The sequence below is a fragment of the Methylobacterium sp. Leaf123 genome (genome assembly GCF_001423405.1).
In the GTDB taxonomy this organism is placed as follows: domain Bacteria; phylum Pseudomonadota; class Alphaproteobacteria; order Rhizobiales; family Beijerinckiaceae; genus Methylobacterium.
Map to the genome: position 1 here is coordinate 57,121 of NZ_LMNS01000010.1, position 56,434 is coordinate 113,554.

Sequence of the window (56,434 nt, forward strand, 5' to 3'; positions counted from 1 at the left end):
GAAAACCGGTCTACCGTCATCCCGACAAGGCGCCGGTGCGGATCGGCTCGGCCGACCGGGTCGCGTTCTACCAGCTCAAGACCATGCTCCAGGGTGTGACCCAGCACGGCACCGCCGCCGCGCTCTCCGGCATCTCGGCCTACGTGGCCGGTAAGACCGGCACCTCGGAAAACGAGAACGATGCGTGGTTTGCCGGCTTCTCGAACGAGATCACTGTCGTGGTCTGGGCCGGCTACGACAACGCCGACGGCGTGCGCCGCACCCTCGGCCGTGGCCAGACCGGCGGCCACGTCTCCGTGCCGATCGCGCGGGCGATCTTCCAGGCGGCCTGGGCCAACGGTGTGCCGCGCACGCCCCTGGCGCCGCCCTCTCCGGAGACGAAGGCACTGATCGCCGACCTGCCGATCGAGCCGAGGAGCGGCCAGCGCGTCGCGAGTGGCGGCTTCATCGAGCATTTCCGCCTCAAGGGCGGCCAAGTCGCCGACACGCAATACGCGCTGGTGCCCCGCGACACGCTTTACGCCATGCGTCCCGACGCCGAGGACGGCGATTACGGCAATGCCGAAGACGGGGCGGATGTAGCCGGCGACCTCTTCGGCAACCTGCCGGGCGGGCGCCGGACCACCGAAGACCCCTTCACGCAGCGCCGCAGCGCCGAGACGGACTCCGACCGGACGGCCGACCCGTGGGGCCTGCGCCGCGATCGCCGGGAGGAGCCGCAGGCCTGGCCCGGCCGCGACCGCTACGGGCAGGTCAACCCGGTGCCGTTCGGCTCGCCCTTCGACGACGAGGGCGACACCCGCACGCGCCAGCGCCGCCGCGATCCCGACTATTTGTTCGGCGACGACCCGGGCTACTGAGCTGACGCCCTTTGGCGCCCTCTGACGCCTTCCCTCATCGACTCCTTCGAGGTCCGCTTTGCCCAGGCAGTTTCCGGCCGTCCTTGTCGTCGCGCTCGCGCTGGCCGTGCCCGCCCAGGCGCAAGAGGCGGCGAAGGATCTCCCCAAGGATCCCCCGAAGCCCGCTGCCCTGGTCTCCGACCGGGTCAAGGACGTGCCGGCTCTGACGCCCGGCGACGCCGCCAGCCTCAAGCCCGGCACGGTGCTGTTCAGCGACCACCGCGAGGCCGCTTCGACCAATCCGGAGAGCGGGTTGATCGCCTTCGACGCGTGGCGGAAGGCGCGGGCCGCGGAGGCCGCGGCTCTGAGCCCCTGGCCCGGCTACACCGAGCCCGACTACACCCAGACGGTGAACGGCGTCGCCAAGCCGCGCCACGAGACCCTGAAGGTCTACGTCGCGGAAGGCCGCTTCGTCGTCGCCAAGCCGCCCTCCGCCATCGATCTGTCGGCCTTCGCCAATCTCGACTTCCTGGCCAAGATGGACCCGGTGATCCGCCACAAGCGGCTCGAACCGGCGGAGGTGACGCCGACCAAGGACCCGGCCGCCGCCTTCGCCAAGCGCCCCGACCGGCCCTGGTGCGGAGCGGGCGGCGTGTGCATCGAGTCGCGCTACGATCTCGAAGGCAAGCTGCCGCTCGGCGTGAAGCTCGCCAATAAGCTCGAACTCGGCAGCTCGAAGAAGGTCGCAGAGTTCGTCTCGTTCCAGAGCGAGTTGCGGGTGCTGCCGCCGGCCGAGGCCGCGGGGCTCGCGGCACTCACGAAGATCGACACGCCCGTGGCGGGCGGCCTCGAACAGACGATCTTCTGGGTCAACCAGATCCTGCGCTTCGGCAAGTTCCTGGCCGTGATGCAGCCGTCCCCGGATGATCCGAACCGGACCGTGGTGACGACCTACATGGCGCTGGCGATCAAGGCCGACGTGCTGGAGCGCAAGCAGGAATATGCCCGCGTGCCGGTGCTCAAGAACCTGCTGCCGGTGCAGGTGCTGATGGGCAATTCCTCGTTCAACACCGGCACCTCGATCAGCGCCGGTGTGCCGACCTACGCCCGCAACCGCATCGTCGCCTTCGCCGACGCCCTGGCGAAACGGTGACGCACCTCCGCGCGTGTCACCCGTTTCTCACAAAAGTGTGAGCAGGAGGGGATCTGTAACCGGAAGGGCACAGACAGGCGCTGGTATATTGGATAATGTACAGCGACTCGTTCCTGAGACCGCGAGTTACCTCAGCCGGCGCGCCCCATAGGCGCGCCGCTTTTTGTTGCGCTGGTCCCTTCCTGTTGGCGGGTGCAACCTGACGCTTGGCTTGGCGTATCGCTGGAACAGGGCGCCATGCCCTGCCTCACAGGCTCCCCGGCCCCCGGGCGAAGCCGGCGAGCGTGAACAGGTCCACCGAGAGCTTGGCGCCGACCACGAAGGCGTCGGGAATGTTCTTCGGGTCGTACGGAAACCGCATCTGGTCTGGGTTGACGATGTATCGCAGGTTCGGCGTCAGCCGGATCGCGGGCGAGACTTGAACGCCGTCAATCAGCTCCATCATGATCTGCTACGTCGGAAGGGTGCGGAACAGCCCGAGCGAGGCTTGCGCCGCCTCGATGTTGCCCAGCGCCAGCGGGTCGGCCGCGGCGAAGGGGATCGCGTCCTCGGTGATGAAGGCCGCGCCGAGCACGGCCGCCGCCCGGCACCGTAGGCGCCGCCGATGCAGCCGGCGGCGGTCAGCAGCCCGGCGGCCTCGCGGATCGCGGCCTCCTTGCTCGCCGGGGCGGCGCCGAGGCGGACCAGCCGCCGCGGACCCGTGCGCGGGGGCGAAAATGTCGGCGTCAGCGCGAGCATAGCGTGCTCTCCTCAATCCGGGGCGCCCCGGATGGCTTGGCCGGGTGCGTCGGTGATCGGCGGCGCTTGGGCCTGACCTGTTGTGCTGCATGGAAACGTTTCCACAACTCCCATCACGCGTCGGCCTGCATCAAAGTGCAAGCTGACGCTTGCTCGCCTTCTGACGCGAGGGCAGAAACGGTTCATGCCGATGAAAACGTTTCCCATGCGATGAGCGTCGGAATCCGCGACGTGGCCCGCGTGGCGGGTGTCTCGACGGCGACGGTATCGCGTGCGCTCGGGCGGGGGCCGGTGAGCGAGGCCGTGCGCGAACAGGTCGAGGCGGCGGTGCGGGCCACCGGCTACCGGCCGAACCTTTCGGCCCGGCGCCTGCGCTCGAAGGCGGCGCAGACCATCGGCCTGATCGTCGCCGACATCCGCAACCCGTTCTTCACGGCGGTGAGCCGCGCGGTGGAGGATGCGGCCTACGCCGCCGGGATGCGGGTGATCCTGTGCAACACCGACGAGGATCCGGCCCGCGAGGCGATGACCTCCGCCTGATGGAGGAGGAGCGCGTCACCGGCGTGATCTTCGCGCCCACCCGTATCACGGCGGAGGGGCTGAAGGCGGACAGCCTGTCCTTCCCCACGGTCTTCATCGACCGCTCGGGGCCGCCCGGCGCCCATGATAGCGTGGTGCTCGACAACGCCGCCGCTTCGTCCCTGGTCGATCACCTCGTGGCGCAGGGCTTCCAGCGCATCGGTGGCCTGTTCGGCTCCACCAGCACGACCGCGTAGGAGCGTCAGGCGGGCTATGCCGCAGCCATGGCCCGCTACGACCTCGCGCCGCTCGCCCGCACCGTGGCGCCGAACGCGGCGGCCACGGAAGCGGAGGCGGCGCGCTGGCTGTCACAGCCCGACCGGCCCGAGGCGCTGATCCTCTCCAACGGCCTGATGTTGATGGGGGCGGTGCGCGCGGCCCGGACCCTCGGGCTCGCCGTGCCGAACGATCTCGCACTCGCGGGCTTCGACAATGAGCCCTGGACCGATCTGGTCGAGCCCGGCCTGACCGTGATCGAGCAGCCGGTCGCCGAGATCGGTGCCCAGGCGATGCGCCTTCTGTTCGAGCGCATCGCGCATCCGAGCCAGCCGGTGCGCAAGGTGACGCTGAGCGGGCGGGCGATGCTGCGGGGCTCGACGCGGCGGGGGTGAGGGGCACGGACGCCCCTTTACGCTCCGGCGTGGGAATGCGCCTGCGCGGCGGCCACCCGGTCCGAGGCTTCCGAATGCAAGGCGGGCTGGCGGCGCGAGAAGGTGAGGATCAGCACCGGCAGCACGAGCAGGATCAGCAGGGGGGCCAGCGCCATGCCGCCCACCACCACCAGCGCCAGGGGCTTCTGCACCTGCGAGCCGACGCCGGTGGAGAAGGCGGCGGGCAGCAGGCCGACGCCGGCCACGACGCAGGTCATCACCACGGGGCGCATCTGCGTGTAGCAGGTGCGCAGCATCGCCGGCACGCGCTGCACGCCCGCGGCCAGCAGGTCGTTGTAGAACGACAGCACGATGATGCCGTCCATCACCGCGATGCCGAGCAGCGCGATGAAGCCGATCGCCGCCGAGACACTGAACGAGGTGCCGGTGAGCGAGAGCGCCAGGATGCCGCCGGCCATCGCCATCGGGATCACGCTGAGCGCAAGCAGCGAATCGGTCACCGACGAGAAGTTCATGAACAGCAGGATCGCGATGATGCCGACCGCGATCGGCACGGTCACGGAGAGGCGGGCAATCGCGCCCTTCATGTTGTTGAACTCGCCGACCAGCTCCAGCCGGTAGCCCGGCGGCAGCTTCACCTCGTTGGCGACGCGGGCGCGCGCCTCCTCGATGGTGCTGCCGAGATCGCGCCCGCGCACGGAGAACTTCACTGGCAGATAGCGCTCCTGCGCCTCGCGGTAGATGTAGGCGGGGCCGGAGACGAGTTCGACCCGCGCCACCGCACTCAAGGGAAACTGCACGGGCGCGCCGTTGGCCGGGCTCTGGCCGGCGATGCGCAGGTTGGCGATCGCCTCGATGCTCTGGCGGAATTGCGGCGCGAGCCGCACCATGATCGGGTAGTGCCGCTCGGAGCCGGGATCGTAGAGGTCGCCGGCCGAGTCGCCGCCGATGGCGGTGCGCACCGTGGTGTTGATGTCGCCGGGCGTCAGGCCGTAGCGGGCAGCCCGCACCCGGTCCACGTCGATCTCGATGGTCGGCTGGCCGAGCGACTGGAACACTGCCAGATCCTCGACGCCGCGAACCGTGGAGAGCACCCTCATCACGCTTCTCGCGCTGTCGGTGAGCTTTTGCAGGTCGTTGCCGAAGATCTTGAACGAGTTCTCGCCCTTGATGCCGGACACCGCCTCGGCGACGTTGTCCTGAAGGTATTGCGACAGGTTGAAATCGACGCCGGGGAAGGCCGCCTGGAGCTTGTGCAGCATCTCCTCGGTGAGCTTCTCCTTGTCCACGCCGGGGCGCCATTGTTCGAGCGGCTTCATCGGCGCGAAGAACTCGGCGTTGAAGAAGCCGGCCGCGTCGGTGCCGTCATCCGGGCGCCCGTGCTGAGAGACCACGCGCTCGACCTCCGGGATCTGAGCGATGATCTTGCGCATCTCGTTGACGTAGCCGTTGCTCTCACTCAGCGAGATCGTCGCCGGCATGGTGGCGCGGACCCAGAGATTGCCCTCCTCCAGCTTCGGCAGGAATTCCGAGCCGAGGTTGCGTGCGGCCAGCCCGACGCCGACCGCGATCAGCGCGACGCAGGCCACCGTAACGAGCCGGGCGCCGAGCGCGGCGCGCACCGCCGGGCGGTACATCCGGTCGAGGGCGCGCACGAGGATCGTCTCCTTCTCCTCGATATGGGCGGGGAGGAGGTAGGCGGCGAGCGCGGGCGTCACCGTGAAGGTGGCGATGAGGCCGCCGAGCAGGGCGTAGGCGTAGGTCGTCGCCATCGGCCCGAAGATGTGGCCCTCGACGCCGGTGAGCGTGAACAGCGGCAGGAAGCCCGTCACGATGATCGCCGCGGCAAAGAAGATCGAGCGGCTGACATCGCCGGCCGCGAGCGCGATGCGCCCGGATTTCGCGTCGAGCCCCGGCGGCGGGTAGCCGGGGATGCCGTGGCCCGACAGGCGCCGGAAGATCGCCTCGACCATGATGACGGTGCCATCGACGATGAGACCGAAATCGAGCGCGCCGACCGAGAGCAGGTTGGCGGATTCATCGCGCGCCACGAGGATGACGACGGCGAAGAACAGGGCGAACGGGATCGTCGCCACGACGATGAGCGCCGAGCGCAGGTTGCCGAGGAACAGCCACTGGATCGCGAGGATCAGCAGGATGCCCACCACCATGTTGTGCAGGACGGTGTGAGTGGTGACCGCGATGAGGTCGGCGCGGTCGTAGATGCGCTCGATCTTGACGCCCGGCGGCAGGAGGCCGGCGGCCTCGATCTTGGCGACCTCCACCTTCACGGCTTCGATCGAGGGCGTGCTCTTCTCGCCGCGGCGCATCAGGACGATGCCCTGGACGATGTCGTCCTCGTCGTTCATCCCGGCGATGCCGAGCCGCGGCTGGTGGCCGATGGTGACGGTGGCCACGTCCTTGACCAGCACCGGCGCGCCGCCGACCTGGGTCAACACCGTGCCGTTGATGTCGTCGATGTCGCGGATCAGGCCGACTGCGCGCACCACCGCCGACTGGCCGCCGATGGCGACGCGGTTGCCGCCGACATTGAGGTTGCTGTCGTTGAGGGTCTTGACCACGTTGGCGAGGGAGAGGCCGTAGGCCATCAGCCGGTCGAGATCGACCGAGAGCTCGATGGTCTTGGTCTTGCCGCCCCAGCCGATGGCGTCGATCACGCCGGGCACCGCGCGGAAGCGCTTCTTCAGCACCCATTCCTGGAGCGTGCGCAGGTCGAGCACGCTGTAGCCCGGCGGCGCCGTGAGCTTGTAGCGGAAGATCTCACCGATCGGGCTGATCGGCGAGATGGTGGGCTTGGCACCGGCCGGCAGCGGATCGAGCTGCTGCAGGCGGTTCAAGACCTGCTGCTCGGCCTGGAGATAGTCGAACTCGAAGCCGAATTGCAGCTTCACGTCGGACAGGCCGTAGAGCGAGATGGTGCGAACCTGCTTGAGGTTCGGCATGCCCGAGGTGATCCGCTCGATCGGGATCGTGACGTAGCGCTCGATCTCCTCGGCCGAGAGGCCGTCGGTCTGGGTCACGACATCGACCATGGGCGGGGTCGGGTCGGGATAAGCCTCGATGTTGAGGTTCTGGAAGGCGGCCAAGCCGCCGACCACGAACAGCAGGAAGGCGAGGATGACGAGGGGCCGCTGCCGGAGCGCGAGCGCGACGATGCCGTTCATGGGGGCGGTTCCAACCTCGCGCCGTCGGGCGCGGCCGGGGACGGCCCCGGCTCGGAATGCTTGTTTGCGCGGGAAATGGGGGGCCGGGCTTTCTCAGCCGGGCTGGTCGGTCATGCCGTCGATGAACAGGGCGCCCTTCGAGATCACCCGCTCGCCCAGCGCGAGCCCTTCCGTCACCTCGATGTCGTTGCCGTCGAGGAAGCCGGTCTTGACGGAGCGGCTCTCGACGGTGTTGCCGGCGCCGAGCACCCAGACCCGCGCCTTGTCGCCCTCGAAGATCACCGCTTGGCGCGGCACGGCGCGGGAGACGGTCTCGCGCTCGTTGATGATATGGACGCTGGCATACATCTCGGGCTTCAGGAGCCCCTTGGGATTGTCGACCTCGGCGCGCACGACGATGCGGCGCGTGGCGGGATCGACCGAGGCGCCGATGTAGTTGATCCGGCTCTCGAAGGTCTGGTTCGGGTAGGCGAGCACCCGGAAGCGGATGCGCTCGCCGAGATCGACCTTGGCCGCGTCGGTCTCGCGCAATTGCGCGACGATCCAGACTCGGCCGAGATCGCCGATGAGGTAGGAGGGGTCGGAGCCGCCGGTGTTGATGTACTGGCCCGGGCCGATCTTGCGCTGGATCACGGTGCCGGAGAGCGGCGCGTTGATCGTCGTCTCGGGGTTGATCGCGCCCTTGGTCTGGAGCGCCTTCATGTCGTCGTCGGCGAGCCCGAGGATGCGCAGGCGGTTGCGCACCGCCTCCAGGCCGACCTCCGCCGTCTTGGCGTCGTTCTGCGCCGTCGTGAGGTCGTTCTGCGCGGTCTGCAATTCCTTCAGCGTGGTCACGCGGGAATCGTAGAGGTCGTGCAGGCGCTTCTCGGTGTTGGTGGCGTAGGAGAGCTGCGAGCGCGTCTTGTTGAGCACGTTCAGCGCCGCGAGGAAGTCGTTCTGCGCCTGGACCATCTCGTTGGCCTGGAGCGAGAACAGCTTGTCGCCCTGCTTCACCTGCTCGCCGGAGCGGGCGAAGATGGTGATGACCCGGCCGGCATAGGGCGAGAAGACGGGCGTCGCGCGGTACTCGTCGACGCTGATCTTCCCCTCGGTGGCGATGTCCTCGTAGAACAGCCGCTGCTCGACCGCCACGGTGGTGACGGTGGCGAGCTGGCTCTCGGAGAGCACGAAGCGGCCCGGCGCGGTCGTCGTCACGGCGGCCGGCATCGGCACGGCGGCATCGACCTCCTTCGGTCGCCCGTACCAGAGGGCGGCGGCCGCGCCGGCCCCCAGCACGCAGGCAACGAGAAGTTGCGAGCGCAGCCGCATCCTGTGCGGCGTCAGGTTGTCGTCGTGCGCCCCGCCCATCGTCGTCCCGTTCCGCTTCGACCCAGCGCCTCGATGTCACGACGGGCGCGCTGCGCGCCGGTTGATTCGGCTTTCGCTTGCGCGCAACCGAAGCTCCCGAATTACGCCGTTACCGTGGCGGCTTGACCGGGGTATGACGGGACCGGTTTCTTACAAATGAAACAACGGCGCTGATTTTACGCGCAGGCGGGATTTTTTTCGATTGTTGCTCGTATGGCGTCCTCGCCGTGGCCGCGAGGCAGTGAAGCGAACCCCTCGCGCGACGTCTCCGGAGAGAGGGGCCCGGATCGTTTCGGCCCCGCCTCGCGACCGCGAGGATAGGGGACGAGCCCGTCAGTCGTCCATCTTCAGGGCGGCGATGAACGCCTCCTGCGGGATCTCCACGCGGCCGAACTGGCGCATGCGCTTCTTGCCTTCCTTCTGCTTGTCCAGAAGCTTGCGCTTGCGCGAGATGTCGCCGCCGTAGCACTTGGCGGTCACGTCCTTGGACAGCGCCCGGATGGTCTCGCGGGCGATGATCTTGCCGCCGATCGCCGCCTGGACCGGAATCTGGAACAGGTGGCGCGGGATCAGATCCTTCAGCTTCTCGCACATCGCCCGGCCGCGCGACTCGGCGCGGGTGCGGTGGACGAGCATCGAGAGCGCATCGACCGGCTCGGCGTTGACGAGGATCGACATCTTCACGAGGTCGCCCTCGCGGTAATCCGAGACGTGGTAGTCGAACGAGGCGTAGCCCTTCGAGATCGATTTCAGGCGGTCGTAGAAATCGAACACCACCTCGTTGAGCGGCAGGTCGTAGACGACCATGGCGCGCTTGCCGACGTAGTTGAGGTCGATCTGGATGCCGCGCCGGTCCTGGCACAGCTTCAGCACGCCGCCGAGATACTCGTCGGGCGTGAGGATGGTGGCGCGGATCCACGGCTCCTCGACCGTCTCGATCTTCATCGGATCGGGCATGTCGGCCGGGTTGTGCAGCTCCTTGTGCTCGCCGTCGCGCATCAGCAGGCGGTAGACGACCGAGGGCGCCGTCGAGATCAGGTCGAGGTTGAACTCGCGCTCCAGGCGTTCCTGGATGATCTCGAGGTGGAGCAGCCCGAGGAAGCCGCAGCGGAAGCCGAAGCCGAGCGCGGCCGAGGTCTCCATCTCGTAGGAGAAGCTGGCATCGTTCAGGCGCAGCTTGCCCATGGCGCCGCGCAAGTTCTCGAAGTCGGCGGCGTCCACGGGGAACAGGCCGCAGAACACGACCGCCTGAACCTCCTTGAAGCCCGCGAGCATCTCGGTGGTCTGGCGCTTGTCCTCGGTGATCGTGTCGCCGACGCGGGTATCGGCCACTTCCTTGATCGAGCCGGTGAAGAAGCCGACCTCGCCGGGGCCGAGCTCGCCGATATCGGCCATCTTCGGCCGGAACACGCCGATGCGATCGACGCCGTAGGCGGCGTCCGCGCCCATCATGCGGATGGTCATGCCCTTCTTGAGCACGCCGTCGACGATGCGCACGAGCACGACGACGCCGAGATAGACGTCGTACCAGCTATCGACCAGCAGCGCCTTCAGCGGCGCCTCGCGGTCACCCTTGGGTGCCGGCAGGCGCTTGACGATGGCTTCCAGCACCGCCTCGATGTTGAGGCCGGTCTTGGCCGAGATCGGCACGGCCTCGGAGGCGTCGAGGCCGATCACCTCCTCGATCTGCTCCTTGACCCGGTCCGGCTCGGCGGCCGGCAGATCGACCTTGTTGAGGACGGGCACGATCTCGTGGTTGGCGTCGAGCGCCTGGTAGACGTTGGCGAGCGTCTGCGCCTCGACGCCCTGGGAGGCATCGACCACCAGCAGCGAGCCTTCGCAGGCAGCGAGCGAGCGCGAGACCTCGTAGGCGAAATCGACGTGGCCGGGCGTGTCCATCAGGTTGAGGATGTAATCCTTGCCGTCCTCCGCGCGGTATTCGAGCCGCACGGTCTGGGCCTTGATGGTGATGCCGCGCTCCTTCTCGATATCCATCGAGTCGAGCATCTGCTCGCTCATGTCGCGCAGCGCCACGGTGCCGGTGGTCTGGATCAGCCGGTCGGCGAGCGTCGACTTGCCGTGGTCGATATGCGCGACGATGGAGAAGTTGCGGATGTTGTCGATGGTGCGGGTGGTCATCGGGGTCTCCGGCACGGCGGTCCCGTCGCGGGGCTGACGCGGCGCACGGCAGGTTTGTCGGGAATGTCAGGGCCGGAGATAGCAGCGGCGGGCACGCACGCCAAGGCGGGGGGGCGTGCCGCGCGCTCTCCGTTGTTTGTGCCGCGTGCCTTCCGGGCGGGTTCAGGCCTGCCCGTCGGGACCGGGGGCGGAGCCCGCCCGCGCTGCGGCCGCCATCGCCACGAGGCTCTTGCGCAGGGCGCCCATGTCGCGCACCGGCTCGGGATAGGGCACCCGCGCCGTGCGCTCGCCGGCCATCAGGTCGAGCCCCTCTGGGTCGAGCCCGGTGAGCCGCCAGCCGCTGCCGGGCTCGCCGGCGCCCGCGGCGTAGAGGGCGAGCGCGTCGGTGTGATCCGCGTTCATGTGCTCGACGGCGCCGCGCTCGCCCGCGACGATCGCCTCGGCGCCGGCCATGTCGAGGAGCAGTTCCTGCGGCGTCAGGGTTGCGGCCTTGGCGAAGCCCCCGTTGAGGTGGCCGGCTTTGGGCGCCAGGGTGAAGAAGCCGAAATCGGGGAAGTCGGCGTAGAGCTTCGCCTTCGGGTGGCGAGCGAGGAAGCGCTCGCGAATCCGCGGCTCGTCGCAGCGTGCGGCGCGGCCCGTCACCGTCAGGCGCGGATGGGCGAGCGGGTCGCCCTTGCCGCCCACCGAGAACAGCAGCGAGGCGCGCGGGTCGTTGTCGAGGTTGCGCGTATGCGCCGAGAGGCGCGAGAGCAGCATCAGGGGCGTGCCGTCGCTGTCGGTGGCGAGGGTGACGAGGGAGGCGAAGGGGGTGCCGTCGGCCGCATCGATCGTGGCGAGCGCGCCCGATCGCACGCTGCGCAGAAGATGCCGGGCAAGGCCGATCGCGTCGAACGGTGCCTCCGAAGCGGGCAGCGGTTCGGCCGGCCGGCGGCGTTCCTGCGCGGGCGGCATCGCGTCGTTGGCCATGAAAGCAGTCCTCACCGGGTTTCGGGCCGGAGCATAGCGCGGCGGAACGGCTCCGCACGAGGGGTGATACGGGGGCTGGGCGCGGCGCGTTGTCCGCCCACTTTCCCCATCCGAACGCCCATATCCGAGCCCGCCGATACGGCCAAGCTTAGACTGCCGCTCGCTTTTTTCGAACGATGGTCGTAAAGGACGAGACCCTCCGCACGGCCGGCGGCTCCCGATTTGCGGGGGCCGAGCCTGGCCGTTGCGGGCCCCGCCAAGGACGCGCCAGGGGCGGCGCGCGCGCCGTCAAGTCAGGGAAACTGCATGCCCACGATCGCCCTCGTCGACGACGACCGCAACATCCTGACCTCCGTCTCGATCGCGCTGGAGACCGAGGGTTACCGCATCCAGACCTACACCGATGGCGCCTCGGCGCTGGACGGTCTGCGTCACTCCCCGCCCGATCTCGCCATCTTCGACATCAAGATGCCGCGCATGGACGGAATGGAGCTTCTCAGACGCCTGCGGCAGAAATCGGACCTTCCCGTGATCTTTCTCACGTCGAAGGACGAGGAGATCGATGAGCTGTTCGGGCTCAAGATGGGCGCGGACGACTTCATCCATAAGCCGTTCTCGCAGCGCCTGCTGGTCGAGCGGGTCAAGGCGGTGCTGCGCCGCTTCGCCCCGAAGGACGTCTCGCCGGGGGCCGCCGCCCGCGAGGCCGATGCCGCCGCCCGCTCGCTCGAGCGCGGCCAGCTGATGATGGACCCCGAGCGCCATACCTGCACCTGGAAGGGCGAGCCGGTGACGCTCACCGTCACCGAGTTCCTGATCCTCCAGGCGCTGGCCCAGCGCCCCGGCGTCGTGAAGAGCCGCAACGCCCTGATGGACGCGGCCTACGACGATCAGGTCTATGTCGATGACCGCACCATCGACAGCCACATCAAGCGGCTGCGCAAGAAGTTCAAGGTGACGGACCAGAGCTTCGACATGATCGAGACGCTCTACGGCGTCGGCTACCGGTTCAAGGAGGGTTGAGGCGATTCCCCCGCGGTCCCGTCCGTCGATGCTCGCCCCCCTGTCCCGCCAGCCCGATTCCGATGAGGCCCACGCCCGCCGCGGCGTCCTCGCGCGGCTCGTCGGCTCCCTCACCCGCCCGCCTCTGACCTGGCCGCGCGACCTCTGGAACGCGGTCGGCCAGCGCGCCTCGTCGAGCCTGACGCGCCGCATCGTGGTGCTCAACCTCGTCGGGCTGATCGTCCTCCTGTTCGGCTTCCTCTACCTGAACCAGTTCCGCCAGGGGCTGATCCAGGCGCGTGTGCAGAGCCTGCTGATCCAGGGCGACATCATCGCCGGCGCCATCGCCGCCCAGGCCTCCGTCGACACCGACACGATCCGCGTCGATCCGGACAAGCTCCTGCAACAGCAGGCCGGCGAGGGCCGGGAGTTCGACGACGATCCCGCCTCGCTCGCCTTCTCGCTCAACCCCGAGAAGGTCGCGCCCCTGCTGCGCCGCCTCGTGACCCCGACGGGCAACCGCGCTCGGGTCTACGACAGCGAGGGGAGCCTGCTGTTCGACACCCGCACGCTCTATGCCCGCGGCGACATTGCCCGCACCGAGACCGTGGTGAAGCCGCCCAAGCCCAACGTGCTGGAGCGGATCTGGGACTTCGTCGGCACCCGCATCCTCGGCCTCGTCGTCAGCGAGCGCTCGGCCCAGGAAGAGGCGGGCCCGCAGGACGGGCGCGCCTTCCGCGAGGTCCAAGCGGCGCTCAAGGGCTCGCGCGGCACGATTTCCCGACGCAACGAAAGCGGCGAGACCATCGTCTCCGTGGCGGTGCCGATCCAGCGGGCGGGCTCGGTGCGCGGCGTGCTGATGGTCTCGACCCAAGGCGGCGACATCGACCGGGTGATCGCCTCCGAGCGCTTCGGCCTGCTTCAGGTGTTCCTCGTCGCGGCCGCCGTGATGCTGGTGCTGTCGATCCTGCTCGCGGGCGCCATCGCCGGGCCGGTGCGGCGCTTGGCCGACGCCGCCGAGCGGGTGCGCCGGGGCATCAAGTCGCGCCAGGAGATCCCGGATTTCACGGGTCGCACCGACGAGATCGGCCACCTCTCCGGCGCGCTGCGCGACATGACCCAGGCGCTCTACCGGCGGCTCGACGCCATCGAGAGCTTCGCGGCCGATGTCAGCCACGAGTTGAAGAACCCGCTGACCTCGCTCCGCAGCGCGGTCGAAACCCTGCCGCTGGCCAAGACCGACGAATCGCGGGGTCGGCTGATGCAGATCATCCAGCACGACGTGAAGCGCCTCGACCGGCTGATCTCCGATATCTCCGATGCCTCCCGCCTCGACGCGGAACTCGCCCGCGCGGAGGCGCGCCGGGTCGATCTCGGCAAGCTCCTGACCACCGTGACCTCGGTGGCCAACGAGCGGCGTCGGGCCAAGGCGGCGGTGATCCAGTTCGACATCGAGCGGCCGAGCAGCGAGATCGAGGATCCGTTCCGCATCATCGGCCACGACAGCCGCCTCGGACAGGTCGTCAACAACCTGCTCGACAACGCCCGCTCGTTCTCGCCGCCCGGCGCCAAGGTGCGAGTGGCCCTGCGCCGCCTCAAGAACGAGGTCGAGTTCGTGGTCGAAGACGAGGGGCCCGGCATCCCCGAGCATGCCCTGGAGCGGATCTTCGAGCGCTTCTACACCGACCGGCCGGAACAGGGTTTCGGCCAGAATTCCGGGCTCGGCCTGTCGATCTCGCGGCAGATCATCCAGGCCCATCACGGCTCGATCCGCGCCGAGAACCGCCCGGGCCCGGCCGACGAGGAGGGGAACCCGACGGTGCGCGGCGCCCGCTTCATCGTGCGCCTGCCCGTGGCCCCCCGGGCCGACCGCTACGGCGACGACGACCTCGCCGCATGAGCGGGGAGGTCGCGCCGGACAGCGAACCGCCACAGGAAACGCGACACGACACGGTGCATGCGAGCTGCGTGCTCCTCGACGAGGCCGGCGTGCTGATCCGGGGGCCGTCCGGGTCGGGCAAGTCCGCGCTCTGCCTCGCGCTTCTCGACCGCTTCTTCCTGGAAGGGCGCCATGCCCGCCTCGTCGGCGACGACCGCATTCGGCTGGAGGCGCATCACGGCCGCCTCGTCGCCCGGCCCCACCCGGCGCTCGCCGGCCTGATCGAGATCCGCGGCCTCGGCCTGCGCCGTCTGGCGAAGCATTCACCGGCCGCGGTGCTGCGCCTCGTGGTCGATCTCGTAGCGGAGGCCGAGCGCCTTCCCGACACCACCGCGACCGCCACGCTCCTCGGGGTCGCACTGCCCCGCCTCGCCCTTGAACCGCGCCATCCCCGCGAATACCTGATTCGTGAGGCACTTCGAGCCGGCGTGGCAATGCGGACGCACCCGGCGGCTCTTGTGCCCGGCGGTGCCCACGATGTGTAGCGCGGCTGCCGCGCCCGTGTCATGGTGAGCCCGTTGTGTCGCGCAAAACGACGCGACCCGCTTGCGCTTCACCTTGCGCTGCACAAGATGGCGTCTCCGCTCACAGGGCGTTGGAACACGCTTCGATGATTGGAATGGTGCTCGTCACACACGGGCTGTTAGCGACCGAGTTCAAGGCCGCCCTGGAGCATGTCGTCGGCCCGCAAAAGCAGGTCGAGACAATTACGATCGGCCCGGAGGACGACATGGAGCTGCGCCGCGGCGACATCATGTCCGCCGTCGGTCGGGTCAACTCCGGTCAGGGGGTCGTGGTTCTCACGGACATGTTCGGCGGCACGCCGTCGAACCTCGCCTTGTCATGCATGAATGGCGGCCAGGTCGAAGTGGTCGCCGGGATCAACCTGCCGATGCTGATCAAGCTCGCCAGCGTGCGCGAAGCCGAGAGCCTGGGCGACGCCGTGCTCCATGCGCAGGAGGCGGGCCGCAAATATATCAACGTCGCCTCGCGGGTTCTTGCGGGCAAGTAGCCCGGTCTCACCCCCGCACGGCCTTTTCTTCGCCCCGCTCCCGGCTTAACCACGTCGTCCCGCATCCGGAACGGCGCGCCTCGACGCGCCGCCGATCCGCACCGAAGCGGCGGGGAAGGGAGTGCCAGGGGCGATGGGAGAGAGCGTGGACGGCGAGATCGAGCCGCAGCCGGAGGTGCCCGAGGGTGGCCTCGTCCGGATCTTGCCGATCATTAACCGCCGCGGCCTGCATGCTCGCGCCTCGGCCAAGTTCGTGCAGACGGTGGAGCGCTTCTCCGCCGCCGTGACGGTGACCCGCGGCGGCGAGACCGTCGGCGGGCGCTCGATCATGGGCCTGCTGACGCTGGGCGCGGCCAAGGGCACCTCCATCGCCGTGGTCGCCGTCGGAGACGACGCGCAAGCTGCCCTCGATGCGATCGAGGCGCTGCTCGCCGACAAGTTCGGGGAGGACGAGTAATCCTCATCCGCTCCGTCTCGCGCGGCGAGGCGGAGGCAATCCGGGGCGCGACGGCAGGGGTCGCAAGCGATGGCGTCGCTCATCATCTCTAACGGTTCGGGCTGAACCGGCGCTTGCGCGATCGCAGGTCGGAAAGCCCCTCATCAATCCTTACTGAGGCATGGCGCGGAAGGTTTGGGCTGACGCTCATGTAGAGCGCCCCACCGCGGCACGGGCCGGGATGTAGACGACAGGTCGCGGCATCGATCGCGCCTCGGGGCACACCGTTCCCGGGCACAATTCATGCGCACGTTGCTGCGTGAGCCAGGCTGTCGCGGCGCATCGCAGCGTCACGCACGGGTTCGGAACCCGTTGGCGGCCTGCAGCACTTTTATTCCCCAAGCTCTCCATTTCCTGAAGGGTTCGTTCATCGGGCGTTCCTAGACGAACGGCGATGGTGTGGCTGGAAGCCTGGCCGTTGGACTCGTCCCAGAGTCCTCACACGCCACCGACGTCGGACAATGCCCTTGAAGATCGCCGTCATCGCCCATCTCAAGTTCCCGATCGGACAGCCCTACTTGGGCGGCCTCGAGATGCACACGCATCACTTGGCCGGCGCGCTGCGGGCGCGAGGCCACCGGGTCACGCTCTTCGCCTCGGAGGGCTCCGATCCGGCGCTGGTGCCGAACCCCGTCTGCCCGCCGACCGGCGACGCCCTGGGCGATCCCGTCGCCTGCGAGCGGATCGAGCGCGCCGAACTCGCGGCCTACGAGCGGATCATGGACGCGGTCGCGCGCGGCGGATTCGACATCGTGCACAACAACAGCCTGCACGACCTGCCGCTGCGGGCGAGCCACACGCTCTCCGTCCCGATGACGACGGCGCTGCACACGCCGCCCTTCGAATCGCTGGCCGAGGGCGTACGCGCGGCCAAGCCCGGCATGATCTTCGCAGCCGTCTCGCCGTCGCTGGCGCAGGAATGGCAGCCGCTGGTGCCGGAGGCCCGCGTCATCGGCAACGGCATCGACCTCTCGACCTTCGCCTTCAGCCCTGAGGCCGACCCGGCCGGCTACGTGTTCTGGAGCGGGCGGATCGTGCCGGAGAAGGGCACGCATCTGGCCATCGACGCGGCACGGCGCGCCGGGATTCCCCTGCGCTTTGCCGGCCCGCAGCCGAACCCGCGCTACTGGAACGAGTGGATCGCCCCGCGGCTCGGGGCGGACGCGGCCTATGTCGGCCATCTCTCCCACCGGGAGCTGGCCCACCAGCTCGGCGGTGCGCGGGCGGCCATCGTCTCGCCGCGCTGGGAAGAGCCGTTCGGCCTCGTCGTCGCCGAGGCGCTGGCCTGCGGCACCCCGGTTGCCGCCTTTGCTCGTGGCGCGATCCCCGACATCGTCGATCGCCTCTCCGGCGCGCTCGCCCCCGCCGACGACGTGGCGGCCCTGGCCCGCGCGATCCAGCGCGCCGTCGGCCTCGACCGCCGCGCCTGCCGCCGCCGGGCCGAGACGCTCTACGACGCCCAGGTGATGACCGACGGCTACGAGGAGCTCTACCGCGAGGTGCTGGCCGGGGCGCCGGCCCAAAGCTCCCGCGCCGCCCTCTTCGAACGCCCGGCGGCCTGACCCGATGCCCGCGCCCGCCCACCCCGCCGTCGTCTGCATCCCGGCCCGCAACGAGGCCGAGCGCCTGCCGCGCCTGTTGCGGGCGCTCGCGGCGCAGGAGGGCTTCTCGGCGGCGTCGCCCCTCAAGGTCGTGGTCGTCAGCAACAACTGCACCGACGGCACGGTCGAGGCGGTGCGCGCCCTCGAGGGCTCGGGCGCGCTCGACACCCTGGCGCTGCGTCTGATCGAGGCGACCTTCGCCCCGTCCGAGGCCCATGTCGGCACCGCCCGCCGCCGCGCCCTCGATACGGGCGCCGCGTGGCTGGAGAGCGAGGGCGCGCCGGACGGCGTGCTGCTCACCACCGATGCCGATGCGCGGCTGGCTCCCGGCTGGGTCGCGGCGAACCTGCGCGCCCTGGAGAACGCCGAGATCGTCGGCGGCCGGCTCCTGATCGACGACGAAGAGGGGGCCGATCCCGCACTCGCCGCCTTCCACGCGCGGGTCGAGCGCTACTGGTCGGGTGTGCGCGCGCTGGAAGACGCCCTCGATCCGCCGCCGCATGATCCGGCGCCGCGCCACGGCGACCATACCGGCGGAAGTCTCGCGCTTCGGGCCTCGCTCTACTGCGCCGTCGGCGGCCTGCCGGCGCTGCCCCGCGGCGAGGACAATGCCCTGGTCGCCGCGGTCCAGCGGGCGGGCGGGCGCCTGCGCCACTGCCCCGACGTGTCGGTGCTCGTCTCCGCCCGCACCGCCGGACGGGCCGAGGGCGGCATGGCGACCGAGATGCTGCGCCGTGCCCGCGTCGTGCGCGAGGGCGAGGCCTACCGCCTGCCGGTGGCCGCCCACTGGCAGCGGATCATCCGGCGCCGGGCCGCGTTGCGTGGCGCCTATCGCGAGGGCGCCGCGCCGTCTGCCCTGCACGCGCTCGGGCTCGACGCGGACGACCTCGCCGCCATCGACCCGGCGGCCTGCCCCAACGACATCGCCTTCGTGGAGCGGGCCCATGCCCGCCTCGACGCGCGGGACGGCCCCGCGCCGGAATGCAGCCTGGACGAGGCGCTGGCAGCGCTCGAAAATCTCGGTGCGTCTTTGAGGCGCGACCGAGCGGCCTGAGGCCGGCCTGTCGTTCCCGTGGTCCTGCCGCCTCGCGCCGCACTTTTCTCGGAGCCCGCATGACGCGTCCGGTCGGCTACTACGTCCACCATCAGGGCGCCGGACACCTTCAGCGGGCAATCGCGCTCGCGCGGGAACTCGATGGGTTCGGACGGCCCTGCACGCTGATGGGCAGCTTTGCCGGCCTCGACATCTCGGGCGCGCCGGGCCCCGTCCTCGACCTGCCCGACGACCGCCTCGACCGCAGCTTCGACGGGCAGGACGGCGCGGGGCAGCGGCCCGAATGCTTCCATTACGTGCCGCTGAACCATCCGGGCATCCGTGCGCGGATGAGCCGGATCGCCGCCTGGGCGGCGGAGCACGATCCGGCGCTGATCGTCGTCGATGTCTCGGCGGAGGTGGCGCTGCTGGCCCGGCTCCTGTCGGTGCCGAGCCTCGTCGTGCGCCTGTCCGGCACCCGCACGGACCCGCCGCATCTGGAGGCGTTCCGCGCCGCCTCGCGGCTGCTGGCCCCTTTCCCTGAAGCGCTCGACGGCGGCGACGTGCCGGCCTGGGTGCGCGAAAAGACGGTCTATGGCGGCTTCCTCGACGGGAGCCCGGCGCGGGCGGTGCCCGAGGAGGATGGGCGCATCGTCGTGGTGTTCGGGCGCGGCGGCGAGGGTGGGCGTCTGGAGAGCCTCGCTGAAGCCGCCAACGCCGTCCCGGACCGGGCTTGGCACGTCCTCGGGCCGGTGACCGGCGCGGGCGCGGCTCCGAACAACCTGCACCTCCACGGCTGGGTCACGGATGTGCGCCCGCATCTCGCCCCGGCCTCGCTCGTCATCGGGGGCGCGGGCGATGGGCTCGTCACCGCCGTGGCGGGGCTCGGCAAGCGCTTCATCTGCCTGCCGGAGCCGCGCGCCTACGACGAGCAGGAGGCCAAGGCGGAAGCGCTGGGGCGGCTCGGCGCGGCGGTCGTCCAGCGCGGCTGGCCGGATCCTGCGGCCTGGGCCACCCTTGTCGCCCGCGGCCTCGCCCTCGATCCGGACGTGGTTCGGCGCTTCGCCGAGCCCGACGCGCTGGCACGTACGGCGGCGGCGATCGAGACCCTGTGCCGGGATACGGGCTGACCGACGCTCAGGCCGGCATCCGCGCGTTTCCTGAGGCACTGCCGGCGCGGGCGCGAAGGTCGCGAGATTCAGGATCGCGGCGGGCAATCACCCGACCGCCGCGCTTTTTTCTTCCGGGGTCGAGCCGATCAGCGCTTGGGCGTGAAGCTCGGATCGCTGATGCGGCGCAGATTTTCCGCGGGCGTCTCCGCCTCGGTGGCCTCGACCGACTCGATGCTGCCGCCCGCGACTGAATCCCGCCGATCGAAGTCGGAAGCCGTGCGCGCCACCTGAGCCTGCCAGCCCGGATCTTCCTGAAGCGCGCGCTGGAGATCGGCGGGGCGGGCGACGTCGAGGGGGCTGTCCTGCCCGAAATCCTGTCCGTTGCGATCGGCATGCGCGTTGAAGTCGCGCAGGGAATCGTGCTTGCGGCTTTCGTCCATGGCGGTTCTCCTGATGCGGAGCGGATCGTTCCGCTTGGTGTCGGTTCGGCGTGCTGCCCTCAATGGGAGCGGTCGGTGCGGTCGGGGGCATGGCCCGGGCCGCTATGGGCGTGGTGGGCGTCGCGCTCGCCGCCGCCCCCGGACACGCCGGACGTGGAGCCGTTCGTCGGGCTGCCCGGTGTCGGCCCGTGATCCGACTCGGCGGCAGGCTTCGACCGGTCCTGATGGCTGCTGCCCGGCCCGCCGTGATGACGGTCGGCGTTGGGATGCTTGCTGGAGGTGCTCATTCAGCGATCCTGCTGATGACCCTGATGAGTGGTGTTGATCTTCGAATTGCCCGTTTGGCCGATCTTGTCCGGGTCCTTCGTCTGCGACGAGGCTCGGCCCTGGGTGGTCGCGGTTTCAGGCGTGCTTCCCGGCCCCTTGTCGGAGCGGTTGGCCGGTGGAACGGGCGGGGGCTTGGCGGTCATCGTGGCTCCGGGGTTCGAAGGGAGAGATGAGTTCCCCGGAGAACCAGCTGCATCTCGAAGAGTTCGCGCCGGATGCCGAAAACTTTTCCGCGATGAGGCGGATCATCATGCCGCGTTGCAACAGATATGGCCGGAATGACTGGCGTTACATGTGCGCGCGACCCGTCAATGCTACGCTGGCCGAAGGATGTTGCTTGGAAGGACCATGGGGCGGGCTGAGCCTACGCGTCCAAATCTGTGACGGCGCGTCGACCGTGACGGGAAACCGATCCGCCTTCGATGGCAGAAATCCGTCGACGGTCGCCTCCCACGGTGCCCGGAGCACCCTTCGAGATGTCCCCCCAAACTGGCTCAGAACGGCCGCTCGGGCGGCACGCGCGCGGCGGCGATCTCCTCCGGGCTCGGGCCGCGCAGCAGGGTGATGTCGGGCTCGCGGCTCTCGCCGATCAGGCCGAGCTGGGCGAAGGCGTCGAGCCAGCCGTCCATGGGCCAGAGCCCGTGCCGGGCGCGGAAGCGGCGGGCGTTGCGGACGATGTCGGCGAAGTGCTGGAGCGGCGGGTCGCAGGAGAGGTGATGCTGGTGGAAGGCGGGCGGTGCGCCGGCCAGAAGCACCGGCACGCCGATCTCGGCCGCGCGGAAGGCGAGATCCGTGTCCTCGGCGCCGTAGCCGTCATAGCCCTCGTCGAACCCGCCGAGCCGGTCGTAGGTCGAGGCGCGCACGGCGAAAGCGAGCGACCAGAACAGGCCGGGATTCTTCGTCTCCGCCACGCCGCTTGCCGGGAAAGTCCGGGCCGGGTGGAGGAGGCCGGCCTGCAGGAGATCGGCCTCGCGCCAGCCGTCCTGCACCGCGCCCGCGGGCAGGTAGCGGATCGGCCCACAGACGAGACCGTCATGCGCGGCGGCCGCCGCCGCCAGCGCCGGAACGAGGCCGGCGGAGGGGATGCAATCGACATCGAGGAAAACGAGGATCTCGCCGGAGGCCGCCGCCCGGCCGGCATTGCGCGCGGCGGCGAGCGGCAGGCCGGCGCTGGGGAAGTCGACCTGTTGCAGCGGGAACGGCGTCGCCGGCAACGGCTCGGGGGCGGGGCCCATCTGGACCACGACGCATTCGGCGGGAGCAGGCCCGCGGGCGAGCCCCTCGATCAGTCGGGCGAGATGGGCGTCGCGCCCCTTGTTGAGCGTGACGACGCTGATGGTGCTCACAGGCGTTCCGGTCCGGGCCAAGCTTTACGGGCCTCCCCGTCCTGCCAGCCCCAACCTGAAACGCGGATGAAGGGGGTTCAGCGCAGCGCGATGTACCACTCGTGCGGGCTGCAGAGCCGGTCGATCATCGCGGGCTGCAACTGGAAGCCGGACGGATCGTCGGTGATCAGCCCGGAGACCTGCGAGGCGTGCGCCTCCACCGCCCGGCGTTTGGCCGCGCGCTCGTCCTCCACCGCGAGGCGGTAGCCCTCGGGGGCCGGCCCGACCTCGCGCTCCGGCGGCAGGGTCCAACCCCAGACCGGGTAGGCATAGGCCGCGATACCGGGAAGCCGGGCCTGGGCGAGGCCGGCGATGGCGGCCGAGGCGGTGTGATCGCAATGCGGATCGTGCCGCCACGTCACGAACAGGGCGCGCGCGCCGGCCTCTCGGGCGATCTCGACGATCCGGTCCGCCGCCGCCTCGGCGTCCACGCCCTCGCTCGGCACGCCGCCATCGGGCAGGCGCAGGAAGTGGACATGCTCGGAGCTCAGTCCGAGTTCGGCCATCGCCGCCACGGTCTCCGCCTCGCGCAGGTCCCGCAGGCGGTCATGCGGATAGGCCTTGGAATTCGGGTGCGAGCCACAGCCGTTGCTGACGATGACGACGCGGACAGTTCGGCCCTCTCGCACGGCCTGCGCGATGAGTCCGCCGCAGCCGAGGCTCTCGTCGTCGGGATGGGGTGCGACCACGACGAGGCCGCCCCCGTCCGGGACCAGGGTGGCGAGAGGGGCGACGGGCAGGGCCTTCACGGCTTCGAGGAAGGCGTCGGCACGCATAGGAAGGCTCCTATTCCGCTCGCGCGGCGAGATACCGCGAAAATCCCTTGGCGCGCAGGTCGCAGGCCGGGCAGGTGCCGCAGCCATAGCCCCATTCGTGGCGCGCGCCGCGCTCGCCGAGATAGCAGGTATGGCTCTCCTCGACGACGAGATCCACGAGGGCGCGTCCGCCCAGGCTTTCCGCCAGCGCCCAGGTCTGCGCCTTGTCGATCCACATCAGGGGCGTGTGCAGCACGAAGCGGCGCTCCATGCCGAGGTTGAGCGCGACCTGCAGCGCCTTGATCGTATCGTCGCGGCAATCGGGATAGCCGGAATAATCGGTCTCGCACATGCCGCCGACGATGTGGCGAAGGCCCCGGCGATAGGCGAGCGCGGCGGCGAAGGTGAGGAAGGCAAGGTTGCGGCCGGGCACGAAGGTGTTGGGCAGGCCGTCACGGGCGAACGCGATCGCGCTGTCGCGGGTCAGCGCCGTGTCGGAAATCTCGCCGAGTGCGGCAAGCGCCAGCGTGTGATCCGACCCGAGCCGGCGGCCCCAGGCCGGATCGAGGGCGGTCAAGCCGTTCCGCAGGGCTTCGCGCCGGTCGAGTTCGACCCGGTGGCGCTGGCCGTAATCGAAGCCGAGCGTCTCCACGTGCGGGAAGCGGTCGAGCGCCCAGGCGAGGCAGGTCGCCGAATCCTGGCCGCCTGAGAACAGCACCAGCGCCCCGGCCTCACCGCCCGCCACGGCCCCGTCCTCCGGCATGGTCAGTCGCCCTCGTACTCGGCCCAGGAATAGGGCGTCTCGAAGATCCGCACGCTGGAAAGCCCCGGAATCGCCGGCTTGGCGCGATGCCAGATCCAGGCCGCGATATGCTCGGCGGTGGGATTCTCCAGCCCCTCGATCTCGTTGAGGCAATGGTGGTCGAGCCGCTCCAGGAGCGGGGCGAAGGCGCTCTCGATGTCGTAGAAATCGACCACCCAACCGCTCGTCGGATCGACCGCGCCCGCCACGGTCAGCTCCACGCGGTAGGAATGCCCGTGCATGCGGTGGCAGCGGTGGGTTTGGGGCACGTTCGGCAGGCGGTGGGCCGCCTCGAAGGTGAAGGCCTGGGTGATCTTCATCGCGGGATCTTCACGAGGTCCGGAACGGTCCCGCCGCGGACAGCGCAGCGGGTTGATGGCGGCCAGCGGGCGCACCGAGATCGTGGATATGTCACCAGATCGGCCGAAATGCACCCTCTATCCGGTCTTTGCGGCCGCAAGCCCGCATGCGGTGATCGACCGGCGCGGCCCCTCGAACCAGACCTGCCTCATCGCTCGGGGACCGCTCGGATGATTCATTCGAGATCGGGCCTTGGTTCAAGGGGACGGTGAAGCCGGCCTGGAGCGGGCGGTCGCCGATGGGCGCGTGGCTCGTGACGATGCTCGGCAAGCACCGGGGTCCGTTCGGAACCTGCCAAGGGGCCGAGCCTCATCCGCTTGACCTTGCGAAGAACTGCCGAGGGCAGGGGGCAGACCTTGGGCGCTCATCCGAAGCGAATGTTTTTCTTCAACCTCTAGCGAGTTTCGGACGGTCGCAGGCATCCCCCATCGCTGAAATCCTCCAACAGATTGCTTGGGCGTGGGCCGGTCGGTCGCGTCTCGCAAGGGTGCGCATGACGGGCTTGAACCCGCGCGCTTGTTCATAGGCGACATTTTCTGTCGAAAAACCACCGTCTACAAGAATGAATATTGAGTCAAACCAAGCGTATTTTAACTTACGCTTAAAATTCATAGCTAAGTATCGAGAGTGGGCTAAGTTCTTTGGAGAGCGGGCGGCGGTGTCGAATTTCATATCAAGGAGCGTATCCAATAAGCTTGTCGTAATCGCAGGGTCCGTTGTTAGCCTGACCCTCATCGGTTTTACAGGCTTGGCCGGATGGAAGGCTGCTGATCGCACAAACACTGAAATCATGACGCTCGCGGGCGAGAAAGCGGCGAGCACGACGGGTCAGGTTTCGGTCCAACTCACCGAGGCGATGTCGGCGGGCCGATCGCTGGCCGCGACCCTTGCGGGTTTTGCCGAAGGCGGCAGCGCCCGACGCTCTGATGTCGTCGAGGCCACCAAGGCGCTTCTGGAGGGCTATCCCAATTTGTTCGGAGCCTGGATCTCCGACACCGTCGATGGTCGCGCCGGAAAGCGATTTGCCGGAACGGACAACAATAACGACAAGGGCCTCTTCACCCCATACTGGACGCGAACGGCCTCAGGAAATTTGGAGCTGTCGACCTTCTCGATCGACCCGACCCAGCAATGGTACGCGGCATCGATTACCGCGGGGAGCGGCCTGCTCATCGAGCCCTATGTGACCGGCAAGGGTGATGTCGTGACCTCGATCACCGTGCCTCTCAAGATCAAGGGGGCGGTCGTCGGTGCGGCCGGTGTCGATATCAGCCTGCAGAAAATGTCCGATATGGTCGCGGCGCTGCGTCCATTCGAAGGTGGTCGGGTCATGATGCTCTCGAACGCCGGCAAATGGATCGTCCCCCCGCAGGCCGACCTGCTGATGAAGACCTATGCCGGCATCGGCGAGCAGGAAATCAAGGCGGCCATCGGCGACGGTCGGATGCGGGTGCTCACCGACGGCTCCGACGGTGCGGTGCGGTTGGTGTATCCCTTCACCGCGCCGGGCATGAATACGACATGGGCGCTTCTGCTCGACGTGCCCGCCAAGGCGTTCTCTCAGCCGATTTTTTCCCGTGTTCTGGAAACAGCGCTCGGCGGCCTCGTCATCCTCGCCGTCGTGCTGGGCGTGATCTTCGTCTCGGCTCAGGTTTTGCTCGCGCGCCCGCTCAAACATCTGGTCGGGGCACTCCAGAGAATGGCCAGGGGTGAGATCGACGCGGAGATCAAGGAAGCGGCCCGCGGCGACGAAATCGGCGCGGTCGGAAAGGCGGTCGAGGGCATCAAGACCATGGTGGCGCGGAAGGCCGCCGAGGAGGCCGAGGTCAAGCGAATCGCCGAAATCGCTGCCGCGGAGGAGCGCCGCCGCACGATGATCGAACTGGCGGACGGCTTCGAGCGTGCGGTCGGCGGGATCGTCGGGATGGTTTCGTCCTCGGCCACCGAATTGCAGGCCACCGCCCAGCAGATGACCGCCACCGCCACCGAGACCGCCTCTCGATCCACCACCGTGGCCGTCGCCGCCGAGGAGGCCGCGGCCAACGTGCAGACCGTGGCAGCCGCTGCCGAGGAGTTGGGTTCGTCCGTGGGGGAAATCGGGCGACAAGTCTCCGACTCGGCCCAACTCGCCCAATCGGCGGTGGGCGAGGCCGACGAGACCGCCACGTTGGTTCGGGCGCTCAGCCAGAACGCGTCCCGCATCGGCGACATGGTCGGGATGATCTCCTCGATCGCCAGCCAAACCAACTTGCTGGCGCTCAACGCGACGATCGAGGCGGCTCGCGCCGGCACCGCCGGCCGCGGCTTCGCCGTGGTGGCCTCGGAAGTGAAAGCCTTGGCCGAGCAGACCGCCAAGGCCACCGAGGAAATCGCGCGTCAGATCGGCGAGGTGCAGGGCGTGACCGGACAGGCTGTGACGGCGATCGGGGACATCACGGTCCGGATTCGCCAGATCGACGACGTGGCGACCTCGATTGCTGCCGCGGTGGAGCAACAGGGCGCGGCAACCCAGGAGATCGTGCGCAACGTCAGCCAAGCCTCGACCGGCACGAACGAGGTGACCGGCAACATCGCCAGCGTCGCGCAGGCGTCGGAGGAGACGGGTGCGGCGGCGAGCCAAGTCCTGTCCGCGGCCTCCGAACTGTCCCGCCAGTCGGAGCATCTCGGCGCGGAGGTCGCCCGCTTCCTCGCCACCGTCCGGGCCGCCTGAGCTGCGCTCCGCCGATCGATACGATCGGCCGCCGCCTCCATGTCCGCTTCTGACCCGACGGGGCGTAGAAGCGGACGCTTCCGAAGGCCGCGATGGGTCGCAAGCCACCCCTCGATCGCCAAGCTGTTCGGGTCTTGGTTCTAGAGCCGTATCCGACCTGATTGCATCAGGCCGGCGTCTCTAGATCCTTGTTTTGACGCGCATTCTTTCGACGAACCGGTCACCACTTCGTCGGAATGCGCTCTAGCGTTTACGGATCGGCCGCAGCGGTCCGTTGAAGGGGCCCGGCTTCATGCCGTGTTCCCGGGCGCGCTCCCCGATCAGGGCCTGGCCGCCGAGCAGGGAGGCGATCGGCGCGGACTGCATCTCGACGCTGTTGAGGGCCCGCCCGATCTGCCGCCCCTCCCACCAGAACTCGGCGAAGAGAGCGGCGAGAAGGCCGAGCAGCCCCCAGGTCAGGAGATCCCAGCCGAGGATATGGAGGCCGTAGGGCGGCGACAGCGCAGTCCCAAGATACGACAGGCCGAGCGCTCCCGCGAAGCCGAGGACGAGGATCAGGGGCAGGCGGATGATCAGGCGCCGGTAATGGCGCAGAGCGAGGTTGAGTTCCTCGACGGAGGAGTGATCGAGCCTGAGTGTCGTGGCATCCGGCGTCGTGGAATCAGGCGTCATCGGGCATCCTCTTGGGCCTATGGGGCCGGTCGCACTGGTGCGCGAACGTGGTCGAGAGAGATGAAGGATGCAACCGCCGGCCGCATCCATCCGTCCGGCCCAGACGTCATCGTTTGCCGAAGTCGCCTGCCGCCTTCGGGACGAGGCCGTCACGGAATCCCGATGATCTTGTGCGTCTGGAGCGAGAGCCGCCAGCGGGCATTCGCCCGGCAATAGGCCACCGCCGCCGCGGTGTGGGCGGCGGCCTCCGGCCCGTCCATCGGCTGCAGGAAGTGATGCCGGAAGGGCAGATCCGAAAAACGCTCCGGCGCGGCCTCGGCCTCCGCCTGCGGGAAGACGAGCTTCAACTCGTCGCCCGAGGTCTGGACCAGAGGGTTGCCGGCCTTGGGGCTCACGCAGATCCAGTCGATGCCGGGCGGCGCGGGAAGCGTCCCGTTGGTCTCTACCGCGATCTCGAAGCCGCGGGCATGGACGGCGGCGATCAGCGCCGCGTCGAGTTGCAGCAGCGGCTCGCCGCCGGTGAACACGACGTAGCGGTTGGCGTCACCCCCGGCCCAGGTCGCGGCGATGGCGTCCGCCAGGATTTCGGCGGAGGCGAAGCGCCCGCCGCCCTCTCCGTCCATCCCAACGAAATCGGTGTCGCAGAAGCGGCAGGCGGCGCTCGCCCGGTCCTCCTCGCGGCCGGACCAGAGATTGCAGCCGGAAAACCGGCAGAACACCGCCGCGCGCCCGGCCTGGGCGCCTTCACCCTGAAGTGTGTGGAAGAGTTCCTTGACCGCGTAAGACATCGTTGCGCTTTTCTGCCAGGGCTTGCCCATACCTCCGGGAGGCGCGGAAGACCAAGCGGTGCACGATGATCGCGGAACGCAACCCTGATCGGCAGCGTACCGTTAGGCAAAACGCCGGGCTCTGCCATGCTCTCGCCACGGAGGGCACGTTGATGAACGGGTCTCCTCGATCCGACCCTGTCCGGGTGCGTCCCTCGCGAACGCCCGGAGCCGGCAACGGAATTCCTGCTCCGCGGCGTCCCGCGCCCGCCCACCCTTTCGAGATTGGCCCGATGGTGAACCGTGTTTGGGGACGGCTGATCGGCTCGCTCACCGCCCTCGGCCTGATGGCGGGGGCGGCTGCGGCGGTGACGGCGCCGATCCTCGTCGTCGATGCCGAGTCCGGCAAGGTGCTCTACAGCCAGGGCGCGACCGACCCCTGGTATCCGGCCTCGATCACCAAGCTGATGACCACCTATGTCGCCCTCGACATGGTGCGCCAAGGCAAGGTCTCGCTCGACACGCTGCTGACGGTTTCGCCGGCGGCCGCCGCCGAGCCGCCCTCGAAGATGGGCTTCAAGCCGGGCACGCAGATCACCCTCGACAACGCCCTGAAGATCATCATGGTCAAGTCGGCCAACGACGTGTCCTGGGCGATCGGCGAGGGGCTCGGCGGCTCCGTCGAGGGCTTCGCCGACATGATGAACGAGACCGCGCACCGGATCGGCATGCGCGAGAGCCGCTGGTACAACCCCAACGGCCTGCCCGAGCCGCGGCAATGGACGAGCGCCCGCGACATGGCGATCCTGGCCCGCGCGCTGATGCGCGACTTCCCCAACCAGCAGAACCTGTTCTCGATCTCGGCGATCCAGTTCGGCAAGTCGGTGATGGCCAACCATAACGGCCTGCTCGGGCGCTATCCCGGCGCCGACGGCATGAAGACCGGCTTCATCTGTTCGGGCGGCTTCAACGTGGTGGCGACGGCGACCCGCGGGGGCCGGCGCATCATCACCGTGGTGATGGGCCAGCCGAGCGCGCGCGAGCGCGACATCAAGGCCGCCGACCTGTTCGATTACGGCTTCGGCCAGTCGGCGGGCTGGACCGCGCCGACGCTCGAATCGCTGCCGCCCTCCAACGTCGCCGCCCCGCCGGACATGCGGCCCTATATCTGCGACAAGCGCAAGCCGATGCCGGTGGACGAGGGCCCCGGCGCGCTGACTGCGAGCGGCCCCGGCGCCGACAGCGCGACCACGCAGCTCCTCGGCTCGGCGACCCCGGACGCCACCAACCTTGCCTTCGCCGCCCTCAGCAGCGCCAATGTCCGCGGGCGCACCCTGCCGCCCCGGGCACCGCTCCAGCCGATCCCGGTCTGGATCGGCAGCAGCCCCACGGAAGGCGCGATGGCGCTGGCCCGCGAGGAACAGGAGGCGCAAGCCTCCAAGCAGGCGGCTCGCCAGGCCGCGCAGGAAGCGGCCCAGCGCAAGCGCGCGGAGGCCAAGGCCACCAAGGACGCGGCCAGAGAGGCCGCCAAGCAGGCCGCCTCAGAGAAGGCCGCCAAGGCCCGCGCTGCCGCGGTGACCAAGCCCGCGACGAAGACCGCTGCGGGCAAGGACAAGGGCGTGCCGGCCACGACCAGCGCCTACACGGCGGTGGAGCCCACGCCGAAGGCCGCCGCGAAGCCGGCACACAAGCCGGCCGCCAAGAAGCCCGAGGCGGCCAAGCCCGCCGCCAAGAAGGCGGACAAGAAGCCCGGCAAGGCGAAGAACGACGAGTCGTAAGGGGTTTTCGAAGGCCCCCGGCATCGTCATATCGTTGCCGAGACGCGCGCTGCGGTAACGGCTGATCCCCTCGTCCCCTGCCGGGACGAGGGAGAAACCGCGAGCGGCTCTGACTTCGAAAGCCGTTCCACGATGCTTCAGACCGAACAACCCGGCCGCCCCGCGCCGATCCCGCTCACCGTGCTCACGGGCTTCCTCGGCGCGGGCAAGACCACGCTGCTGAACCGCCTCCTCGGCGATCCGGCGCTGGCCGACACGGTGGTGATCGTCAACGAGTTCGGCGAGATCGGGCTCGATCATCTGCTGATCGAGACGGTCGATGAGGGGATGATCTTGCTGGGCGCCGGCTGCCTGTGCTGCACCGTGCGCGGTGACCTGATCTCGACGCTCGAAGACCTCCTGCGCCGCCGCGACAACGGCCGCATCAACCCGTTCCGCCGGGTGGTGATCGAGACCACTGGCCTCGCCGACCCGGCGCCGATCCTCCACGCGCTGATCTACCACCCCTATCTCGCGATCCGCTTCCAGTTGCAGGGCGTGGTGACCGTGATCGACGCGGTCAACGGCGCGGGCACCCTCGACGCGCATGGCGAGGCCCTGCGGCAGGCGGCGGTCGCCGACCATCTCGTGGTGACCAAGGCCGACCTGCCCGGTGCCGAGGCGGAGGCGCTGGCCCAACGGCTCGCCGCCCTCAATCCGGGCGCCCGGATCCACGGGCCCGACGTGCCGGCCGAGCACCTGCTCGGCGGCCTGTTCGGCGTTGATGGCAAAGGGGACGACGTGCGCGCGTGGCTCGGCGCGGAAGACCATGCGCAGGGCCATCACCATGGCCACGACCACGGCCACCATCATCACGACGTGAACCGGCACGACGCGGCGATCCGCGCCTTTCACCTCACCAGCGACGAACCGGTGCCGCGCCCGGCCTTCGAGATGTTTCTGGATCTCCTGCGTTCGGCGCACGGGCCGAAGCTACTGCGCCTCAAGGGCCTCGTGGCGCTCGCCGACGATCCCGAGCGGCCGGTCGTGGTGCACGGGGTGCAGCACGTCGTCCACGCGCCGGTGACGTTGCCCGCCTGGCCCGATGCGGACCGCCGCTCGCGGCTCGTGCTGATCGTGCGCGACCTCGACCCGGCCTTCGTCCGCCGGATCTGGGACGCCTTTCTCGGCAAGCCTGTCCTGGACGCGCCGGACCGGGCCGCGCTCACCGACAATCCGCTGGCGATCCCGGGGGGATAGGCGGCGGCGTCATTCGTCCCGGCGAGGTATCGGACGTCGGCGCCGCGCGGTCCGTGGTGATCAGTCGAGGTGGTCGCCGTAGCGCTGAACGTGGTCGGCGAGGCCGAGGCCGTGGTCGCGCACGAGACGCTCGGCGCGCTCCGCGTCGCGGGCCTCCAGCGCCTCGATGATCTGCACGTGCTCCTCGATCGACTTCGAGGCGCGGTCGCCCTGGCGGAGCGCCGTGTTGCGAATACCGCGCACATGCATCAGCAGGTTGCTGGTCAGGTCGGTGATCACCGCGCTATGGCCGAGGGCAATGATCTTCTGGTGGAAGCGGATATTGGCTTCCGAATATTCGTCGAGATGCTCGTAGGGCTGGCCGTCGAAGAATTCCGGGAAGGAGCGGCGCAGGCAGGCGAGATCGTCGTCCGAGGCGGCGGTGCAGGCGAGCCGCGCCGCCATGCTCTCCAGCGCCGCCCAGGCCTGGATCATGCCGACGATCTCGCGCTTCGTCTTCTTGACGACGAACACGCCGCGCCGGGGCTCGTTGCGCACGAAGCCTTCCTGCTCCAGCACCGTCAGCGCCTCGCGGATCGGCGTGCGGCTCACGCCGAGCGTCTGCGACAGGCCGCGCTCATCGAGCCGCACATCCCCGGTCTGGCCGTAGATGTCCATGTTGGTGATGGCGGATTTCAGCGCCTCGTAGGCCAGCGTCCGCAGGCTCGTCGCCGGAACGATCGGCTTGATCGAGAGATTTTCCATCACTTCGGATCGACCTTGATGCCGATGGGGTTGCGGGTCCGGAGGTGGAAGCATCGAGCCGCGGGAGCATGGCGCCTCATCCACTGGAAGACAAGGCAGCCGCACTCTAGCGTCCCGGCTCTCCCCGCGGAATCCGCACGGGACCGTGCGGATCTGCAGCCTCCAACCCGAAACGTTGACGTCTGGCATCTGGTATGCCAGAAGAAAACCGGGGAGTCGATGCCGGCGGTATTCGCCGGGTGCAGGGCAGCCTCGCTGATGATGCCCTGAGCCGCGCACACGTCGCGCCGGCCAGTCGTACCGGAGCCCAAGACCGGCACGGTTCCCCGCGGGTGCACCCGGCCGACGCCATCGGCCGACACGCTCCCGACAACATGCCACTCTCCTGGGGAGGAGACCTGCGATGAGCAAGGCACTTGAGGGCGTTCGCATCCTCGACTTCACCCATGTTCAATCGGGACCGACCTGCACGCAATTGCTCGCGTGGTTCGGGGCCGACGTGATCAAGGTCGAGCGGCCGGGTGCGGGCGACGCCACGCGCCAGCAGCTTCAAGACCTTCCCGGCGTGGACAGCCTCTATTTCACGATGCTGAACCACAACAAGCGCTCGATCACCCTCGACGGCAAGAACCCCAAGGGCAACGCGATCCTCTGGCGGCTCATCGCCGAGTGCGATGTGCTGGTCGAGAACTTCGCCCCCGGCGCACTCGACCGCATGGGGCTGACGTGGGAGAAGCTGCAGGCCGCCAATCCGGGCCTGATCCTGGCCTCGGTGAAGGGCTTCGGGCCCGGCCGCTATCAGGATTGCAAGGTCTACGAGAACGTCGCCCAATGCGTCGGCGGCGCGGCCTCCACCACCGGCTGGCGTGACGGCGTGCCGATGGTATCAGGTGCACAGATCGGCGATTCCGGCACCGGCCTGCACCTTGCACTCGGCATCGTCACCGCCCTCTATCAGCGCACCCATACGGGGCAGGGCCAGCGCGTCGATTGCGCCATGCAGGACGGGGTGCTCAACCTCTGCCGGGTGAAGCTGCGCGACCAGCAGCGCCTCGCCCACGGCCCGCTGATGGAATACAGCCAATACGGCGAGGGCGTCCCTTTCGGTGAGGCGGTGCCGCGGGCCGGTAACGATTCCGGCGGGGGGCAACCCGGTCGCATCCTGAAGTGCAAGGGCTGGGAGCAGGATCCCAACGCCTACATCTACTTCATCACCCAGGGCGCGGTCTGGGGCCCGATCTGCGACATCATCGGCGAGCCGGACTGGAAGACCGATCCGGCCTACGCGACGCCGAAGGCCCGCCTGCCGCATCTCAACGAGATCTTCACGCGCATCGAAGCCTGGACGATGAAGCACGACAAGCTCGAGGCGATGGAGATCCTCAACGCCTACGAGATCCCGTGCGGACCGATCCTGTCGATGCGGGAGATCGCAGAGGATCCGACGCTGCGGGCGAATGGCACGGTGGTCGAGGTCGAGCACCCGACTCGCGGCGCCTACTTGACGGTCGGCAACCCGATCAAGCTGTCGGCGAGCCCCACCGAGATCACCCGCGCGCCGCTGCTCGGCGAGCATACCGACGAGATCTTGCGCGAGGTGCTCGGCTGCACCGATGCCGAGATCGGCGACATCCTCGGTTCGGGGGCGGTCGGCGGCGTCCACCGCATCGCTGCGGAGTAGAGCGCAGCACTATTCTGCCGAATGCCGGAGCGTTCGGAACTTGATTTCACTCGCTTGGTATGCCAGATACCAATACGGGCAGGCGAGACCCGATACGGTGGCGTGACGCACCGTTCGGGCCGGCGACCGGAGGAGACGGTGATGGCCGAAAACATCTCTGACCACGCCCCGGATCGCGCTCTGGCAGATCTCGTCGATGCGTTCGGGCACTATTCCGATGCCGAGATGCAGGCCTTCCTCGATGCCACGCCGTTCGCGGCCGAGATGCGCTGCGCAGCCTCGCACGCCAAGCCGACCGGACCCGAATGGCTGGCGGCCGTAGGGCTCGCCGGACGCGAGGGCGCGGTTCAGGCGGCGCGGGCGTAGCGACCGGCGGAGTCCAAAGCTTCGGTCCCGCGGCCCGTCGGGACATCATCGGCAGCGTTCGACACGGTCAGACGGTCGGCTAGTTTGACGACGAGCAGAGCCTGAACGGCGACGAGGAAAACGAGCGCGGCGAGCCACGTGGCGAGCATAATGGTCTCCGTCGATGCGGGCTATGGTGCGGTGCGAACGCATCCGAGATAGGCCGCTCGTTTTGGGATATGAAGTACAAAATACCAGATACGCACATGCGTCACGCGCATGTGAATGGCGTGCTCTGGTCTGAAGGTGGGCGAAACCGGCTGCAATCCCTGCACCCGGCGACGGTGTGACAGACGCTTTTCGATGTCGCACCGCAGCATGAAAGCGGTTCAGGAGCTGGCCCGACCCGCCTCCGGACCCCAGGCGCCCAGGGTCGAGGTTTCTTCAGGGCGGAGAACCTCGTCGAGCGGTGCGATGCCCTCGATCTCCTCCGTCAGGCCCGTTGCCGCGAGCGCCCGCGCGGTGCCGGGCTCCCGGCGCGCGGCGGCGAGACCCGCCGGGTCGAGGCCGACGAGACGACCGCCCTCGAAACGCGCGAAGACCCGCCCCGATTCCCGATCGGCGAAACGCACCACGGAGACGTGCCGCAACGCCTCCCGCAGAAAACGCGCCTCGGCCTCCGGTGCGTCGGCGACGCCGCGATAGACGTCGGCCGCCGCGCGGGCGCGGATGTCGATCCGCCGGTAACGCTCGATCGCCAGCAGGGCTTTGGCATCGAGGATCGTCATCGCGTCGTTCGTGCCGAAGGCGATGGTGAGCGGACGCGCGCCCTTGGGCACGCTGTTGTCGAGGAATTCGTAAGTGACCGGCCGGTCCCGGCGCAAAGCCCAGGTGAAGAACAGCCGCGGCATGCCGGTGAAGGCTTCGACATTATGCGCGAGCAGATCCTCGACCGCCTTGTAGCGTCCGAACTCCTCGCCCCGCTTCCAGGCCCGCTCCACGGTTTCCTCGGGTGGGGTGATCATGAATTGGAGGTAGACGCGCTGGCCGAACCGCGTGAGGAGCTGGCCGGCACCGTCGCTGCCGGCCTCGGTCGAGAAGCTGTCGAAGCGGAAGCGGTCGATCAGCAGGTGCGAGAGGCGACCGCCGGCCGCCTTGCGGGTGATGTAGCGGTCGAGCTTGGCATCGACGATCTCGACCTCGTGCCCGGTCAGCGGCCCGGCATAGCGGCGCGCGTCGCCCAAGCTGTCGTAATCCAGCAGAAACTTGCGCCAGACATCGGGGGTGATGACGGCAAAGTCCTGCCATTGCGCGCCGATCCGGCCGGCAAGGCCGCGCTGATAGGGCCGAATCGTGCTCTTGCCCGAGGCCGAGGCGCCCTTGACGGTCATCACCACCGGCTGCGCTTGCGGTGCGGGCCGATGGTAGCCCTGCGCCGCGGCGACCGCCTCGATCCAGGGCGCGATCAGCGCGCCGATCCGGTCGCTGCCGCAGCGGTTGGTGACGAGGATGCCGGCGAGTCGCCGCAGCAGCGTGCGGTCGCGGATCAGCATACCCTGGCGGGCGATGACGTGCCCGAACACTGTGCGCAGCGCCTCGCGGGCGGCGCTCTCCAAGCTCTCGGATTCGCTCGCGGCCGCGCATCGTTCGTCGAGGCGGGCGAGGATGCGCGCCTGTCCGTCGCCGGCCAGAGCTGGCGATGGGGATGGGGAGGGCGGCGCGCGCAGGGTGAGGCGGCGGAGCCACCCGGACCAGCCGGAGACCGGTTCGGGCGGCGGCGCGGGCGCCTCGTCGAACAGGGCCGACAGCTCGCGCTCCAGCGCCGCGTCGGCCTCGGCGCGGACCGCGTCGAGGGTGGCCGCGACCGCGTCGAGGCGGTCCATCACGCCCTCGCGCAGCAGCGTGCCGACGATGCGCCGGAAGTTCAGTCCGAGATCGGCATAGACTTCGCCGACGGGGACCGAGATGTCGGCCATGACCCGGATCAGCACCTCGTGGACCGCGAGGCGCTCAGGCCGGAAGGGGGCGAGCTGCGTCGCGGGCAGGCCGCTGACATCGGCCAGTTCGAGGATTTCGGCAAAAGGCAGGCGGACATTCTCAGGCCGGAACACCGTCGCGAGCGGACGCATCGCCCGCGGCAGGCCGGGTTCGAGGCCAGGATTCCAGGCGTGGAAGGCCGGTGCGTCCGCGCGGGCGGTGCCGGCGGTTTCGTCCGGAAGCCTATCGGCGAGGGGCGGCGCGGCGTCGGTCATCGCTCGCCCCTCCCGGTTTCGATCAGGCGGCGGAGGCGTTCTCGATCGCCTCGAACCGGATCTGGTAGGCCTCGCCCCACAGCGTCGTCGCCCGCTCGTGCCATGCCGGGTCGAAGAACAGCTTGGCGCAGAACGAGCTGCGCCAGATGCACACCGCGATGATGCGCTCATCGAGAACGCGGATGTGGCGGCTCTCCAGCCCGCCGGCGATGCCAAGACGGGGCAACATGTCGATGCTCGACGCACCGAATTCGTTCTCGCCCGGGAAGACGATCGGGCATTCGACGACGGTCAGATGTTTCATCGGGTTTTCCATGGCGGACGCCTTTTCTCGGACTCGTCTTCCGACCTGTTCCGGATCGTTCTCGCACAACGCTCGGTGAACGGTGCCTGCTCCCGGCAGGCATGAATCCGTGACGGGATGCGTCGTGCCCGTCGCTCCATTTGCGCTCAATGGGAGCCGTGCGCCTTCACGTATGCGGCAATGCCGGCGGGTTCGTCGCCCGTGCTTGGCCCATATCCTGGCCAACCCCTTGCCCCGCCCCTTGCCCGACCCCTTGGCCCGCGCAGTCCCAGATGCTCAGGATCGCGCTGATGCGGCAGGATTCCATCAGGGCGATGTGATCGACCTTGCGCTCGCAGAAGGTCTTCAGCCGCTCCTGCGCCGAGGCGCCGACATCGACCGCGGGAAAGTCGTGATCGGTGATGAGCCAGACGCTGCGGCTGTAGATCTCGGGGCCTTCGGTCGCCACCGCACGGAAGATGTCGCGCTGGGTGAGCAGGCCCGTCACCGTCGCGTCGGCATCGCCCTCGACGACGACGAGCGCGCCCGTTCCCGGCTCGGCGAGGAGCTGCGCCGCCTCGGCCACGGATCGATCCCGGTGAATGGTGCGGACGCCACCGGCATCCGGCTCACGGCGCATCGTTCCAAACACGGCGCTCCTCCATCGGCATGCCTCTCGGACGGGGCCGCCTTGGAATGCAGGCTGGTATACAGCATACCTATTGTCAATCCTGCGTTTTGAATTATGGTGCCGGCGACCGGGCGGGATTGGCAAAATCGAGCCGTTTAGCCGTCCTCCGTTAACTTGGTTCGGCATGATCCGAGGCATGTCCTGCCCCCTGATTCAGGGCCGCACGAAAGCCTAGCCGTCGTTCTCGCAGGGTGATCCCTGGGCCCCGGCGGAGCGAAGCGACGATGCCTTCCGGCTTTGAGAGCGCAGTCCGACGAGGGGGTAGCCGTTTCGTCAAAACAATGCGCAGCGAAGTAAAGGGCCGGATCGGCCGATCCGACGGGTTCGAGTCGGAGGCACCTCCAAGACTTGACCGGACGAACGTCGTTGTCGGCTCACGCGGTCATTCCGCGTCAGAGAATACTTAAAGTCATATTCAAAAAATAATCGCGAAATTGAGCGGCCAAAAAGCTCGGAAAAATCGAGCGTACACTGGAGATACGTCCATGACCGAACCCACGACAACACACGTTCGACCACCGACGAACCGATGGCTGCAATTGCTGTTCGGCATCGTCTGCATGTGCATGATCGCCAACATGCAGTACGGCTGGACGTTCTTCGTCAACCCGATGCAGGAGCGGCACGGCTGGGACCGCGCCGCGATCCAAGTCGCCTTCACCCTGTTCGTCCTCACCGAGACTTGGCTGGTGCCGATCGAGGGCTGGTTCGTCGACAAGTACGGCCCGCGGGCCGTCACCCTCGTCGGCGGCCTGTTGTGCGGGCTGGCCTGGGTGATCAACGCCTACGCCGACACGCTCTGGCTGCTCTATGTCGGGGCGGCCGTCGGCGGCACCGGTGCGGGCGCGGTCTACGGCACCTGCGTCGGCAACTCGCTGAAGTGGTTCCCCGACCGGCGCGGTCTGGCCGCCGGCCTCACCGCCATGGGCTTCGGCGCGGGCTCGGCTCTCACGGTCGTGCCGATCCAGGCGGTGATCCACCATTACGGCTATGAGGCCGCCTTCTTCTGGTTCGGGATCGGCCAGGGTCTGATCGTGATGCTGATCGCCCTGTTCCTCGTCGCCCCGAAGAAGGGTCAGGTGCCCGAGATCGCCCGCGTCAGCCAGAGCCGGCGCGACTTCACGCCCGGCGAGATGGTGCGCACCCCGATCTTCTGGGTGATGTACGCGATGTTCGTGATGATGGCGGCCGGCGGCCTGATGGCCACTGCCCAGCTCGGCCCCATCGCCAAGGACTTCCATATCGCCGACGTGCCGGTGAGCCTGCTGGGCATCACCCTGCCGGCGCTGACCTTCGCCGCTACGATCGACCGGGTGCTCAACGGCGTGACGCGCCCCCTCTTCGGCTGGATCTCGGACCATATCGGCCGTGAGAACACGATGTTCCTTTCCTTCGGCATCGAGGGCGTGGGCATCTACATGTTGAGCCAGTTCGGCCAGGACCCGATCCTGTTCGTGATCCTGACCGGTCTGGTGTTCTTCGCCTGGGGCGAGATCTACTCGCTGTTCCCGGCGACCTGCGGCGACACCTTCGGCTCGAAATACGCTGCTACCAATGCCGGCCTGCTCTACACGGCCAAGGGCACGGCGGCGCTGATCGTGCCCTATACCAGCATCCTCACGACGATGACGGGGAGCTGGCACGCGGTGTTCCTGGCGGCCGCCGCGCTCAACATCCTCGCGGCGCTGATGGCGATCTTCGTCCTCAAGCCGATGCGGCAGGCCTACACCCGGGAGGCCGCCGTCTTGGAGGCCAAGCCGGGGACGGTTTCCGCCCACTGAGGCCGCGCACGGGCCGGGCCGCCGCCCGGCCTTTCAAAGAATGTCGGCGCGTGCCGGGCCCAGACGCCCGGTGCGCGCCGATGCGTTTTCCCGTCCCGACGCCGCGCAGTCCCTGAAGGGCTCCCGCCGACATAGTGGCCCCGGTGTGCCGGGTTGCCGCAGTGCACCGCCGGACTTTGCTGCTCTGGTATATTGTATGCCTTGCATCATTGTGCTTGATGCGGCGCCAGGGGAGCATACGACACGTTCAGGGAGAGAACCGGATGGTACACCAACCGGTAGAGCAACACGGGTCACTCCAGGCGCCTTCGGATGCGCCGTCCGCCAAGTGGTGGCAGCTCGCCTTCGGCGTGCTCTGCATGGCCATGATCGCCAACCTTCAGTACGGCTGGACGCTCTTCGTCGATCCGATCGATGCGCAGCACCAATGGGGGCGCACGGCGATCCAGTTCGCCTTCACGATCTTCGTCGCCACGGAAACCTGGCTCGTTCCGATCGAGACATGGTTCGTCGATCGCTACGGGCCGAGCGTCGTGGTCGGCTTCGGCGGCGTCATGATCGCCCTATCCTGGACCTTGAACGCCTACGCCAACTCGCTCTCTCTGCTCTACGCCGCGGCGGTGATCGGCGGCATCGGCGCCGGCTCGGTCTACGGCACCTGCGTCGGCAACGCCCTGAAATGGTTCCCGGACCGCCGCGGTCTGGCGGCGGGTGCGACGGCGGCGGGCTTCGGCGCGGGCGCGGCGATCACCGTGGTCCCGATCGCCCACATGATCGCCGCGAGCGGCTACCAGAAGGCCTTCCTCGTCTTCGGGCTCGGCCAGGGATTGGTCGTCGTCCTGCTGTCCTTCCTGCTGCGCAAGCCGTCCTTCGCCGTGCCGATCCGGCGCAAGAACCTGCGCCTGCCCCAGACCAAGATCGACCGCAGCCCGAAGGAGGCGGTGCGCACCCCCGTCTTCTGGACGATGTACGCGATGTTCGTGATGGTCGCCTCCGGCGGCCTGATGGCGGCGGCGCAGATCGCGCCGATCGCGCACGACTTCAAAGTCGCCGACGTGACGATGAACCTGTTCGGCCTGCAGATGGCCGCGCTCACCCTGGCGATCTCGCTCGATCGTATCTTCGACGGGTTCGGCCGGCCGTTCTTCGGTTGGGTGTCCGACAATATCGGCCGCGAGAACACGATGTTCATCGCCTTCGTGATCGCCGCGACGGCCTGCATCCTGCTCCTCGGCTACGGGCGTAACCCGGTCGTCTTCGTCCTGTGCACGGCGATGTATTTCGGCGTGTTCGGGGAGATCTACTCGCTGTTCCCAGCGACCTGCGGCGACACCTTCGGCTCGAAATACGCCGCCAGCAATGCCGGCCTCCTCTATACGGCCAAGGGGACGGCCGCCTTCCTCGTCCCCTTCGCCAGCGTGCTGTCGGCGTCCTACGGCTGGTCGGCGGTGTTCGGCCTCATCATCGTGCTGAACATCCTGGCTGCGGCACTGGCGGTCTTCGTGCTGAAGCCGATGCGGCGGCGCTACCTCGCGGCGGAGGCCGAGATCGCCGACGCGGCGGAGGCCCGCGCCGTGAAGCTGGCCTGAGGGTCGCGAACGATGGCCCACCGCCTCGACGGCTCGTGTCGAGGGGGTGGGCGCCCTCATCAACTTCCCCGCGCCGACCCGTCGGCCGACGACATCAAGTCAGGCCTTCGGCCGGAGCCGAGACCTAGACTGACCATCGTGCGGGATTGAACAAAGCCGTTGGTTGGTGTGCACAAGTCGGCGCAACCAGGCCGGCAGAGTACCGAGTTGCCGTTTCAACCTATGTTTCATTTACTGTGGCCGTGGGAAGGGAATCTCCGATCGTGATCGGGAGATTCGCAGGGTGTCGGACTTCACTTCTCACCGTGTCGGCCGCTTTCTGGCGGCCCTGGCCTTGATGGTGGCGTCCGGTTCGTCGTTCGCGCAGGTCGCGGTCAGCAACGAACCGGATCCGCTGGTGGAAAACCTCCGGGTCGCGCCCAACGCATCCGTGATGGGAATGTGGTCGCCGGTGCGAGGCTGGCCGTTGGTCGGCATCCACGCGACGCTGATGCCCTCCGGCACCGTCATGACCTACGGCACCGCCCTCGGGGAGGACGCGCATGACGGGCGCACCTTCGACCTGTGGGACCCGGCCCGCGGCCTCGACGATCCCGCCGCGCACTACACCCTGCCGAACGCGCAGTTCGTCGACAGCTTCTGCAGCGCCGCCGCCTTCCTCAAGACGGGTGCGATGCTGATCTCCGGCGGCAGTGCCTTCACCAACAATTACTCGTCGCAGGCCAGCACCCTGTTCGACCCGAAGACCGCGACGCCGACCGCCGTCGCCTCGCAACTCGCGTATCCCCGCTGGTACGCCTCGATGCTGACCCTGACGGACGGCCGCATCCTCATCACCGGCGGCGGCGCGCCCTACGTGACGAACGCCTTCAACGGGCCTGCCACGGCGATCGCCCAGGGCGACGTCTCGATGACGCCGGAAGTCTACACGCCCGGCGCGGGCTGGAGCGCGCTGCCCGGCGCGACCAGCCGCGACGCGTTCGGCCCCGACTTCAATCGCTGGTGGTATCCGCGGATGTGGGTCGCACCGAACGGCCGGGTCTTCGGCATCTCCGCCGACAAGATGTGGTCGCTCGATCCGAACGGCCGCGGCGCCATCAGGACGCTCGGCAACTTCAAGACCAGCTTCGATGCGGTCCGCCGGCCGAATACCGGCCCGACATCGACGGCGGCGATGTTCGATGTCGGTCGGATCCTGCAGGTGGGCGGCAACGGGGCCACGAACGGCCACGCGATGCCCTCGAGCGCGGCCGCGACGGTGATCGATATCCGCGGCGCGGCCCCCATCCTGACCGAGGTGGCGCCGATGGCCAACCCGCGGCAATGGGCCAATTCGACGGTCCTCCCCGACGGCACCGTCGCCGTCACCGGCGGCTCCCGCTTTGCCGACGATGCGGGCGCCGATGCCGTCTATCCGGCCGAACTCTGGGATCCCCGCACCGGCCGCTGGAAGACGGGCGCGAGTGCCGCGACCTATCGCGGCTATCACTCGGCGGCGGTGCTCCTGCCCAACGCCACCGTTCTGGTGACCGGCGGGGGCGTTCCCGGTCCGGTCACGAACTTCAACACCGAGATCTACTATCCGCCCTACCTGTTCAGGACGGATAAGGGCCAGCAGGTGCTCGCGCCGCGTCCGCGCGTCGCCAGCGTCAATGCCAAGACCTTCGAATACGGCGCGCGGCTGACGGCCTCGCTCGCGGGTGACGACACCATTTCCAGGGTCGCCCTCGTCGCCCTGGGGACGACGACGCACAGCTTCGACAGCAGCCAGCGCTACATCCCGGCGGCCTTCTCGCAGACCGGCCGGACCGTTTCGGTGGTGATGCCGAACAACGCCAACATCGCTCCTCCGGGCTACTACATGGCCTTCCTGCTCGACGCGGCGGGTGTTCCCGCGAACGGCATCATCGTGTCGATCGGCGGGATGGCCCCGCCCGTCGCGGGGCCGATCGGGAAGGGGCCGATCAAGGCTCAGATCGGCGAGCTCTCGAAGCGCATCTCGCGCGGTCGCGACGGCACGACCGTCGTCGTGAACTCTCAGACCGGGACGCTCTGGCGGCTGACGGGCGGCCAGACTTCCGCGCAGATCCCCGCCCCGAAGCCGATGGCGGACGTGGCCGTCGTGACGACCAACAGCATCTACGGCCTGGCCACCGATGGCAGCATCCTGCGCTACAACGGCAGCGCCTGGAAGCAGGTCGGGTGGGGCGGCCGGACGATCTCCGCCTCGGAGGATGGGACCGTCGTCATCACGAACATCGAGGACAACATCTACGTCAAGAACGCTGACGACGACGTGGAGGCCTGGAGCTACATGCCCGGCGCAGCACGCCGTGTCGTGCCGATGAGCCGGAAGGGCTACTGGGCGATCGGGATGGACAGCAACGTCTACCGGATCGAGGAGAGCGGAAAATGGACCGAGGTCGGCCATAGCGTCGGCGACCTCGCGACCGCTGGAGACGGCCGCATCGCCGTCACCAACAAGTTCACCAACGAGATCTGGACCAAGCTCGGCGACGACGTCACCCCGAACTGGCAGTTCAATCCGACGAAGGCCGTCAGCCTGGCGGTCGCGCGAGGGGGAAGCCTCGTCACGATCAGCCCGGACGGCAAAGTCTATCGGGAATAGCCTCGGCCCTCGCCGAGGATGCCTTCAACCGCTTCGCGGTATCAGGCGGGCCGATGATTTCGGCCCGCCGCGACTCCGGCGGCCGGCCCACGGCGAGGCCGGTGCGCGCTTCAAGACCGTGCTGCGTGTGATCAGAAGCCGCTGACGAGATATCGGCCGTCGGCCTCCGTTCGGCGATCATGGCCGCCGGGAGGTCCACCTCCCCACGCGTCAGGCCGAAAACCCTCGATCGCACGGCGCCTTGCCTCCCCTGTTTCGACCGCTCCCCCGGCGCTTCCCGCGTGCGGGTGCAAAGCCATGCGTTTCGTTTGACCGGCCTATTGGTATTTGGTATGCCAGTTGTGTCGCAACAAGACCGGCCGCCCGAGACCGGTCCGCACGCCGCGTGCGGCGCAGCAGCAGGCGCGAAACGAGCCCGGCCCGACGCCATCGGGCCTCGCGCCGGACAAGAGCATCCGCACCACAAGGGAGAACGCCGCATGACCGTCCAGGCCCAGAACATCGACGCGATCACCGCGGGCGCCGTGCCCCATGAGGAGCCCGCCCTGACGGACGGCTTCCACCTCGTCATCGACGCGCTCAAGCTCAACGGCATCGAGACGATCTACAACGTGCCCGGCATCCCGATCACCGATCTCGGCCGGCTCGCCCAGGCCGAGGGCCTGCGCGTCATCTCCTTCCGCCACGAGCAGAACGCGGGCAACGCCGCCGCGATCGCCGGCTTCCTCACCAAGAAGCCGGGCATCTGCCTCACCGTTTCCGCGCCGGGCTTCCTCAACGGCCTGACCGCGCTTGCCAACGCCACCACCAACTGTTTCCCGATGATCCTGATCTCCGGCTCCTCCGAGCGCGAGATCGTCGATCTCCAGCAGGGCGACTACGAGGAGATGGACCAGCTCGCCATCGCTAAGCCGCTGTGCAAGGCCGCGTTCCGCGTGCTGCACGCCGCCGATATCGGCATCGGCGTGGCACGCGCCATCCGCGCGGCGGTCTCCGGCCGGCCCGGCGGCGTCTACCTCGATCTGCCCGCCAAGCTGTTCTCGCAGGTCATCGACGGCGCGCTCGGCGCGAAGTCGCTGGTGAAGGTGATCGACGCGGCCCCGGCCCAGCTTCCCGCTCCGGCCTCCGTCGCACGGGCGCTGGACCTGCTGAAATCGGCCGAGCGTCCGCTCATCATCCTCGGCAAGGGTGCAGCCTACGCCCAGGCCGACGAGGCCGTGCGCGCGCTCGTCGAGGAGAGCGGCATCCCCTACGTGCCGATGAGCATGGCCAAGGGCCTCCTGCCCGACACCCACCCGCTCTCGGCCGGCGCGGCGCGCTCCACCGCGCTCAAGGATTCCGACGTGGTGGTACTGATCGGCGCGCGCCTGAACTGGCTGCTCTCCCACGGCAAGGGCAAGACCTGGGGCGAGCCCGGCTCGAAGCGCTTCATCCAGATCGACATCGAGCCGCGCGAGATGGACTCGAACGTCGAGATCGCAGCCCCCATGGTCGGCGACATCGGCTCCTGCGTCGAGGCGCTGCTCGCCGGCATCCGTCAGGATTGGAAGGGCGCCCCCGCCGGCTGGCTCGAGACGCTGCGGAGCAAGCGCGAGGCGAACATCGCCAAGATGGCCCCGAAGCTGATGAAGAACACCGCGCCGATGGACTTCCACTCGGCGCTCGGCGCGCTGCGGACCGTGATCAAGGAGCGGCCCGACGCGATCCTCGTCAACGAGGGCGCCAACACCCTCGATCTCGCCCGCGGCATCATCGACATGTACCAGCCGCGTAAGCGCCTGGACGTCGGCACCTGGGGCGTGATGGGCATCGGCATGGGCTTTGCGGTCGCGGCGGCTGTCGAGACCGGCAAGCCGGTGCTGGCGGTGGAGGGCGACTCGGCCTTCGGCTTCTCCGGCATGGAGGTGGAAACCATCTGCCGCTACGAACTGCCGGTCTGCATCGTGATCTTCAACAACAACGGCATCTATCGCGGCACCGACACCGACCCGACCGGCCGCGATCCCGGCACCACCGTCTTCGTCAAGAATTCCCGCTACGACAAGATGATGGAAGCCTTCGGCGGCGTCGGCGTGAACGTCACCACGCCGGACGAGCTGAAGCGGGCCGTGGACGCGGCGATGGATTCGGGCAAGCCGACCCTCATCAATGCGGAGATCGACCCGACCGCCGGCAGCGAGAGCGGCAATATCGGTAGCCTCAACCCGCAGAGCACCCTGAAGAAGAAGGGGGCCTGAGGCCGTCCTAGAGCCGTATCCGACCTGATTGCATCAGGCCGGCGTCTCTAGATCTTTGTTTTGACGCGCTTTCTTTCGCCGAACCGGCGTCCACTTCGTCGGAAATGAGCCGGACCGCGGTGCCGAAAGGCGCCGCGGTCTTTTCGTCGGTTCACGGCCGGGGCTGCTGATCGGTGCCACGGCTCCGGCAATCACCCGCCTTCCTCATGCTGAGGTGCGGAGCGTCGAAGCACGCACGGACGAGGGCCCGAGGCGTCCCGGCCAAGGGCGCCCGGGCGATCGGTTCAGGCGTGCTTCGAGGCCCGCTCTCGCGGGCACCTCGGCATGAGGGGCTTCGGGTCGGGTTCCATCAAAGGAATCTTCCATGTCCTCTTCCGCCTTCGATCCGACGGTTGCCCTCGATCCTCGGCTGGCCGGCCGGCTCGCCTTCCTGCCGCGGTTGCCCGGCAAGCCGCCGCTGCCGCCGGGCCGCCACGCGCTGGGCCTGTTCGAGACCCGCGACGCGATGATCCGCGTGCCCGAGCACGTCGATCCGCGGCTGCCGACGCCGCTGGTCGTGCTGTTCCACGGTGGCGGCGGCAGCGCCGAAAAGATCCTGCCGATGCTGGAGGCCCATGCGGACAAGCGCGGCTTCCTGCTGCTCGCGCCGCAATCGCTGCACCCGACCTGGGATCTCGTGATTGCCGGCAACGGGCCGGACCGGGAGCGGCTCGACCGGGCGCTCGCCGAGGTCGCCGACCGCTTCCTGATCGATCCGGGCCATCTCGCCTTCGCAGGGCACTCGGACGGCGGCAGCTACGCGCTGTCCCTCGGCCTCACCAACGGCGACCGGGTCAGCCACCTGATCGTGTCGTCGGCCGGATTCCTATCCGTGCAGGTGCAGGCGGGTGCGCCGAAGGTCTTCCTCTCGCACGGCACCCGCGACGAACAGATCCCGATCGACCGGAGCGCCCGCAACCACGCCCGGCTGCTTCGGGCGGCGGGCTACGACCTGACTTACGTCGAGTACGACGGCCCGCACGCCTACAATCCGGACGTGGTGAGCCAAGCCGTGGACTTCTTCCTCGGCGACTTCTTCGTTTAGGCGACGCAAGCCGGACAACGAAAAACCGGACCGACGGAGTCGGCCCGGGAAAGTCATCGGAGGAGGAAGAAACCCGGGCGTCATGCCCGGTCATGCGCTCCCGGGGCGATGCCCCGTCCCGGGAGGATCATGGCCGAAACGGATTGGCCATCCTGTGCGGGCAGCGCGGCGACCCGCGCTGCCGCTTCCCCTCAGACCGCGCGCGACTCGTGCATCGCGGCGATCTGCTCGGGCGAGTAGCCGAGGCCCGCGAGGACCTCGTCGGTGTGCTCGCCCAGAAGCGGCGAAGCCTTGATGTCGACCTTCAGGTCCGAGAACTTGATCGGCGAACCGACGGTCAGATACGAGCCGAGCTTGGGGTGCGGCACCTCGACGATGGTGCCGCTGGCGCGCAGCGACGGATCGTCGGCGATCTCCTTCATCGACAGCACCGGCGAGCACGGGATGTCGAACTTGCGCAGGATATCGACGGCCTCGAACTTGGTCTTGTCGGCCAGCCAATCCTCGATGATCGCGAAGATCTCGAAGATCTTGTCCTGGCGGGCGCGGGGCGTGTTGTAGGCCGGATCGTCGATCCATTCCTCACGGCCGAGCGCCTTGCAGATCGGGGCCCAGGCATGGCCCTGGATCGTGAAGTAGATGTAGGCGTTCGGGTCCGTCTGCCAGCCCTTGCACTTGAGCACCCAGCCCGGCTGGCCGCCGCCGCCCGCATTGCCGCCGCGCGGCACCACGTCCGAGAACTCGCCGTGCGGGTATTGCGGGTATTCTTCGAGGTAGCCGATGGCGTCGAGGCGCTGCTGGTCGCGCAGCTTCACCCGGCAGAGGTTGATCACCGAATCCTGCATCGACACGGCGACCTTCTGGCCCTTGCCGGTCTTGGTCTTCTGGTGCAGTGCCGTGAGGATGCCGATGGCGAGATGCATGCCGGTGTTCGAGTCGCCGAGCGCGGCGGCCGACACGGTGGGCGGGCCGTCCCAGAAGCCGGTGGTCGAGGCGGCGCCGCCGGCGCACTGGGCCACGTTCTCGTAGACCTTCAGATCCTCGTAATGGTGTCCGTCGGAGAAGCCCTTCACCGAGGCGAGGATCATGCCCGGGTTGAGCTCCTGGATGCGGGCCCAGGTGAAGCCCATGCGATCGAGCGCGCCGGGGCCGAAATTCTCGACCATCACGTCGGATTCGCGGATCAGCTTTTCCAGGACTTCCTTGCCCTGCGGGTTCTTGGTGTCCAGCGTCAGCGAACGCTTGTTGGAGTTAAGCATCGTGAAGTAGAGCGCATCCGCGTCCTCGACGTGGCGAAGCTGGGTGCGCGTCACGTCGCCCGAGCCCGGACGCTCGACCTTGATCACGTCCGCTCCGAACCAGGCGAGGAGCTGGGTGCAGGCGGGGCCGGCCTGGACGTGGGTGAAATCGATGATTTTGATCCCGTCGAGCGGCTGGGTCATCTCGGTCTTCTCCCTATTTCGACTTCGTTGTGGGTCGTCGTTGTTGGAAAATCGAAAAATATTACGGTCGGTAATATTGCCGAATGGCTTGGGTGCCTCGCCTCAGGCGCAGACGAGGGTGCCCAAAGCCTCTTCCAGCTCCGCCACGCGGCGGCGCAGGGAGCGCTCTTCCTGAAAGCGCTCGGTCTCGTCGCGGATGACCGCGGCGATGCCGGTAACCTCGCCCGCCGCGCCGTGCAGCAGCGCGACGGTGAAGGCGATGGACAGGGCCCGGCCATCCTTGTGCAGGGCCGGAACCTTGAGCAGCGACGTGCCGTAGCGGGTCTCACCCGTGCGCATCGTCTTGGCGTAGCCGTCCCAGTGCCGTCGGCGGTGACGCTCCGGGGTGATGAGGTCGAGGCTCTGCCCGAGCGCCTCGGCTTCCGAGAAGCCGAAGATCCGCTCCGCGGCCGGATTCCAGATGACGATCCGTCCGTCCGCATCGGAGATCACCACCGCGTCGCCGATCGCCGCGACGAGCCCGGACGTGTCGAAGGTCTGCGATTGGGCCATTCGTTGCCCCCTTCCGCTGCCGGCTAGCCCTGAGGCCGCGCTGTGAGCGGTGAGATGCGGTGTCGGTCGAGGATGCCGCGTTCGGTCATGGCAGGCGTTGCCTCCTTGGCGTCCCGGGTCTCGGGCCTTCCGGATCGAGATCGCTCTTTCCGGTGGCTCGTCATTGGCATCTGGTATACCAGATACGAATGGCAGGTCAAGGCGTACCGCGGGGCTCGAACGAGATCGCGCAGCGGTGGGTTGATAGGGAGGCGAGGAGGCCGCGATGTCGGACAAGCACAGCATTCGGATCCGGCAGATCGAGGCCTATGCCTTCCGGATCGATTTCGGCGAGAGCTTCGTTCCGCTGCTGACGGACGAGCCCGAGCCGATCGGTGGCGGCACCGGTCCGTCGCCGGAGCAGGTGCTGATCGCGGCCGTGAGCAACTGTCTGTGTGCGAGCCTCGCCTTCGCGCTCGGCAAGTACCGGCAGGAGGGCGGGGGCGTGAGCGCCGAGGCGATCGGGCGCGTGGCCCGCAACGCGGAAGGCCGCCTGCGCCTCGTCGGGATCGAGGTCGATATCGCGCTCGGCGCGCCCGCCGCGTCGATGGACCGGCTCGACCGGGTGCTCGCTCAGTTCGAGCAGTTCTGTACCGTGTCCGAGAGCGTCAAGGCCGGCGTTCCGGTGGCGGTCGCGGTGCGGGACGGCGGGGGCAACCGCCTGAAATAGTCAGGCCCGAAACAAACAGGGAGGAACGAGCGATGAGCGAGACGCAGCGGGACGTGGCACACGAGCCGGAGGATCTGGCCCGGCTCTTCAACGAACGGGCCAATGCCGGCGATGCGGAGGGGCTGGTCGCCCTGTACGAGCCGCAGGCCGTGGTGGCCGCGGGCGATATCGTGGCGACCGGCCACGACGAGATCCGCCGCTTCTACACGGATCTGCTCGCGCGCAAGTCGGACTTCCCCGAACCCGAGACCCTGCCGGCGATCCGCAACGGCGACCTCGCGCTCACCTTCGCGCGGCTGCCGAACGGCGGACTCTCGGTCGAGTCGGCCCGCCGGCAATCGGACGGGACGTGGCGCTGGGCCATCGACCAGCTAAAGCTCAAGCCCATCGCCAAGGGCTGACGGGCTCACCGAGCCCGAAGTCAGAGGTTTCGAAAGGACGAGTCCTTTCGCGGGTCCAGGGCAGAGCCCTGGAAAGAGATCGGGGCGCCGCCCCGATACCCCGCCAAAGGAATGATCCCTTTGGAAACCCGTTAATCGGCGGAGGCCGAGCGGCGCGGGGTGGCGTTGCGCCGGCTGGCGAAGATGCCGGGGGCGGTGCCGGGCACCACGACCAAGCGCCGGACCTGACCGCTCAGATAGGCCTGGAGGAAGCGGGTGTAGTTCCGGAACACGACGCAGCCGTTCGAGGCGCCGCTCGGGCCCAGCATGTAGGTGTGGGCGAGGATGCCGTCGCGCCCGTGGATGGCGGCCGAGCCGCCGACCGGGTTGAGGCGGATTGCCCGCACCCCGTGGAACAGGGCCTCGCGCTCCCGCAGGTCGTAAACGCCGGGCGGGGTGGCGCCGCGCATCCGGATATGGACGTGGTCGGGGTTGTCCTGGGCGACGCCGAGGCCGGAATGCGCCTCCAGCACCTCGCCGCCCGGCAGCGTCACGGTGGCGGCGCTGATGTCGTAGACGGCGACCCCCGGCTCGGAGACCGGGCCCGGCACGGCGCGCCGCCGCGCGGCCGAATCGACCGCCCCGCTGTCGAGCCCGGCATAGGCCATCGCCTTGTCCGAGGACGGCGCGGGTGCCGAACCCGGCAGGTCGAACATCTTCTCGAGGAAGTTGCGGTTGTCGGTGACGGCGGCGCTGAACACGCTGCGGGTCGGCTCGGCGGAGGCACGCGCCGTGGAGGCCGTGGCGATCCGAGGCGTCGCCGCCCGGGCGGTCTGCGTGCGCGGCTCGTAGCGGAATTCGTCGGGCCGCCGCACCGGCAGCGGCACCGTGAGGGCGAGGCGGGCCGTCGGTGCAGCCGGGCGCGGCGTGATCGCGGGGGCGACCTCGGCGGTCTGATCCGTGGGGAGGGCGGCCAGGGTCGCGACTGGCTCTGATTTCGACGGCTGCGGCTTGGAAGCCTCCGCCACGGGCGGCGCCTGGAAGGCGGACACCTGCACGGCCCGCGGGACGAAGCCACGGGACGCAGTGTCGAGCACGGGGGTGGGGTCGAGCAGCCAGGCCAGTGCAGCGGGTGCGGCCTGCACGGTCTGCGCCCCTTCGGCTTCGCCCGAGACCTGCGCGGTTTCCACCGGGGCAGGCGCGGCAGGATCCTGCGGTTGCAGCATCCCGGCGACCGCGAGACCCCCGAGGGCGGTCAGCGCGAGCGCCGCGACAGGCGGGCGGCGCCGACGGCGGCTGACGGGCCGGGCGGAGCGACTCTGGACGAGCTCGGCGATGTCCATTGCAGGCGGTACTCGACAACGCGGATCCCACACGGCCTCCCGTCGTCATCCCCGGCATATCTGTGCCAGAATGACAAACGAGATGGCTTCGCCGATTAGGGAAGGATCAACCTTAAGCCTTCGTCATTGAACGGGATCTTGGTTAATCTTGCCTAAAGCTCGGTCCCATCCTTCGAAAATCGTTCGATGCGGATTCTCGACGGTCCCGCCGCGCCACGAGGCGGCGCGGGCCGGCCTCTTCCTTACCGCCCTGGCGCTCGGCCATTGCGGAAAGCGCATCCGCCCCAGGGCTTGCCGCCCGGCCATTGTGCCCCGCGGGCCACAGGTTGTGTGATGTTGTTACATTTCATGGGTCGGTCGGTTGACCCTGCGCCGCATCGCAGCGAAGTTGCGACGGCCAAGGTTCCCCCGGATGCAGGTCCGTGGGCTAAGAGGGAATTCGGTAAGCCCGTCCGGGTGACGCCGAAGCTGCCCCCGCAACTGTGAGCGGCGAGCCTCCGTCGTCGAAGGTCACTGGTGCCCTGCACCGGGAAGGCCGAGACGGGGGCGCTGACCCGTGAGCCAGGAGACCTGCCTTGGCGTGACGATGTCCCCCGAGCGGGGTGCTCCGGCGGCGTGCCTGATCGGCGAGAGCGTTTTCCTGCGCTCCCGGCGGGGCACCCGCTCGGGCCCGCACCCGAACAGCCAGAGCGACCTTGTGACAGTTCGGACGAGCCTGAACGCCATCGACGCCCTGCGGCCGGCTCAGGCCGACAAGCGGCGCGAGGATCCTGCCCGGCGCCCGCATTGGATGCTCGCCGCGCTGCTCTGCGCCGGCCTGCACGGCCCGGAGGCGCGGGCTCAGGAAGCGGTCACCCTGGAGGAACTGGCGGTCGAGGGCGAAAGCCGCAGCCAGGGCGTCGGCAACGGTGCGCCGGAGGGCCGGACGGCGGCGGCCGGCACGATCGGCTTGATCGGGCCGACGCCGGGCTACCGCGCCGACCGCGCGGTGAGCAGCACGAAGACCGACACGCCCCAGCGCGACGTGCCCCAGATCGTCACGGTCGCCCCGCGCGAGGTCATCACGGATCTCGCCGCCACCCGCGTCGATCGCGTCTTCAACTACACGCCGGGCGTGGCGCAGCAGAACAATTTCGGCGGCCTCTCGGTGTTCAGCTACGCCATCCGCGGCGTCACCACCTCCGAGATCTACAAGAACGGCTTTCCGCTCAACCGCGGCACGCCGCCCCCGCCCGACGCCCAGAATGTCGAGCGCGTCGAGGTGCTCAAGGGCCCCGGCGGCGGCCTGTTCGGGCGCAGCGATCCGGGCGGACTCGTCAACATCATCACCAAGCAGCCGACCGTCGAGCGCTTCGTCGAGATGGGCGGGTTGTGGGACTCGTTCGGGCAGTTCCGCGGCACGGTCGATACCGGCGGCGCGCTGAACGACGAGGGTACGCTCGCCTACCGCTTCAACCTCGCCGCCGGCCGCCAGGGCAGCTTCCGCGATTTCGTGGACAGCGACCGGCTGCTCGTGGCGCCCGTCCTGAGTTGGCAGATCACGCCGGATACGCGCATCACCGTCGAGACGGAGTTCCTGCGCAACCGCATCATCTTCGATCGCGGCGTCATCGCCCTGAACGGGCGGCTCGGCCTGCTGCCGATCTCGCGCTTCCTCGGCGAGCCGGGCCAGAGCACCTATCAGACCAACAACACGATGCAGGTGCGGGTCGATCACCGCTTCAACGCCGATTGGCAGATGCGGCTCGCCACCCACTTCAACACCGGCACACTGGAGGGCGAATCCGCCGAGATCCGCGCCATCGCCGCCGACAACCGCACCGTCTCGCGCGACCGCAATGTGCGCGATTACCGCTGGGACACGGCGATCGGCCAAGCGGAGGTTGTCGGGCGCTTCGACACCGCCGGCATCGGCCACACTTTGCTGCTGGGCTTCGAGCGCGAGAGCACCGACAGCCGCGTGCTCTATCTGCGCTCGAACTTCCGCACGAGCCCCTACGCGATCGACATCTATGATCCGCGCTACGGCCAGCCGCTGCCGCCGATCAGCATCCCGCGCAACAATCTCGAGCGGATCACCAACACCGCCCTCTACGCGCAGGACCAGATCGTCCTCACGCCCGAATGGAAGGCGCTGCTCGGCGTGCGCTTCGACTTCTTCGAACAGTCGTTCCGCGAGCGTATCCCGCGCTCCCAGGTCGATCAGACCTATTTCGCGGCAACCCCGCGGGCCGGCCTCGTCTACCAGCCGCTGCCCGAACTCGCGCTCTACGCCAATGTCGGCACGAGTTTCCGCCCTAATATCGGTCCCGATGCCGCCGCCGTCGCCGCCTCCGGGCCGTTCGCGCCGGAGACCGGCATCGGCTACGAGATCGGGGCCAAGCTCGACCTCTATGGCGGGGCGCTGGCGCTCACCGGCACCGCCTTCCGGATCGACCGGGAGAACGTGCTGACGCCGGACGCCAACGCCAGCGGCTTCTCGGTAGCGGTCGGCGGGGTGCGCAGCCAGGGCTTCGAGCTGACCGCCGCCGGCCAGATCACGCCGGAGATCAAGCTGCTGGCGGGCTATGTCTACGCGGAGGCCGTGGTCACGGAAGATCCGACCCTGCCGGCCGGCACGCCGCTCATCAACGTGCCGCGCCATTCCGGCAGCCTGCTCGCCGTCCACGAGGTGCAGGCCGGCCCGTGGAAGGGGCTCGGGCTCGGCGGTGGCGTGCGCGGCGTCGGCGAGCGGGCGGCCGATGCGGTCAACAGCTTCTCCCTGCCGGCCTATATCGCCGTCGATGCGCTGGCCTATTACCGCTACGAGAACTTCCGCTTCGGGCTGAACATCGAGAACGTGTTCGACACCGAGTATTACGAGAGTTCCCTCAACCGCTTCCGGGTCTATCCCGGCGCACCCCGGCGCTTCACCGGAACGATGACGGTGCGGTTCTGATGAGGGTCCGCCCAGGGGCGGCCACGGACGCGTCCGCACCGGCGCCCATCGCCGCGGGGGCCGCGCCGCGCGCTCGCATCGGCGCCATCGATGCCCTGCGCGGGCTCGTGATGCTGCTGATGCTGGTCGATCACGCGCGGGAATTCTTCTACCTGCACGCCCAGGTGAGCGACCCGGTGAACCTCGCGGCGACCCCGCCCGGCCTGTTCCTGACGCGGGCCGCTTCGCATTTTTGCGCCCCGGTCTTCCTGCTCCTGACCGGGCTCTCGGCGAGCCTCTACGGGCAGAAGCACGGCAGCCGGACCGCGACTTCCGCCTTCCTGTTGAAGCGCGGGCTGTTCCTGGTCGCCCTCGAAGTGACCCTGGTGAACCTCGCCTGGACCCGTGCCCTGCTGCCACCGGTCCTCTACCTGCAGGTGATCTGGGCGATCGGGCTCAGCATGATGGCGCTTGCCGCCCTGCTCTGGCTTCCGCGGCCGGCACTGATCGGTGTAGGCCTGGCGATCATGCTCGGGCACAACGCGCTCGACGGCCTCGTGCTCGCGCCCGATCAGCCGGGCTACGCCCTGTGGGCCGTGCTGCATCAGCGTGGGCTGATCCCGCTGCCCTGGGGCGTGGCACGCACCTCCTATCCGGTGCTGCCTTGGATCGGTGTGATTGCGGCGGGCTACGCGCTGGGGCCGCTCTACGGCGCGGGCGTCGATCCGGCCACGCGCCGCCGAAGCCTCGTCGCCCTCGGGCTCGCGAGCCTCGTCGCCTTCCTGATCCTGCGCGGCCTCAACGGCTACGGTGATCCGCATCCGTGGCAGGCGGGCAAGGATTGGGGCGCAGAGGCCCTGTCCTTCGTCAACCTCACCAAGTACCCGCCCTCGGCCGACTTCCTGCTCGCGACCCTCGGTCCCGGTCTGCTGCTGCTCGTCGAGTTTGAGCGCCTGCCGGAGCACCGTTTGCGCTGGCTCGCGACCTTCGGCGGAGCGCCGCTGTTCTTCTACCTGCTGCACCTATGGGTGTTGCGCGGGATCCATGACGGCCTCGCCGCCCTCGGGCTTGCCGGGCCCTCGGGCCGGGTCGAGATCGGCGCGCCCTGGCAGATCTGGCTGATCGCGGCGGCGCTCGCCCTTGTCCTCTACCCGGCCTGCCGCTGGATGGTGCGGCTGAAGCGGCGCAGCCGGTGGCGGGGTCTGAGCTACCTCTGACCCCGCCCGAGCCGCCTACTGATACCCTTTCGGGAAGGGATCGGGCTGGATCAGCTCCGGGCTCTCATAGACCACGTCGAACTGCCCGTCCGGCCGGGCGCGGGCGACGCGGGTCTTGGCCCAGAGGTGATGGTTCTCGTGGATCTTCACGGAGCCTTCCGGCGCGTCCTTCAGCTCGAGGCCGGGCGAGGCGGCAATCACCTTGTCGACCTCGAAGGTGCCGGCCTTCTCGACCGCCGCTTTCCAGAGGAAGGGGCTGAGATAAGCCGCCTGAGTGATGTCGCCGATGACGGTCTTGTCGCCCCAGCGCTTCTTGAAGGCGGCGACGAAGGCCTCGTTGGCGGGAGTCTTGAGCGACTGGAAGTACTTCATGCAGGAATAGGCGTCGGCGATGTTCTCGCCGCCGATGCCATCGACATCGTCCTCGGTGACGGAGACAGTGACCAGCGTCTGCTTCTTGAGGTCGATGCCCGCTGCCTTGAGCTGCTTGTAGAAGGCGACGTTCGAGCCGCCGACGACCGTGGCGAAGATGACGTCCGGCTTCTTGAGCTTGATCTTGTTGATGACCGAGTTGAACTGGGTGTGGCCGAGCGGGAAGTATTCCTCGCCGACGATGGTGCCCTTGGTCACGTTGGCGATATGCTTGGTGGCGATCTTGTTGGTGGTGCGCGGCCAGATGTAGTCCGAGCCGACCATGAAGAAGGTCTTGGCGCCCTTCTCCTTCGTCACCCAGTCGAGGGCGACGAGCGTCTGCTGGGTCGCCTCCTGACCAGTATAGATCACGTTCTTGGACTGCTCCAGACCCTCGTAATAGGTCGGATAGTACAGGAGGCCGTTATACTGCTCGAAGACCGGCAACACGGCCTTGCGCGAGGCCGAGGTCACGCAGCCGAACACGGCCGCACAATGGTCGTTGACGACGAGCTTCCGCGCCTTCTCGGCAAAGGTCGGCCAGTCGGAGGCGCCGTCCTCCTGGATCACCTTGACTTGGCGGCCGAGGATGCCGCCGCCCGCGTTGATCTGTTCGATGGCAAGCCTCTCGCCCTGGGTCGCCCCGGTCTCGGACATCGCCATGGTGCCGCTGATCGAGTGCAGGATGCCGACGGTCACCTCCTTGTCGGTGACGGCCAGCGCGCCCGCGCCCGCCTGCGCAAGGGCACGTCCGGGCAGGGCACTCAGCAGCGGCGAGGCGGCAAGGCCGAGGAGAAGCCGGCGGCGGAGATGGAAATGGGCGTCGTTTCGGTCACGCGAGCGCATGTCTCTTCGAAATCCTTCGAACGTCAGCCAGCCAATCGGTCCGAATGACGGCCATGTGGCCGCCAGACGTGGCCGATGCCCCCGTGCGTATTTCTTCTCAGGAAACCGATGTGTATCAAGAGGAATTACTGGGCGGCGTGCCCATATTTCTCGCGATGTGCCGTCCGGTTGGTCGTTTCGGAGCGATCTCTACTTCCGGCGCCGGCCGGGTGCGCACCCGCTCAAGGCCTCGAATACGATCCGGAACACCGCATCCATGCCCGCCGACAGCGCGCCGCCGTCCGGGGCGAGCAGGCGCAGGCCCAGTCCCGCGCCGT

At 68.6% G+C, this 56,434-nt stretch carries 50 protein-coding genes, 1 pseudogene and 1 riboswitch (2 of these 52 running past the window's edge); of the genes and pseudogenes, 27 read left to right on the top strand and 24 right to left on the bottom strand.

The annotated features are described in order from the left end of the window. Window positions 1–860, top strand: partial view of a penicillin-binding protein 1A gene (locus tag ASF53_RS09230; protein WP_056197357.1) — the final stretch only. The gene continues 2,182 nt to the left of window position 1, outside the view; the window shows 860 of its 3,042 coding nt (coding positions 2,183–3,042); its start codon lies off the left edge, out of view; it ends in the stop codon at window positions 858–860. Between the two features lie 58 nt (window positions 861–918). Beyond that, window positions 919–1,992, top strand: coding sequence for a hypothetical protein (locus tag ASF53_RS09235; protein WP_056197239.1), 1,074 nt, complete (start codon window positions 919–921; stop codon window positions 1,990–1,992). Between the two features lie 247 nt (window positions 1,993–2,239). Here ASF53_RS09235 and ASF53_RS09240 read toward each other — a convergent pair. Continuing rightward, window positions 2,240–2,512: pseudogene (locus ASF53_RS09240) on the bottom strand (carbohydrate porin); the annotation flags it as partial. 428 nt (window positions 2,513–2,940) lie between these two features. Here ASF53_RS09240 and ASF53_RS26615 point away from each other — a divergent pair. The 3 genes from ASF53_RS26615 to ASF53_RS26625 are packed head-to-tail and all read left to right on the top strand — an operon-like array spanning window position 2,941 to window position 3,920. After that, window positions 2,941–3,270 (top strand): LacI family DNA-binding transcriptional regulator, encoded by a 330-nt coding sequence (locus ASF53_RS26615; protein WP_286134270.1) that lies wholly within the window; start codon window positions 2,941–2,943, stop codon window positions 3,268–3,270. Continuing rightward, the gene (locus ASF53_RS26620; protein WP_286134271.1) at window positions 3,270–3,506 is read left to right on the top strand and encodes a type 1 periplasmic-binding domain-containing protein; all 237 of its coding nucleotides are present in this window, start codon (window positions 3,270–3,272) and stop codon (window positions 3,504–3,506) included. The genes ASF53_RS26615 and ASF53_RS26620 overlap by 1 nt, the downstream gene beginning before the upstream one ends. Window positions 3,507–3,533: 27 nt before the next feature. Next, a complete protein-coding gene (locus tag ASF53_RS26625) occupies window positions 3,534–3,920 on the top strand; it encodes a substrate-binding domain-containing protein (RefSeq protein WP_286134272.1) in 387 nt (128 codons plus the stop codon). Between the two features lie 17 nt (window positions 3,921–3,937). Here ASF53_RS26625 and ASF53_RS09250 read toward each other — a convergent pair whose 3' ends face one another. From ASF53_RS09250 to ASF53_RS09265, 4 genes are all read right to left on the bottom strand, one after another. Beyond that, window positions 3,938–7,105 (bottom strand): efflux RND transporter permease subunit, encoded by a 3,168-nt coding sequence (locus tag ASF53_RS09250; RefSeq protein ID WP_056197242.1) that lies wholly within the window; start codon window positions 7,103–7,105, stop codon window positions 3,938–3,940. A gap of 93 nt (window positions 7,106–7,198) precedes the next feature. Beyond that, window positions 7,199–8,452, bottom strand: a complete 1,254-nt coding sequence (locus tag ASF53_RS09255; protein WP_056197245.1) for an efflux RND transporter periplasmic adaptor subunit — start codon at window positions 8,450–8,452, stop codon at window positions 7,199–7,201. Between the two features lie 333 nt (window positions 8,453–8,785). Then, on the bottom strand, window positions 8,786–10,591 hold the full coding sequence (gene lepA / locus ASF53_RS09260; protein WP_056197247.1) for a translation elongation factor 4: 1,806 nt from the start codon (window positions 10,589–10,591) through the stop codon (window positions 8,786–8,788). 162 nt (window positions 10,592–10,753) lie between these two features. After that, window positions 10,754–11,557 (bottom strand): HugZ family pyridoxamine 5'-phosphate oxidase, encoded by an 804-nt coding sequence (locus ASF53_RS09265; RefSeq protein WP_056197249.1) that lies wholly within the window; start codon window positions 11,555–11,557, stop codon window positions 10,754–10,756. 306 nt (window positions 11,558–11,863) lie between these two features. Between ASF53_RS09265 and ASF53_RS09270 the strand changes: the two genes are divergently transcribed. From ASF53_RS09270 to ASF53_RS09305, 8 genes are all read left to right on the top strand, one after another. Then, on the top strand, window positions 11,864–12,577 hold the full coding sequence (locus tag ASF53_RS09270) for a response regulator transcription factor (RefSeq protein WP_056197252.1): 714 nt from the start codon (window positions 11,864–11,866) through the stop codon (window positions 12,575–12,577). A gap of 28 nt (window positions 12,578–12,605) precedes the next feature. After that, a complete protein-coding gene (locus ASF53_RS09275; RefSeq protein ID WP_056197254.1) occupies window positions 12,606–14,456 on the top strand; it encodes a sensor histidine kinase in 1,851 nt (616 codons plus the stop codon). Beyond that, entirely contained in the window at window positions 14,453–14,980 is a 528-nt protein-coding gene (locus ASF53_RS09280; RefSeq protein WP_056197256.1) for an HPr kinase/phosphorylase, read from the top strand. Before ASF53_RS09275 ends, ASF53_RS09280 begins: the two co-directional genes overlap by 4 nt. Window positions 14,981–15,105: 125 nt before the next feature. Next, entirely contained in the window at window positions 15,106–15,507 is a 402-nt protein-coding gene (locus ASF53_RS09285) for a PTS sugar transporter subunit IIA (protein ID WP_003606016.1), read from the top strand. Window positions 15,508–15,640: 133 nt separating this feature from the next. Next, window positions 15,641–15,964 carry an HPr family phosphocarrier protein gene (locus ASF53_RS09290; RefSeq protein WP_056197258.1) on the top strand — a complete coding sequence of 108 codons (324 nt, stop codon included), beginning with the start codon at window positions 15,641–15,643 and terminating at the stop codon, window positions 15,962–15,964. 506 nt (window positions 15,965–16,470) lie between these two features. After that, entirely contained in the window at window positions 16,471–17,565 is a 1,095-nt protein-coding gene (locus ASF53_RS09295; protein ID WP_056197260.1) for a glycosyltransferase family 4 protein, read from the top strand. A gap of 4 nt (window positions 17,566–17,569) precedes the next feature. Beyond that, a complete protein-coding gene (locus ASF53_RS09300; RefSeq protein WP_056197262.1) occupies window positions 17,570–18,658 on the top strand; it encodes a glycosyltransferase family 2 protein in 1,089 nt (362 codons plus the stop codon). Between the two features lie 59 nt (window positions 18,659–18,717). Further along, entirely contained in the window at window positions 18,718–19,767 is a 1,050-nt protein-coding gene (locus ASF53_RS09305) for a glycosyltransferase family protein (RefSeq protein ID WP_056197264.1), read from the top strand. 128 nt (window positions 19,768–19,895) lie between these two features. Here ASF53_RS09305 and ASF53_RS09310 read toward each other — a convergent pair whose 3' ends face one another. The 7 genes from ASF53_RS09310 to queD all read right to left on the bottom strand — a co-directional run bounded on the left by ASF53_RS09310 (window position 19,896) and on the right by queD (window position 23,778). Then, a complete protein-coding gene (locus tag ASF53_RS09310) occupies window positions 19,896–20,189 on the bottom strand; it encodes a hypothetical protein (RefSeq protein ID WP_056197266.1) in 294 nt (97 codons plus the stop codon). A 59-nt stretch (window positions 20,190–20,248) separates the two neighbouring features. Continuing rightward, window positions 20,249–20,476: a hypothetical protein gene (locus ASF53_RS09315; RefSeq protein WP_056197268.1), complete on the bottom strand. Its 228-nt coding sequence runs from the start codon at window positions 20,474–20,476 to the stop codon at window positions 20,249–20,251. Then, a complete protein-coding gene (locus ASF53_RS09320) occupies window positions 20,477–20,659 on the bottom strand; it encodes a hypothetical protein (RefSeq protein ID WP_056197270.1) in 183 nt (60 codons plus the stop codon). A 351-nt stretch (window positions 20,660–21,010) separates the two neighbouring features. After that, window positions 21,011–21,862 carry a glycosyltransferase family 2 protein gene (locus ASF53_RS09325; protein WP_056197272.1) on the bottom strand — a complete coding sequence of 284 codons (852 nt, stop codon included), beginning with the start codon at window positions 21,860–21,862 and terminating at the stop codon, window positions 21,011–21,013. A 77-nt stretch (window positions 21,863–21,939) separates the two neighbouring features. After that, window positions 21,940–22,677 (bottom strand): PIG-L deacetylase family protein, encoded by a 738-nt coding sequence (locus tag ASF53_RS09330; protein ID WP_056197273.1) that lies wholly within the window; start codon window positions 22,675–22,677, stop codon window positions 21,940–21,942. A 10-nt stretch (window positions 22,678–22,687) separates the two neighbouring features. Beyond that, window positions 22,688–23,419 (bottom strand): 7-cyano-7-deazaguanine synthase QueC, encoded by a 732-nt coding sequence (gene queC / locus ASF53_RS09335; RefSeq protein WP_056197280.1) that lies wholly within the window; start codon window positions 23,417–23,419, stop codon window positions 22,688–22,690. A 2-nt stretch (window positions 23,420–23,421) separates the two neighbouring features. Continuing rightward, window positions 23,422–23,778 (bottom strand): 6-carboxytetrahydropterin synthase QueD, encoded by a 357-nt coding sequence (gene queD / locus ASF53_RS09340; RefSeq protein ID WP_056197282.1) that lies wholly within the window; start codon window positions 23,776–23,778, stop codon window positions 23,422–23,424. Between the two features lie 992 nt (window positions 23,779–24,770). On the opposite strand from queD, the gene ASF53_RS24890 reads away from it, so the two are divergent. After that, window positions 24,771–26,528, top strand: a complete 1,758-nt coding sequence (locus ASF53_RS24890) for a methyl-accepting chemotaxis protein (protein WP_502690576.1) — start codon at window positions 24,771–24,773, stop codon at window positions 26,526–26,528. A 243-nt stretch (window positions 26,529–26,771) separates the two neighbouring features. Here the strand turns inward: ASF53_RS24890 and ASF53_RS09350 are convergent, their stop codons facing one another. Together ASF53_RS09350 and queE are read right to left on the bottom strand one after the other, a co-directional pair. Beyond that, the gene (locus ASF53_RS09350; protein WP_056197283.1) at window positions 26,772–27,200 is read right to left on the bottom strand and encodes a hypothetical protein; all 429 of its coding nucleotides are present in this window, start codon (window positions 27,198–27,200) and stop codon (window positions 26,772–26,774) included. A 149-nt stretch (window positions 27,201–27,349) separates the two neighbouring features. Continuing rightward, on the bottom strand, window positions 27,350–27,988 hold the full coding sequence (gene queE, locus ASF53_RS09355; RefSeq protein WP_056197284.1) for a 7-carboxy-7-deazaguanine synthase: 639 nt from the start codon (window positions 27,986–27,988) through the stop codon (window positions 27,350–27,352). A gap of 272 nt (window positions 27,989–28,260) precedes the next feature. On the opposite strand from queE, the gene ASF53_RS09360 reads away from it, so the two are divergent. Next, the gene (locus tag ASF53_RS09360) at window positions 28,261–29,745 is read left to right on the top strand and encodes a D-alanyl-D-alanine carboxypeptidase family protein (protein ID WP_056197286.1); all 1,485 of its coding nucleotides are present in this window, start codon (window positions 28,261–28,263) and stop codon (window positions 29,743–29,745) included. Window positions 29,746–29,877: 132 nt separating this feature from the next. Beyond that, a complete protein-coding gene (locus tag ASF53_RS09365) occupies window positions 29,878–30,984 on the top strand; it encodes a CobW family GTP-binding protein (protein WP_056197289.1) in 1,107 nt (368 codons plus the stop codon). Window positions 30,985–31,044: 60 nt separating this feature from the next. On the opposite strand, the gene ASF53_RS09370 is transcribed toward ASF53_RS09365, so the two are convergent. Continuing rightward, the gene (locus tag ASF53_RS09370; RefSeq protein ID WP_056197292.1) at window positions 31,045–31,728 is read right to left on the bottom strand and encodes a GntR family transcriptional regulator; all 684 of its coding nucleotides are present in this window, start codon (window positions 31,726–31,728) and stop codon (window positions 31,045–31,047) included. A 403-nt stretch (window positions 31,729–32,131) separates the two neighbouring features. On the opposite strand from ASF53_RS09370, the gene frc (ASF53_RS09375) reads away from it, so the two are divergent. Continuing rightward, on the top strand, window positions 32,132–33,409 hold the full coding sequence (gene frc / locus ASF53_RS09375; protein WP_056197293.1) for a formyl-CoA transferase: 1,278 nt from the start codon (window positions 32,132–32,134) through the stop codon (window positions 33,407–33,409). Window positions 33,410–33,550: 141 nt separating this feature from the next. Next, entirely contained in the window at window positions 33,551–33,775 is a 225-nt protein-coding gene (locus ASF53_RS09380) for a hypothetical protein (RefSeq protein ID WP_056197294.1), read from the top strand. Here ASF53_RS09380 and ASF53_RS26275 read toward each other — a convergent pair. The 4 genes from ASF53_RS26275 to ASF53_RS09395 form a co-directional block, all read right to left on the bottom strand. After that, on the bottom strand, window positions 33,757–33,924 hold the full coding sequence (locus ASF53_RS26275; protein ID WP_200943197.1) for a hypothetical protein: 168 nt from the start codon (window positions 33,922–33,924) through the stop codon (window positions 33,757–33,759). The two genes, ASF53_RS09380 and ASF53_RS26275, sit on opposite strands and share 19 nt — an antisense overlap. Before the next feature lie 219 nt (window positions 33,925–34,143). Further along, window positions 34,144–36,006 carry a DEAD/DEAH box helicase family protein gene (locus ASF53_RS09385; protein ID WP_056197298.1) on the bottom strand — a complete coding sequence of 621 codons (1,863 nt, stop codon included), beginning with the start codon at window positions 36,004–36,006 and terminating at the stop codon, window positions 34,144–34,146. Window positions 36,007–36,028: 22 nt separating this feature from the next. Next, window positions 36,029–36,310, bottom strand: a complete 282-nt coding sequence (locus ASF53_RS09390; RefSeq protein ID WP_056197361.1) for a hypothetical protein — start codon at window positions 36,308–36,310, stop codon at window positions 36,029–36,031. A 166-nt stretch (window positions 36,311–36,476) separates the two neighbouring features. Beyond that, on the bottom strand, window positions 36,477–36,941 hold the full coding sequence (locus ASF53_RS09395; RefSeq protein WP_056197300.1) for a CBS domain-containing protein: 465 nt from the start codon (window positions 36,939–36,941) through the stop codon (window positions 36,477–36,479). A 524-nt stretch (window positions 36,942–37,465) separates the two neighbouring features. Here ASF53_RS09395 and oxlT (ASF53_RS09400) point away from each other — a divergent pair. From oxlT (ASF53_RS09400) to ASF53_RS09420, 5 genes are all read left to right on the top strand, one after another. Next, window positions 37,466–38,761, top strand: a complete 1,296-nt coding sequence (oxlT, locus tag ASF53_RS09400) for an oxalate/formate MFS antiporter (RefSeq protein ID WP_056197301.1) — start codon at window positions 37,466–37,468, stop codon at window positions 38,759–38,761. A 263-nt stretch (window positions 38,762–39,024) separates the two neighbouring features. Then, window positions 39,025–40,350, top strand: coding sequence for an oxalate/formate MFS antiporter (oxlT, locus tag ASF53_RS09405; protein ID WP_056197302.1), 1,326 nt, complete (start codon window positions 39,025–39,027; stop codon window positions 40,348–40,350). A gap of 283 nt (window positions 40,351–40,633) precedes the next feature. Beyond that, window positions 40,634–42,979, top strand: a complete 2,346-nt coding sequence (locus tag ASF53_RS09410; RefSeq protein ID WP_286134276.1) for a galactose oxidase-like domain-containing protein — start codon at window positions 40,634–40,636, stop codon at window positions 42,977–42,979. A gap of 479 nt (window positions 42,980–43,458) precedes the next feature. Beyond that, window positions 43,459–45,216 carry an oxalyl-CoA decarboxylase gene (gene oxc / locus ASF53_RS09415; protein WP_056197303.1) on the top strand — a complete coding sequence of 586 codons (1,758 nt, stop codon included), beginning with the start codon at window positions 43,459–43,461 and terminating at the stop codon, window positions 45,214–45,216. 364 nt (window positions 45,217–45,580) lie between these two features. After that, the gene (locus ASF53_RS09420) at window positions 45,581–46,300 is read left to right on the top strand and encodes an alpha/beta hydrolase (RefSeq protein WP_056197304.1); all 720 of its coding nucleotides are present in this window, start codon (window positions 45,581–45,583) and stop codon (window positions 46,298–46,300) included. A gap of 191 nt (window positions 46,301–46,491) precedes the next feature. On the opposite strand, the gene frc (ASF53_RS09425) is transcribed toward ASF53_RS09420, so the two are convergent. Both frc (ASF53_RS09425) and ASF53_RS09430 read right to left on the bottom strand, forming a co-directional pair. After that, window positions 46,492–47,742 (bottom strand): formyl-CoA transferase, encoded by a 1,251-nt coding sequence (frc, locus tag ASF53_RS09425; RefSeq protein ID WP_056197305.1) that lies wholly within the window; start codon window positions 47,740–47,742, stop codon window positions 46,492–46,494. A 102-nt stretch (window positions 47,743–47,844) separates the two neighbouring features. Beyond that, window positions 47,845–48,294, bottom strand: a complete 450-nt coding sequence (locus ASF53_RS09430; protein WP_056197308.1) for a PAS domain-containing protein — start codon at window positions 48,292–48,294, stop codon at window positions 47,845–47,847. Window positions 48,295–48,559: 265 nt separating this feature from the next. On the opposite strand from ASF53_RS09430, the gene ASF53_RS09435 reads away from it, so the two are divergent. Both ASF53_RS09435 and ASF53_RS09440 read left to right on the top strand, forming a co-directional pair. Next, window positions 48,560–49,003, top strand: coding sequence for an OsmC family protein (locus ASF53_RS09435; RefSeq protein WP_056197310.1), 444 nt, complete (start codon window positions 48,560–48,562; stop codon window positions 49,001–49,003). Window positions 49,004–49,035: 32 nt separating this feature from the next. Further along, window positions 49,036–49,404: a YybH family protein gene (locus tag ASF53_RS09440; RefSeq protein WP_056197311.1), complete on the top strand. Its 369-nt coding sequence runs from the start codon at window positions 49,036–49,038 to the stop codon at window positions 49,402–49,404. A gap of 131 nt (window positions 49,405–49,535) precedes the next feature. On the opposite strand, the gene ASF53_RS09445 is transcribed toward ASF53_RS09440, so the two are convergent. Further along, window positions 49,536–50,726, bottom strand: coding sequence for a DUF2778 domain-containing protein (locus ASF53_RS09445; RefSeq protein ID WP_056197313.1), 1,191 nt, complete (start codon window positions 50,724–50,726; stop codon window positions 49,536–49,538). Window positions 50,727–51,109: 383 nt separating this feature from the next. Then, window positions 51,110–51,319, top strand: a riboswitch (cobalamin riboswitch). Between the two features lie 104 nt (window positions 51,320–51,423). On the opposite strand from ASF53_RS09445, the gene ASF53_RS09450 reads away from it, so the two are divergent. Together ASF53_RS09450 and ASF53_RS09455 are read left to right on the top strand one after the other, a co-directional pair. Continuing rightward, a complete protein-coding gene (locus ASF53_RS09450) occupies window positions 51,424–53,664 on the top strand; it encodes a TonB-dependent siderophore receptor (protein WP_056197365.1) in 2,241 nt (746 codons plus the stop codon). Then, entirely contained in the window at window positions 53,664–54,860 is a 1,197-nt protein-coding gene (locus tag ASF53_RS09455; protein WP_056197315.1) for an acetyltransferase domain-containing protein, read from the top strand. The genes ASF53_RS09450 and ASF53_RS09455 overlap by 1 nt, the downstream gene beginning before the upstream one ends. Before the next feature lie 15 nt (window positions 54,861–54,875). Here ASF53_RS09455 and urtA read toward each other — a convergent pair whose 3' ends face one another. Together urtA and ASF53_RS09465 are read right to left on the bottom strand one after the other, a co-directional pair. Then, the gene (urtA, locus tag ASF53_RS09460) at window positions 54,876–56,117 is read right to left on the bottom strand and encodes an urea ABC transporter substrate-binding protein (RefSeq protein WP_056197316.1); all 1,242 of its coding nucleotides are present in this window, start codon (window positions 56,115–56,117) and stop codon (window positions 54,876–54,878) included. Between the two features lie 189 nt (window positions 56,118–56,306). Further along, window positions 56,307–56,434: the 3' portion of an urease accessory protein UreD gene (locus ASF53_RS09465; protein WP_056197319.1), read on the bottom strand. The gene runs 757 nt beyond the window's last position; 128 of the gene's 885 nt are visible here — the last part of the coding sequence; its start codon lies beyond the right edge, outside the window; it ends in the stop codon at window positions 56,307–56,309.

What these genes read in the sequence shown, in the direction of transcription:
- ASF53_RS09350 (WP_056197283.1), bottom strand. Translation starts at nt 27,200, where the DNA reads ATGACGCCTGATTCCACGACGCCGGATGCCACGACACTCAGGCTCGAT.
- queC (WP_056197280.1), bottom strand. Translation starts at nt 23,419, where the DNA reads ATGCCGGAGGACGGGGCCGTGGCGGGCGGTGAGGCCGGGGCGCTGGTG.
- urtA (WP_056197316.1), bottom strand. Translation starts at nt 56,117, where the DNA reads ATGCGCTCGCGTGACCGAAACGACGCCCATTTCCATCTCCGCCGCCGG.
- ASF53_RS09385 (WP_056197298.1), bottom strand. Translation starts at nt 36,006, where the DNA reads ATGACCGACGCCGCGCCGCCCCTCGCCGATAGGCTTCCGGACGAAACC.
- ASF53_RS09265 (WP_056197249.1), bottom strand. Translation starts at nt 11,557, where the DNA reads ATGGCCAACGACGCGATGCCGCCCGCGCAGGAACGCCGCCGGCCGGCC.
- ASF53_RS26275 (WP_200943197.1), bottom strand. Translation starts at nt 33,924, where the DNA reads ATGCTCGCCACGTGGCTCGCCGCGCTCGTTTTCCTCGTCGCCGTTCAG.
- queE (WP_056197284.1), bottom strand. Translation starts at nt 27,988, where the DNA reads ATGTCTTACGCGGTCAAGGAACTCTTCCACACACTTCAGGGTGAAGGC.
- ASF53_RS09285 (WP_003606016.1), top strand. Translation starts at nt 15,106, where the DNA reads ATGATTGGAATGGTGCTCGTCACACACGGGCTGTTAGCGACCGAGTTC.
- lepA (WP_056197247.1), bottom strand. Translation starts at nt 10,591, where the DNA reads ATGACCACCCGCACCATCGACAACATCCGCAACTTCTCCATCGTCGCG.
- ASF53_RS09435 (WP_056197310.1), top strand. Translation starts at nt 48,560, where the DNA reads ATGTCGGACAAGCACAGCATTCGGATCCGGCAGATCGAGGCCTATGCC.
- ASF53_RS09440 (WP_056197311.1), top strand. Translation starts at nt 49,036, where the DNA reads ATGAGCGAGACGCAGCGGGACGTGGCACACGAGCCGGAGGATCTGGCC.
- ASF53_RS09250 (WP_056197242.1), bottom strand. Translation starts at nt 7,105, where the DNA reads ATGAACGGCATCGTCGCGCTCGCGCTCCGGCAGCGGCCCCTCGTCATC.
- ASF53_RS09430 (WP_056197308.1), bottom strand. Translation starts at nt 48,294, where the DNA reads ATGGCCCAATCGCAGACCTTCGACACGTCCGGGCTCGTCGCGGCGATC.
- oxc (WP_056197303.1), top strand. Translation starts at nt 43,459, where the DNA reads ATGACCGTCCAGGCCCAGAACATCGACGCGATCACCGCGGGCGCCGTG.
- ASF53_RS26615 (WP_286134270.1), top strand. Translation starts at nt 2,941, where the DNA reads ATGAGCGTCGGAATCCGCGACGTGGCCCGCGTGGCGGGTGTCTCGACG.
- ASF53_RS09305 (WP_056197264.1), top strand. Translation starts at nt 18,718, where the DNA reads ATGACGCGTCCGGTCGGCTACTACGTCCACCATCAGGGCGCCGGACAC.
- ASF53_RS09290 (WP_056197258.1), top strand. Translation starts at nt 15,641, where the DNA reads ATGGGAGAGAGCGTGGACGGCGAGATCGAGCCGCAGCCGGAGGTGCCC.
- frc (WP_056197305.1), bottom strand. Translation starts at nt 47,742, where the DNA reads ATGACCCAGCCGCTCGACGGGATCAAAATCATCGATTTCACCCACGTC.
- ASF53_RS09420 (WP_056197304.1), top strand. Translation starts at nt 45,581, where the DNA reads ATGTCCTCTTCCGCCTTCGATCCGACGGTTGCCCTCGATCCTCGGCTG.
- frc (WP_056197293.1), top strand. Translation starts at nt 32,132, where the DNA reads ATGAGCAAGGCACTTGAGGGCGTTCGCATCCTCGACTTCACCCATGTT.
- ASF53_RS09360 (WP_056197286.1), top strand. Translation starts at nt 28,261, where the DNA reads ATGGTGAACCGTGTTTGGGGACGGCTGATCGGCTCGCTCACCGCCCTC.
- oxlT (WP_056197301.1), top strand. Translation starts at nt 37,466, where the DNA reads ATGACCGAACCCACGACAACACACGTTCGACCACCGACGAACCGATGG.
- ASF53_RS09370 (WP_056197292.1), bottom strand. Translation starts at nt 31,728, where the DNA reads ATGGAAAATCTCTCGATCAAGCCGATCGTTCCGGCGACGAGCCTGCGG.
- ASF53_RS09455 (WP_056197315.1), top strand. Translation starts at nt 53,664, where the DNA reads ATGAGGGTCCGCCCAGGGGCGGCCACGGACGCGTCCGCACCGGCGCCC.
- ASF53_RS26620 (WP_286134271.1), top strand. Translation starts at nt 3,270, where the DNA reads ATGGAGGAGGAGCGCGTCACCGGCGTGATCTTCGCGCCCACCCGTATC.
- ASF53_RS26625 (WP_286134272.1), top strand. Translation starts at nt 3,534, where the DNA reads ATGGCCCGCTACGACCTCGCGCCGCTCGCCCGCACCGTGGCGCCGAAC.
- ASF53_RS09390 (WP_056197361.1), bottom strand. Translation starts at nt 36,310, where the DNA reads ATGAAACATCTGACCGTCGTCGAATGCCCGATCGTCTTCCCGGGCGAG.
- ASF53_RS09310 (WP_056197266.1), bottom strand. Translation starts at nt 20,189, where the DNA reads ATGGACGAAAGCCGCAAGCACGATTCCCTGCGCGACTTCAACGCGCAT.
- queD (WP_056197282.1), bottom strand. Translation starts at nt 23,778, where the DNA reads ATGAAGATCACCCAGGCCTTCACCTTCGAGGCGGCCCACCGCCTGCCG.
- ASF53_RS09380 (WP_056197294.1), top strand. Translation starts at nt 33,551, where the DNA reads ATGGCCGAAAACATCTCTGACCACGCCCCGGATCGCGCTCTGGCAGAT.
- oxlT (WP_056197302.1), top strand. Translation starts at nt 39,025, where the DNA reads ATGGTACACCAACCGGTAGAGCAACACGGGTCACTCCAGGCGCCTTCG.
- ASF53_RS09320 (WP_056197270.1), bottom strand. Translation starts at nt 20,659, where the DNA reads ATGACCGCCAAGCCCCCGCCCGTTCCACCGGCCAACCGCTCCGACAAG.
- ASF53_RS09315 (WP_056197268.1), bottom strand. Translation starts at nt 20,476, where the DNA reads ATGAGCACCTCCAGCAAGCATCCCAACGCCGACCGTCATCACGGCGGG.
- ASF53_RS09330 (WP_056197273.1), bottom strand. Translation starts at nt 22,677, where the DNA reads ATGCGTGCCGACGCCTTCCTCGAAGCCGTGAAGGCCCTGCCCGTCGCC.
- ASF53_RS09280 (WP_056197256.1), top strand. Translation starts at nt 14,453, where the DNA reads ATGAGCGGGGAGGTCGCGCCGGACAGCGAACCGCCACAGGAAACGCGA.
- ASF53_RS09445 (WP_056197313.1), bottom strand. Translation starts at nt 50,726, where the DNA reads ATGGACATCGCCGAGCTCGTCCAGAGTCGCTCCGCCCGGCCCGTCAGC.
- ASF53_RS09365 (WP_056197289.1), top strand. Translation starts at nt 29,878, where the DNA reads ATGCTTCAGACCGAACAACCCGGCCGCCCCGCGCCGATCCCGCTCACC.
- ASF53_RS09300 (WP_056197262.1), top strand. Translation starts at nt 17,570, where the DNA reads ATGCCCGCGCCCGCCCACCCCGCCGTCGTCTGCATCCCGGCCCGCAAC.
- ASF53_RS09275 (WP_056197254.1), top strand. Translation starts at nt 12,606, where the DNA reads ATGCTCGCCCCCCTGTCCCGCCAGCCCGATTCCGATGAGGCCCACGCC.
- ASF53_RS09255 (WP_056197245.1), bottom strand. Translation starts at nt 8,452, where the DNA reads ATGGGCGGGGCGCACGACGACAACCTGACGCCGCACAGGATGCGGCTG.
- ASF53_RS09270 (WP_056197252.1), top strand. Translation starts at nt 11,864, where the DNA reads ATGCCCACGATCGCCCTCGTCGACGACGACCGCAACATCCTGACCTCC.